Origin of the sequence: Variovorax sp. LjRoot175 (genome assembly GCF_964253805.1) — a bacterium.
Classification (GTDB): domain Bacteria; phylum Pseudomonadota; class Gammaproteobacteria; order Burkholderiales; family Burkholderiaceae_C; genus Variovorax.
Genome location: NZ_CAXURY020000001.1, coordinates 1,414,186 through 1,471,856, shown reverse-complemented (window position 1 = coordinate 1,471,856; position 57,671 = coordinate 1,414,186). Strand labels below are relative to the sequence as shown.

The window sequence follows — 57,671 nt, the reverse complement described above, 5'->3', positions numbered from 1 at the left end:
CTGCGATCGGTGAGTTCGTCTTCGGCATACCACCAAGCCTGCTCGGGCAGGTACTTTTCGCAAATGCCGAACAGGCGCTCGATGTCCTTCGGGTTCTTGGCCGACATGGGGACGAACTCGGCGAAGGCGTGTTTCTGCTGCATCGTCTGCAACCAAGGCGCGATGTCGCCCCGGCGATGCACGTTGTCGAGCTTGTTGGCGATCAGCACCGTCGGAATGCCGGCGCCGAGCAGCTTGAGCACGCGTTCGTCGGCCGGCGTGAAGCTGCCGGCTTCCACCACGAACAGGATCAGGTCCACGTCCGACACCGCGCCCACCACCGTCTTGTTGAGGGACCGATTGAGCGCGTTGGCGTGCAGCGTCTGGAAGCCAGGCGTATCGACGAAGACGAACTGCGTCGACCCCAGCGTGCGCATGCCGGTGATGCGGTGGCGCGTGGTCTGCGCCTTGCGCGAGGTGATGCTGATCTTCTGGCCAACCAGCGCGTTCAGCAAGGTCGACTTGCCGACGTTGGGCTTGCCGACGATGGCCACCAGGCCGCAGCGCTGCGAAGGATTCGGCCCCGCGGCGTCCTCGCCCTCCGCGGGGGGTATGGTGATGGAATCGATGGGGTCGTTCATTGGGGTGCCTTTGCCGCGCCGCGCGCCTTGAGCCGGATCAACATGGCCGCCGCGGCGGCCTGCTCACCGGCGCGGCGCGAGCCGCCGATGCCGCGTTCGCTGAGGCCCAGATCGGGCACCGCGCATTCGACATCGAAAGTCTGTTTGTGCGCCGCGCCCAGCGTGCCGACCACGCGATAGACCGGCAGCTTCATTTTCTGACCCTGCAGCCATTCCTGCAATTCGGTCTTCGGGTCCTTGGCCACCGCCTCCATGCGCGGCGTGATCGCCACCGATTCGTAGAGCCGGCGCACCAGCGCCTGCGCCGGGCCATAGCCGGCGTCGAGGTAGACGGCGCCGATCAGGGCCTCGAGCGCGTCGGCCAGGATCGAGGGCCGGTTCGGGCCACCCGAGCGCGCCTCGCCCTCGCCGAGCCGCAGCAGAGGGGACAGCGCGAGCTTGAGCGCCAGTTGGTGCAGCGTCTCCTGCTTGACCAGGTTGGCCCGCACGCGGGAGAGATCGCCTTCGGGCAATTCCGACAGGCGCTCGTAGAGAAGGTGGGCGACGGCCAGGTTCAGCACCGAATCGCCCAGGAACTCGAGCCGCTCGTTGTGGTCGGCCGAAAAGCTGCGATGCGTCAGCGCAAGCTGGAGCAGCCGCGCGTCCGAGAACGAATGCTGGAGGCGCGCCTGCAACGCGGCAAGACCACCTTCGTTCACAGTGCGGTCGACGCCGGGCCGGCGTGGGCGTGGGCGTGGGGGCGTTTCATCCTAGCGGGACTGGCCCTTGTATTTCAGCAGCAGGAAAGCCGGGCCAAACAGATGAATTTCGCGCTCGTAGGAATAAGACACCACGACCTTGTCGCCGACCTTCTGCACGTCGAGGTCCTTGCCGGTGACCGATTTGAAGTCGTCGATGGCCTGCGCACGATCGAAGATGGCACGGACTTCGGGCACCGTCGTGCCTTCCTTGGCCTTGTTGGCGGCCTTGTCGATCGCCTGGTATTCGATCAGGGTCGGGATCACCTGCGCGGCAACCACGCCCAGGCAGGCCAGCACGCCCGCGACGAACAGCAGCCCGATGAACGAGATGCCGCGCTGACCCCGTTTGGATTGACTTCTTGCTCTCATGCCCTCTATCCCTCGAATGAAAAGCTCGATTATTGGAATCCGCCGATGCGCTTGAGATTGCCGAAATTCATCCAGACGAAGAAGGCCTTGCCCACGATGTTCTTGTCCGGAACGAAACCCCAATAGCGCGAGTCGAGCGAATTGTCGCGGTTGTCGCCCATCATGAAATACTGGCCCGCGGGCACCTTGCACACCACGCCCTCGACACTGTAGCGGCAATTTTCCTGATTCGGGAACGCCATGATCTCGACCTCCGAGAGTCCCGCGCGTCGAGTGTCGTCGTTGAGCAGCCTGTGCTCCTTGCCGCCCAGGTTCTCGGAATACTGCTTGAGGTAGCGCATCGCCTCCTCGTCGAAATAGTCGGGCACCGGCTGCTTGTTGACCGGCTGGCCATTGATGGTGAGCTTCTTATTGAGGTAGGCCACCTCGTCGCCGGGCACGCCGATCACGCGCTTGATGTAGTCCATGCTCGGCTTGGGCGGGTAGCGGAACACCATCACGTCACCGCGCGCCGGCGGCGTGCCGTCGGTCATCTTGGTGTTGATGACCGGCAGCCGCAGGCCGTAGGTGAACTTGTTCACCAGGATCAGGTCGCCGGTGAGCAGGGTCGGCATCATCGAGCCCGAAGGAATCTTGAAGGGTTCGAACAGGAAGGAACGCAGCAGGAACACGGCCAGGATCACCGGGAACAGGCCCGCGGTCCAGTCGAGCCACCACGGCTGCATGACCAGACGCTCGCGTGCCTTGGTGTCCACGGTGTCGACCTGCGTGATGCCCTGGCGAGCCAGCTCTTCGCGGCGCTGGGCCAGCGATGCATCCAGCGCATCGGCTGCCTGCCGGCGCTTCGGCAGGAAATAGAAGCGCTCCGCCAGCCAGTAGAGGCCGGTGACGACGGTGGCCAGGAACAGCAGCAGCGCAAAGTTGCCTTCGACCGCGCCGAAGTACCAGGCACCGATATAGCCGACGAAAGCCGCGAGGATCAGGGAGGTGAGGAATGCCATTCTTCTTAGTCTTCGACTTGCAGGATGGCGAGGAAGGCCTCTTGCGGGACCTCGACCGAGCCGATCTGCTTCATTCTTTTTTTGCCCGCTTTCTGCTTCTCGAGCAGCTTCTTCTTGCGGGTGATATCGCCGCCGTAGCACTTGGCAAGCACGTTCTTGCGCAGCGCCTTGATTGTCTCACGCGCGATGATGTTGGCCCCGATGGCGGCCTGGATCGCGACGTCGAACATCTGGCGGCTGATGATCTCGCGCATCTTGGAAACGACCGCCCGGCCGCGGTACTGGCTCTGGCTGCGGTGCACGATGATCGACAGCGCATCGACCTTCTCGCCGTTGAGCAGGATGTCGACCTTCACGACATCCGAGGCGCGGTATTCCTTGAACTCGTAGTCCATCGACGCGTAGCCCCGGCTGACCGACTTCAGCTTGTCGAAGAAGTCCAGCACGATCTCGCCGAGCGGCATCTCGTAGGTCAACATGACCTGCCGGCCGTGGTAGGCCATGTTCATCTGGACGCCGCGCTTCTGGTTGGCCAGCGTCATCACGGCGCCGACGTACTCTTGCGGCATGTACAGATGCACGGTGACGATCGGCTCGCGGATCTCCGACATCTTGCCGACGTCGGGCATCTTGGACGGGTTCTCGACCATGATCACTTCGCCGTCGTTCTTCATGACCTGGTAGACCACGCTGGGCGCGGTCGTGATGAGGTCCTGGTCGAACTCGCGCTCGAGCCGCTCCTGCACGATCTCCATGTGCAGCAGGCCGAGAAAGCCGCAACGGAAGCCGAAGCCCAGCGCCTGCGATACCTCCGGCTCGTAGTGCAGCGAGGAATCGTTGAGCTTGAGCTTCTCGAGCGCGTCGCGCAGCGAGTCGTACTCGCTGGCTTCCGTCGGGTAGAGGCCGGCGAACACCTGCGGCTGGATTTCCTTGAAGCCGGGCAAGGCCTCGGTGGCCGTGGCGGCCGCGCCGCCCGTCCCGGCCTTGATCAGCGTGACCGTGTCGCCCACCTTCGCCGCCTGCAACTCCTTGATGCCGGCGATGATGAAGCCCACCTCGCCCGCTTCGAGCGATTGGCGAACTTCGGTCGCCGGAGTGAACACGCCGAGGTTGTCGGCGTTGTAGGTCGCACCCGACGCCATCATCTTGATGCGTTCGCCTTTCGCGAGGCGACCGTCGACCACGCGCACGAGCATCACGACGCCCACATACGCGTCGAACCAACTGTCGACGATCATCGCCCGCAATGCTGCGTCGGGGTTGCCTCGCGGCGCCGGCACCTTGGCCACGATGGCTTCGAGAATCTCGTCGATGCCCATGCCGGTCTTCGCCGAGCACGGGATCGCATCGGTCGCATCGATGCCGATCACGTCTTCGATTTCGGATTTCGCGTTGTCGGGATCAGCCTGTGGCAGATCCATCTTGTTGAGCACCGGCACCACCTCGACGCCGAGATCGAGCGCGGTGTAGCAGTTGGCAACGGTCTGCGCTTCGACGCCCTGGCTCGCGTCGACGACGAGCAGTGCGCCTTCGCATGCCGACAGCGAGCGGCTCACTTCATAAGAGAAGTCGACATGGCCCGGCGTGTCGATCAGATTGAGGTTGTAGACCTGCCCATCGCGCGCCTTGTAGTGCAATGCGGCGGTCTGTGCCTTGATGGTTATCCCACGCTCCTTCTCGATGTCCATCGAGTCGAGCACTTGCGCCTCCATCTCGCGTTCGGCGAGCCCGCCGCAGCGCTGGATCAAGCGGTCTGCAAGCGTTGACTTGCCATGATCGATGTGCGCAATGATCGAAAAGTTTCTGATGTGATTCATCAACGGGAACGCTTAAGTACTTGAATTGGCTCGTGCGCAGAAGGCGACAGGCAAGAAAAAAGGGCGCGTCCGCAAGAGACGCGCCCTGAACCAACAAGCAATGGCAACTGCAGTAGTTGGAACTTCATTGTAGGCAAAAAGGGGGGCGCGTACAGACAGGCCAAGGCCCCGGAACGGTCGTTGCAGGTCAGCAACATGGAACTTATAAACAACTTATCCACAGAATCGGTGGATCGATTTCTTAACAACTTGTGGGCGATCTGTGGAGCATCGGTGGACGGCCGAGAGGAATCTCGCATCGTGAAGAAGCCTGTCCGGCTTATGCGTCGACCTCTGGCCGATGAGGCCGTATTCTACTGAAAATCATCATTAGCCTCCTTATAAGTTAGTAACCGCAAACTAATTTAAGGGCCTCGAGGTGCCAAAAAAATTTTGTTTCGGCGGTTGCCAGAATGCGAAAGCGGCCGAAAAAAAGCCCCAAACCCGAGTGCCGGGTGGGGCCACTTGACGCCAAGCGCCAGATCAGCGTGAAGGCCGGATCAAGGCATATTGCGCCCAGTCGCCGCGGCGGAACAGCACGCTGACCGGCTTGGTCTTGTCTGCCTTCACCAGTGCGGCTTCGAACTCCTTGGCGTTGGCCACCTCGGTGTTGTTGATGGCCAGCACGATATCTCCCTCGCGCAGACCAGCCCGCGTGGCCGCGTCGGTGGCGGTGTCGATCTTCACGCCGCCTTTGAGTTTGAGCTCCTTCTTCTGCGCCTCGGTGAGGTCGCTGACCGCGAGCCCCATGGACTTGGCGGCGGCAGATGCCTGCGGCTTGGCTGCGGGCTCCTCTTTTTCGGCCGCCCGCTTGACGGGCTTGTCGGGCTCGATCTCCGCGATCGTCACGGCGAGATCGCGCGAATTGCCGCGACGGAACACGGTGAGCGAACTCTTGGTGCCGGGCTTGGTATTGCCCACGAGGCGCGGCAGATCGCTGGGCTTCTCGATGGCCTTGCCGTCGAACTTGGTGATGATGTCGCCCGGCTCGATGCCGGCCTTCTCGCCCGGCGAGCCGGCCTCGACCCCGCGCACCAAGGCACCCTGCGCCTTCCCAAGGCCGATGGATTCGGCCACGTCCTTCGTGACCTGGTCGATCTGCACGCCGATGCGTCCGCGCGAAACGCGGCCGTTCGCGCGCAGCTGGTCGCTTACGCGGATCGCTTCGTCGATCGGGATCGAGAACGAGATGCCCATGAAGCCGCCCGAGCGCGAGTAGATTTGGCTGTTGATCCCGACCACTTCACCGCGCATGTTGATCAACGGGCCGCCCGAGTTGCCGGGGTTGATGGCGACGTCCGTCTGGATGAAAGGCAAATAGTCGCCGGTGTCGCGCTGCTTGGCGCTCACGATGCCCGCAGTCACGGTGTTCTCGAGACCGAAGGGCGAGCCGATGGCCATCACCCATTCGCCGACGCGCAGCCTGGAGATGTCACCGACCTTGACCGCCGGCAGACCGGTTGCCTCGATCTTCACGACCGCAACGTCGGTGCGCTTGTCCGCGCCGATCAGCCTGGCCTTGAATTCGCGCTTGTCGACAAGCGTCACCAGCACCTCGGATGCGCCATCAACGACGTGCGCGTTGGTCATGACGAAACCGTCGGTCGTCAGGATGAAGCCGGAACCCACGCCGCGCGGGCGCTCTTCTTCCTGAGGCTGCTGGGGCCGGTTCGGACGCGGCCCCTGGCGCGGAATGTTCGGCATCGGCTGGCCGAAGAAGCGGCGGAAGAATTCCTGCATCTCCTCGTCCATATCGGCGTTGCCGCTGCGCTGCGCCACCTTTTCGACGGTCCGGATATTGACCACCGAAGGTCCGACCTGATCGACCAGATCGGTGAAATCCGGGAGAACACGGGCTTGCGCATGCGCGGGCGCGACGGGCAGCAGCGCAGCGCCGGAGGCCAGCGCAAGCACGCCGGCCATCAGGAATGAACGGATTTTGTTCTTCTCGAACTTGAACATCATCGGTTTCCTTCGTTTGAGAGACCTGTAAACAACAACGATCAATATGGCGACTCAACGTGCGCGAACAAGACTTTGCGCAAACGCATCGAGCGTTTGCGGCGGCACTTCTCCGACGGCAGTCAGCCACCAGTCGCCATCCTTGCCCGGCAGCCGGCGCGTCAGCGTGTAGGTGGCGCCGAGCGCCAGCAGGACTTCCCGCGGCTGGCGCTGCGCGTCGTAAGGCTCGACGAACAGCGAGACCGACGCAAGGCCATCGGAAAAAGTCCACTGCATCGTGTGCCCCTGCGCAGCGCTTCCTGCAACCCCCGCGGGACGCCGATAGCAGCTGACCGGCTTGAAGCCGGCGATGGGCGCGCGCAGCGACCACCCCTCTTTCGTGGCCGTGGTGCGCTCGAGCTCGGATTTCTCTACGCGATAACCCGCGGTGCTGCCCATCATCTGTGCAAGGGCTTGCGCTTTGACCGGCGGGTCGAGCTGAAGTTCGGAAAATGCGGACTGTTCGATTACGCGGTTCTCACCGTCGATGGTCTGCAGCTTCACCACCAAGCCCGATCGGCGCTCGCTCCAGACGCGGTAGCCGAAACGCAGCCCGTCGCGCGGCTCCAACTGCACCACGTCGGCATCGAAGCCCGCGACGCGGTCCTTGCCCAGCACGCGTGCACCGTAGAGGTCGCCGATGGAGGAGTCGGGGGTACCGAGCAGGTTCGGGAACAGCTCGAGGTTTTCGCGCTTCTCGCTCTTCACGACCTTCGTCTCAGGCAGAAAGGTCATCACGTGGTCGTTGCGCCTGAAGGTTGAGCGCGGCGGCCCAGACAAGGCCTCAATGCGCTCCATCTGGAGGTCACCCTCGCACACATGCCAGATGCGGGCACTCGACAGACTGCCGGCGGGTGCCGATACAACGAAAGTTCCGACGTAAGAACGCTGCCGCGAAGCGGCATGCATACGCTGCAACCATTCGACCACGCCCAAGGTCGGCGTCTCGCCGCCGGCTGGGCTGACCGAACTCTTCACTGACGGCGAGGGCGCCCGGTTCTGAGCCATCACGGCCTGTGCCACGCAAAGCGCGGCAACGAGAACCACAGCACCACGCGCGGAAATCGGCATCGGAACGGTCATTGCAAGGGCTGCAGACGCGTGATCAACGCGATGGCCCATCGAAGGTGGCGTTGCGCAGGAAGCCGGAAGGCATCTGCGAGGCACCGCCCGCTTGCTGGTGCGCTTCGAGCAACTGATCCAGCCGCGGATCACGCAGCATGACCTGCGGATTGCCATTTCCGACGATGACCCGCATCGGCGCGAGGTTGGAGGGCGTCTGCTGCGAAGAATTCGACGCAGCGAGCACCGAACTCGAGCCTTGCTGTTGCGCCAGTTGCGCAGCGGCCGGCTGCGGGCCGGTGCTCCCAATCCAGTTCCAACCGATGGCCGCTGCAGCCGCCAGCGATGCCGCACCGGCCACGAGCTTCCATCGGAACACCGGTTCGTTGGCGGCCTCGACATGGTGCACGACGGGCTTTACCACCTCGGGCGCCAGCATCGGGGCGGACGGCTCGGCCGCCAGCCGCTGCTGGAGCCGCGACAGGAACACCGAGGTATCGCTGCAGGCGGAGTGCACGCCGGAACGCAACACTTCCCCGACCAGATGATAGGTATGCCAGGTCGCGCGCAGATCGTCGTCCGTGCAGACCTTCTCGATCACCTGTGCGAACTCGTCGTCCCGCAGATGGCCGTCGGCCAGCGCGGAAATCTGTTCATGGACTGTGCTTGTGTGCTTCATTTCATTCACCTGCTTACCAACGCTTGCCGGACTGGTTGTCCAGCAGCGGCTTGACCCTTGCCGAAATAGCTTCGCGGGCCCGGAAAATCCGCGAGCGTACGGTACCGATCGGACAATTCATCACCTCGGCGATCTCTTCGTAGCTCATGCCTTCGATCTCGCGCAAGGTCACCGCCTGCCGCAGCTCGGCCGGCAGCGCTTCCATTGCAGCTTCGACGGCGGCCGCGATTTCGTTGGCGGCCATGACGGATTCGGGCGTCTCGTCGCTGATTGGTTCGTTTCCGGGCCGGTAAGTTTCATCCTCGTCCTCAGAAGACGAACGCAATGCGCTCTCAGAAACGGTCGGATCGCGTTTCATGTCCACCAGGGCCTTCTTGGCGGTATTGACGGCGATGCGGTAGAGCCAGGTGTAAAACTGCGCCTCGCCCCTGAACTGGTGCAGGGCGCGGTAGGCGCGGATGAAGGTCTCCTGCGCGATGTCCTCTACCAGGTTCACGTCGCGCACCATGCGGCCGATGAGCCGTTCGATCCGGCGCTGGTACTTGATGACGAGCAGTTCGAAAGCCTTCTGATCGCCTGCGATCGTGCGCTGGACCAGTTGAAAGTCGACCTCCCCGGGCCTCACCTCTGCAGGGGGCGCATCGGTCAAGCCGGTGTCGGGCGGCACGGGCGGTGGAGAGGCTGTCATGAAAGAGGATGGTGCGAGCCGGATGCCGCTGGCTGCCGGGACTCGGCAACCGGGCCGGCCAGCGGGGCGCGCGAATATACCGCACGGCGCAGATCCTGCCAGCGCTCCGGCAGAGTGCTCCGGTCGAGCCAGACCCAGCGTCGCACACGACGCGCTTCGGTCAGGCACAGGAGCAGCGAAAATTGGAAATCCAGGGCGACTTTCACCCCCGCTCGCAACCCCGCAGAGTCCGCAAGCGACCAATGCCGGCCGTCGAAGCTCAGTTCCGTGAACGCGGTGCGTCGCAGCGTGCTCCGCCATGCCGCAGCGCCGGCCCCGACGACGCTGAGCGCCAGCAGCCCGATCCGCCAATCCGGGTCGTCGAGCCGATAGCACGCTGCGGCCGCGCAGCACGCGCCGCAGGCCCAGATGATCGAGAGCAACCGATCAGCGTTGCGCGAACGGCCCACCGGATAACTCACCGATGGGGCGTCGTGCATGGGTCAAGGAAAATCAAGCGCGCTTGAACACCAGCGTGCCGTTGGTGCCGCCGAAGCCGAAGTTGTTCTTGACCGCGACGTCGATCTTAAGATCGCGCGCCTCATTGGCGCAGTAATCGAGATCGCACTCCGGATCTTGATTGAAGATGTTGATCGTCGGCGGACTTTTCTGGTGATGCACAGCCAGCACGGTAAACACCGACTCGATGCCGCCGGCACCGCCGAGCAAGTGGCCGGTCATCGACTTGGTCGAGTTCACCACCAGCTTCTTGGCATGGTCGCCAAAAGCATTCTTGATCGCATTGGTTTCGTTGATGTCGCCGATCTGCGTCGAGGTGCCATGCGCGTTCAGGTATTGGACCTGATCGGCGTTGACGCCCGCATTCTTCAAGGCCATGTCCATCGAGCGGCGGGGTCCGTCGACATCGGGCGCGGTCATGTGGAAGGCGTCGGCGCTCATGCCGAAGCCGGACACTTCGGCGTAGATCTTGGCGCCGCGCGCCTTGGCGTGCTCGTACTCCTCGAGCACCAGTACGCCGGCACCCTCACCGAGCACGAAACCGTCGCGGTCGCGATCCCAGGGGCGCGACGCCGTGGCCGGATCTTCGTTGCGGGTGGACAGTGCGCGCGCCGCGGCAAAGCCCCCGATACCGAGCGGCGACACCGTGGATTCCGAGCCGCCTGCAATCATCACATCGGCATCGCCGTACTCGATCATCCGAGCAGACGTACCAATCGCATGCAAACCGGTCGTGCAGGCAGTGACGATCGCGATGTTCGGGCCCTTGAAGCCATATTTGATGGACACGTGGCCGGAGATCATGTTGATGATCGATGCCGGCACGAAGAACGGCGACACGCGGCGCGGGCCGCGGTTGGTCAGTTCGCCGTGCGTGGCCTCGATCATGGGGAGTCCCCCGATCCCTGAGCCGATGTTGCAGCCGATGCGAACGGCTTCTTCATAGCTCAGGGCCTCGCCGGTCGGCAAGCCGCTGTCCTGCACCGCCTGGATCGCAGCAGCGAGCCCGAGATGGATGAAGCGATCCATGTGGCGCGCTTCCTTCTCGGGAATGTATTGCGTGATGTCGAAGCCCTTGACCTCGCCCGCGAACTTGCAGGCAAAGGCGCTCACATCGAACTTGGTGATGGTGTCGACGCCCGACTTCCCGGCCAGCAGATTGGCCCAGGACTCGGCGACAGTGTTTCCGACAGGGGCAATGCAACCAAGCCCAGTGACGACGACGCGGCGTTTGGTCATGCCGGCAAACCTTTCTGGAAGCACTGAGGCCGTTGTGCGGCGCGTGCAGGCTTGGAAGCCGCGGGCCGGAACGGAAACTCAGCGTGGCCGATATCAGGCCTTTTGATTCTTGGTGGCGTAGTCGACGGCGTTCTGGACAGTCGTGATCTTCTCGGCGTCTTCATCCGGGATCTCGATGCCAAATTCGTCTTCGAGTGCCATCACCAGTTCGACCGTGTCGAGCGAGTCAGCACCGAGGTCCGCCACGAAAGCCTTTTCATTGGTGACCTGGGACTCTTCAACGCCGAGTTGTTCGGCAATGATTTTCTTGACACGTGCTTCGATATCGCTCATTTGGTTCCCTCTGAGGGTTGTAGGTAATCGGTGGATTTTAGCCGGCCGCATTGTGGCATCCGCCCCAAGGCCGTACGGTAAAAGAATTGCGCTACTGCGCTTACATGTGCATGCCGCCGTTGACGTGCAGTTCCTGGCCCGTCACATAGGAGGCCTGGGGCGAAGCCAGGTAGGCAACGGCATGCGCGATGTCAGCCGGCTTGCCCAGGTGGCCGAGCGGGATCTGCGACAGCAGCGCCTGCTGTTGCGCCTCGGGCAGGCTGGCGGTCATGTCGGTCTCGATAAAGCCCGGCGCCACGCAGTTGACCGTGATGCTGCGGCTTCCGAGTTCGCGTGCCAACGCGCGCGTCATGCCCGCCACGCCAGCCTTGGCGGCCGCATAGTTGGCCTGGCCGGCGTTGCCGGAAGCGCCGACGACGCTGGTGATGCTGACGATCCGGCCGTAGCGCTGCTTCATCATGGGGCGGATCACCGCACGGGAAAGACGGAAAACGGCCTTGAGATTGGTGTCGAGCACCGCATCCCAATCCTCATCCTTGAGGCGCATGGCGAGCATGTCGCGGGTGATGCCGGCGTTGTTGACCAGCACATGGATCGCGCCATAGGTCTTGACGATCTCGTCGACCAGCGCTTCGACCGCCGGCCCATCATTGACGTCGAGCGCACACCCCCGCCCGCCATGGGCGGCGAGCGCGGCCGAGATCCTGTTCGCGCCTTCTTCGGTGGTGCCGGTCCCGATGACCATGAGACCGCGCTGGGCCAGTTCGAGCGCGATCGCCGCACCGATACCGCGCGAAGCGCCGGTGACCAATGCGACCTGGCCTTCGAATTTTGGAGTGCTCATAGAAGAATAATGTTGGAGCCCGGCGTTCAGCCGCCGAGCAGTTGTCTTGTTTCTGCGAGCGTTGCCGGGTCATACACCGAGGCCGCGGCGAGCTCGGGCGCAATGCGTTTGATCATGCCGGCAAGCACCCTGCCGGGGCCACATTCAACGACGACCTCCACGCCACGCGCCTGCAAGGCCTGCACGCTTTCGACCCAGCGCACAGGACCCGCCGCTTGGCGCACCAACGCGTCGCGAATCCGGGCCGGGTCGGTTTCGACCGCCACGTCGATGTTGTTGAGCACGGGGATCTGGGGCGCGGCCAGGCTGAGCGATGCCAGCCGCTCTTCCAGCGCTTCGGCGGCCGGCTTCATCAGGCTCGAATGGAAAGGCGCCGACACCGGCAACGGCAGTGCCCGCTTGGCGCCCTGGGCCTTGAGCACTTCGCAGGCCTTTTCGACCGCGGCCTTGCTGCCCGCGATCACGGTTTGCATCGGATCGTTGAAGTTCACCGCTTCGACGATTTCGGCGCTGCCGGTGCCGAACGAGGCTGTCACTTCGGCACAACCTGCTTTCACCTTGCCGGCATCCATGCCGAGGACCGCCGCCATGGCACCCGCCCCCACGGGCACGGCCTGCTGCATGGCGCGGGCGCGGAAACGCACCAGTGGCGCCGCCTGCGCGAGCGTCAAGACGCCGGATGCCACCAAGGCGGAATATTCGCCCAGCGAATGACCGGCAACGACCGAGGGCTTGGCGCCGCCTTCCGCCAACCAGGCCCGCCAGGACGCGATGCCGGCGACCAGCATCACGGGCTGCGTATTCGTAGTGAGCGCCAGCGCCTCCTTGGGGCCCTCGTGGATCAAGCGCGAAACATCTTCATCCAAGGCATCGGATGCTTCCTGCAGGGTCTCGGTCACGGCCGGATGGTCGCCCCATGCGTCGAGCATGCCGACCGCCTGCGAGCCCTGGCCGGGAAATACGAAAGCGAAGGATTTCATTGTTTTGCGTCTCCAATCGCGCGCGACTGCCCTCTTCGGGGGCAACGCGCTGCATTACATGGTCAACAGGACTGCGCCCCAAGTGAAGCCGCCGCCAACGCCTTCCAGCATCACCGTATCGCCCTTCTTCACCTTGCCTGCGCGCACCGCCTCGTCCAATGCCAGGGGGATAGAGGCCGCAGAGGTGTTGCCATGCTCGTTGACCGTCACGATCAGCTTCTCGAGCGGCAGCTTCAGCTTCCGCGCGGTGCCTTCCATGATGCGGATGTTGGCCTGATGGGGAATCAGCCAGTCGATGTCGGCATCGGTCTTGCCCGCCTTCTGCAAGGTGGCGCGTGCGGCCTCTTCCAGCACGCGCACGGCCAGCTTGAAAACAGCCTGCCCGTCCATGTGAAGCAGCGGCGTGCCGAGCACGTTGCCGCCCGAGACGTGGCCCGGCACGCAGAGGATGCCCACGTGCTTGCCATCGGCATGCAGGTCGCTGGCAAGAATCCCGGGCTCGTCGCTGGCCTCGAGCACCACGGCGCCGGCACCGTCACCGAACAGGACGCAGGTGGTGCGGTCGTTGAAGTCGAGGATGCGCGAAAAAACCTCAGCGCCGACGACCAGCGCGCACTTGGCGCTTCCGGTGCGGATCATGGCGTCGGCCACCGTCATCGCATAGACGAAGCCGCTGCACACCGCCTGTAGGTCGAATGCAGGACAGCCCGCGATGCCCAACTTGTTTTGAAGAATGGCTGCCGACGACGGGAACACCATGTCAGGGGTCGAGGTCGCGACGATGATCAGATCGACCTCGCCAGCACTGCGACCAGCCGCTTCCAGCGCATTCTTTGCGGCTTCCAGCCCCAGTTCGCTGCTCGTGACTTCGGGTGCGGCGAAGTGCCGAGCGCGAATGCCCGTGCGCTCGATGATCCATTGATCAGAGGTCTCGATGCCACGCGTGGCCAATTCGCGGGCGAGGTCGTCGTTGGTCACTCGGCGCGGGGGCAGGTAGCTGCCGGTGCCGGTGATGCGGGAAAAAGGAGTCATCAAACGTGGAGCGCCGCCGTGTCGACCGGCGTCGCCGGTTCTTGTCGCGCGAGGAGTGGCGCGGCGTGGGCGATGCGGGCCCGCACGCGATCGAGCAGGTTGTTGCGAGCGGCATCATAAGCGCGATCGAGCGCATGACCGAAGGCCACTTCGTCAGCCGAGCCATGGCTCTTGAAAACGAGTCCGCGCAGGCCGAGCAAGGCCGCGCCGTTGTACCGCCGATGGTCGAGGCGGCGTTTGAGGGCCTTTAGAACCGGATACGAGACGATCGCAGCAAATTTGCTGAAAATACCGCTGGAATACTCGATGCGAAGGAAGTCGACGATCATCGAAGCCACGCCCTCGGTGGCCTTCAATGTGACATTGCCAACAAAACCGTCACAGACGACGATGTCGGTCGTCCCTTTGAAAATGTCGTTACCCTCGACGTTGCCGTAGAAGTTCAAATCCTGGGAATTGGCCGCTTTCCGAAGCAATTGACTTGCTTTTTTGATCGTTTCGCTGCCCTTGATCGCCTCTTCCCCGACATTGAGAAGTCCGACGGACGGCGACTCGTTGCCTGTCAGGGCGGACACCAGCGCAGAACCCAACACGGCGAACTGCAACAGATCTTCAGCATCACAATCCACATTGGCGCCGAGATCGAGCACCGTTGTCGCCCCGCCCTTGCTGTTCGGAAGCTGAGGAGCGATGGCCGGCCTGTCGATACCATCCAAGGTCTTGAGCAAGTAACGAGCGATCGCCATCAAGGCGCCGGTGTTGCCAGCAGAAATCGCGGCCTGCGCGGCGCCGTCCTTCACTTGCTGAATCGCGACGCGCATCGAAGAATCTTTTTTCTTGCGCAGCGCGATCTCAATCGGGTCGTCCATTCCGACCACTTCGCTGGCGGGAATGACTCGGGCACGCGGATGCGAGAAGCCGGCCAGCGCTGCCGGGGCACCAACCAGCAGCAACGACGCTTCGGCGTGGCGATCGAGAAATGCGCGGCAGGCCGCAAGCGTGACGCGCGGACCGTGGTCTCCCCCCATGCAATCGACGGCAAGCGTGATTGCGGAGGGGGCAGGAGCGAATTCGGAAGGCGTGACCATCAAAACAAAGGCCCGACGCTACAACAAAAGTAGCTTCGGGCCTTTGGCCTTGAAACTGGGATCAGGCTTCAGACTTGGTCTTGAGCACCTTGCGGCCGCGATAGAAGCCGTTCGGGCTAATGTGGTGGCGCAGATGCGTTTCGCCGGTGGTCGGCTCGACGGCAATGCCGGGCACGCCCAAAGCATTGTGGGAACGGTGCATGCCGCGCTTGGACGGCGACTTCTTGTTTTGCTGGACGGCCATGCTGGCTCCTGAAAGTATTCGGGTGAGTGGGTAAGCACGCGGGGCGGCCGTGAGGCCCTGCAGAACGCTCTAACGTCGACGGCGGCGCGCGTGAAGCCCATGATTATAGCCTAAGCTGAATAAGGAGCGCCAGCTCGATGTTTCGAGGCCTACTCCGGCTTGCGCGAACGCAACGCGCCGAGCACTGCGAAGGGATTCGGACGCGCGGCCTCGGCCGCCTCGAAATCGGGATCCGCAGCCGACAGCCGCACCGGCTCGGGACAACGTTCGTGCCGCGGTGTGACCGGGATTTCCATGAGGAGTTCATCCTCGATCAAGGCATGGAGGTCGAAATCGCGGCTCGCGACCAGAACGTCCTCCTCGGAATCCTCGTCTTCGGCCGCTGCAATGGCTTCGTCTGCCGCGAAACGAAACCAGCGATCGACTTTCAGTTCGACTTCAACCGGGGTGAGGCAGCGCTGGCAGACCAGGGCCACCGTGGTCTGCGCCTCCAGGTGCAGCCAGGGGACCGGCGCTCCATCGGGACCATCGCGGCGGGCGCCTTCGGCCTGCCAGCGCACGCTCGCGTCGGTGGCCGGGGCGGCCACTTCAGCGCTCAAGCGCTGATAAGTCTGAAGGGGCTCGTTTCCCGAAACGGCAGCGGCCGCCTCGGCAAAGCCGTTCACGTCGAGCCGGCCTGGGGCAAATTCTCTGGTCATCGGCACCAGTCTAAACCGCTCGCGCACAATCGTGGCCCATGCAACGCACTGTGATTCTTGCCTCGACCTCGCGCTATCGCCGCGAGCTTCTTGCACGCCTGCACCTGGCCTTCGATGTCCAAGCACCCGACGTCGACGAAACACCGATGGCAGGCGAGGCGCCGCGCGCGTTGGCGGAACGGCTGGCGCTCGAAAAAGCGATGTCGGTGGCCCGCCAATTCCCTGAAGCCGTGGTGATCGGCTCCGATCAGGTGGCCGACCTGGCTGGCGAGCCATTGGGCAAGCCCGGAGATCACGCCCGCGCCAGGGCCCAATTGCGGCGCATGCGCGGCCAGACGCTGATATTCCAGACGGCCGTCGCCGTGGTGTGCCAGGCGACGAGCTTCGTGCAGCGCGATCTGGCGCCCGTGCGCGTCGTGTTTCGTGAGCTCAGCGATGCGGCGATCGATACCTATCTGCGCGCGGAACAGCCCTACGACTGCGCGGGAAGCGCAAAGAGCGAGGGCCTTGGCATTGCTCTGCTCGAAGCCATCGACAGCGACGATCCGACGGCCCTGGTGGGCCTGCCGCTGATTCGTACAGCCAACATGCTGCGCGCCGCCGGCGTCGACCTCTTGTGAGCAAAGGCAAGCTCTATCTGGTGCCTGCACCGCTGGATTTCGGCTGTGAGGCTGAGGTGCCGCTGCAGGACGTGCTTCCGCTCGGCACGCTGCAGATCGCGGCTGGGATCACGCACTGGATCTGCGAGAACGCGAAATCGGCCCGCGCCTATCTCAAGCGCATCGACGCGGTGGCGCCGCTTGCTGCGCCGCTGCAGGCCCAGCAGATCCAGGAACTGCCGCGCGAGGTTCACAAGAAGGGAGACCACGCCGGCCAGTTCGATGCCCGACCACTCCTTTCCGCCGCGCTCGAAGGCAAGAACATTGGCCTGCTCAGCGAGGCCGGCATGCCTGCCGTCGCCGACCCGGGATCCTCCGTGGCACGGGCCGCGCACGAACTGGGCATCACCGTGGTGCCGCTTACCGGCCCGGTGTCGCTGCTGCTCGCACTTGCGGCGAGTGGTCTCAATGGCCAGAACTTCGCTTTCGTCGGCTACCTGCCGCAGGACGCCGAGGCACGCGCGCAACGCATCCGCGAGCTCGAGGCACTCGCACTGAGGACCGGCCAGACGCAGCTTTTCATCGAAACGCCCTACCGCAATACAGCCCTGCTGCAGGCGCTCGTGCAGACGCTGCAGCACAACACGCGGCTCGCGGTGGCGCGCGGACTCACGCTCGCGGCCGCGAACGTGCGCAGCGATACGGTGAAGAGCTGGCGCGCCAAACCATTGCCGGCCGACGAGCGCACGCCCGCGGTGTTCGCGATCGGGCGCTGATCTTGTCGGGCCCTCCCTCCGCCCGCATGCGCTGGGCTTCGCGCGCGCAATTCTTCGGCTCGGGTTTCATCTTCGCGACCTGGGGTGTTCATATCCCGACTGTGAAGATCCACTACGGCGTCGATGAAGCGGCGCTCGGCCTGGCCATGCTCGCCGCCGGCGTCGGCGCCTTGCTGGGCCTCACACAGGCGAGCCGCTGGATCGGCCGCCATGGCGCCCGCGGCACCGCCGGCCTGTGCGGCGCGATCTATGCGCTGCTGCTGGCCGGCTTGCTGGTGATGCCCAGCTATGGCGCGCTGCTGGGCTTGCTCGCCGTGTTCGGCATCCTCACCGGCGTCTTCGACGTGGCGATCAATACCGAGGCCGCGCAGCTCGAGCTGCGAGACGGCCATCCGCTGATGAGCGGCATGCACGGCATGTTCAGCCTGGGCGGCATGGCGGGTGCCGTGACCGGCGGCGCAGCGCTCGCCGCTGGGATGGCGCCTCAATCGCACTTGACGCTCGTCGCCGCGGCGATGGCGCTATCGATCGCCCTCTTCTGCAGATGGATGTTGCCGAAGGAGGCGACCACGTTCACCAGCACGGGCGACGGCTTTCGCCTGCCGCGCGGCGCGCTGGCCATCCTCGGCGTGCTAGCCGCGCTGGGGCTGATTGCCGAGGGCGCGATCTACGACTGGAGCGTGCTCTATCTGAAGCAGGAACTGGGCAGCCCCCAGCAGCAAGCCGCGCTGGCCTACGCCAGCTTTTCGGCGGCGATGGCCGCCACGCGCTTCGCCGGCGACGCGATGCGGGCGCGTTTCTCGCCGGCGCTGCTGCTGCGCGGCAGCGCCTGGCTGGCGGCCGCCTCCATGACGCTGGTCCTGCTGGCCGACGCACCCTGGCTGGCCTTGATCGGATTTGCAGGCGTGGGCATCGGTTTCGCCAACGTGGTGCCGATCCTCTTCGCCGCGTCGGCGCGCGTCCCGGGCGTCGAGCCGGCACGTGGCATCGCCGCGGTATCGGCAGCGGCCTACCTGGGCTTCATGGCCGGACCGCCGGTAATCGGCTTTCTGGCCCAGCTCAGCTCGTTGACTGCTGCGCTCTATGTCGTGGTGGCCTTTGCCGCAGCGCTCGCGGCATCGGCGCGCTACGCGAATCCGGCCTGATTCAGCGCAGCGCCGGCGCGGTTCGCAGCGCCCGAACCGAAGCGTCGCCGAGGGCAGCGCCGAATTTCTTGGCGAGCTTCTCGGCCACGTTCTCCCGGCGCGTGTAGTCGATCACTTCCTCGGCCTTGATCACTTCGCGCGCAACGAAATCGACGTTGCCGAGCTGATCGGCCAATCCGAGCTCCACGGCCTGCTGGCCGCTCCAGAACAGGCCGCTGAACAGGCCGGGCGTATCGACCTTCAACCGGTCGCCGCGACCCTTCTTGACCACATCGATGAACTGCGCGTGGATCTGCTCGAGCATCTTCTGCGCGTGCACCCGCTGCGCATCGCTCATCGGGCTGAACGGATCCAGGAAGCCCTTGTTTTCGCCGGCCGTCAAGAGCCTGCGCTCCACGCCGACCTTGTCCATGAGGCCGGTGAATCCGAAACCGTCCATCAGCACGCCGATGCTTCCGACGATGCTTGCCTTGTCGACGAAGACTTTGTCGGTCGCCGCCGCGATGTAGTACGCCGCCGACGCGCAGGTCTCCTCGACCACCGCGTAGACCGGCTTTTTGTGCTTGGCCCGCAGGCGCTTGATCTCGTCGTTGATGATGCCGGCCTGCACGGGGCTTCCGCCCGGCGAATTGATCAGCAGAACGACACCCTTGGCGCCGTCGTCCTCGAAGGCGCTCTTCATCGCCGCGATCACGAACTCCGCACTCGCGTCGCCGCCATTGGCGATTTCGCCCTTGATTTCGACTACCGCCGTGTGGGCCGTGGTCTTGGCAGTCGTCGGCGTGCCGCGGGACATGGCCAGCCACACCAGAAAAATGAAGAAGACGAGCCAGCTCAGACGAATGAAGGTCTTCCAACGACGCGTGGCCCTTTGTTCGCGCAGCGAGGCGAAGGCCAGTTTTTCGAGTGTGGCGCGCTCCCAGTTGGGTTGCTGCGTCGGATCGTTCTTCGACATGCTTCGGGGAGGCGCGGCGCGCTCGAAAGGCTCGAAACCCTCAGGTTCCGTGCGGTTGGAATCGGTCATTTCAGAAAACCAGAGGTTGGAGGTTCCAGGCAGTATGCCAGTGCACCACTCCGTCCCGTTCGCTCAAGGCGATCTTCACCAGGCCGCCGCGACAAGGACCGCCGGCGCACTCGCCGGTGTCCGGCTTGTAGACGGCGCCGTGCGTCGCGCACAGCAGCCATTGACCGCTGTCGTCGAAGAAGCGATCCGGTTGGAAATCCAGCTCCATCGCGACGTGGCTGCAGCGGTTGAGGTACGCGTGCGGCTGGCCTTCGTAGCGAATGGCAAAGGCCCGGCATGTCTGGCCGCCGTGCACCACATCGAAGGCAACGGCGCGGCCGCCCTCGACCAGGTCGGCCGCATTGCACAGCGGGATGCATTCGCTCATGCGCGGATTTTCATGCGTTCTCGAGAAGCCATTGCGTCAGGCCGGACACCGAGTGCGCCACATGCAGCGGCTTCAGCACGTCGAAGCTGTCCGGCTCGTGCGCGCCATAGCTCACGCCCACGCTCGCGCAGCCGGCGTTGAGCGCGAGCTGCAGGTCATGCGTGGTGTCGCCGATCATCAAGGTGCGATCGGCCGGCGCGTCCAGCTCTTCCATCAATTCGAGCAGCATGCGCGGATGCGGCTTGCCAAAGGTTTCGTCGGCCGTTCGAGAGGCGTCGAAGCGGTCCCGCAGCGCGACGGTGGCGAGCGCCTCGTTCAACCCCCGCCGCGATTTGCCCGTGGCCACGGCCAGCTTGTGGCCGCGCGCGTGGAGCGCATCGAGCATCGGCAGGACGCCGTCGAAGAGCACCAGGTCGTCTTGATGCTGCAGGTAGTGATAGCGGTAGCGCGCGCCGAGCTCGGCGTACTTCTCCTTCGGTACATCGGGTGCGGCGCGGGCCAGCGCTTCGGCAAGGCCCAGGCCGATCACCCATGCGGCGTCGTTCTCGTTCGGCTTGGCGCCGCCGACGTCGACCACCGCGGCCTGGATGCAGCGCACGATGAGTCGCGTCGAGTCATAGAGCGTGCCATCCCAATCGAAAGCGATCAGGTCGAAGCGGCGGGGACGAATGTCAGTCATGTGTGAGAGGCTGTCGAGGGGTGGGCAGCGAGCGCATCGAGCGCAGCCTGCGGCATCAGCGCATGCAGTTCCGGCGGCAAGTCAGCCTGCAGCGCCATGCGCTCTCCGCTCGCGGGGTGGGTGAACTGCAGTCGCCAGGCGTGCAGGAACATGCGTTTGAGTCCGAGCTTCTGCAATGCGCGATTGCGCTCGAAGTCGCCGTACTTGTCGTCGCCCGCGATCGCATGGCCGCCGGAGGCGAGGTGGACGCGAATCTGATGCGTGCGACCGGTCTTGATCGTAACGGCGAGCAGCGAAAAGGAAGCAGCGTCCGCCGGGAGGGCGACGCGAGCCAGGACTTTCACCAGCGTCACGGCGCGCATCGCGTCGGGATGGTCCTTGGCCACCACGCGCACGCGCCGCTCACCCGGCTCAGCCGAGCCGGCCTGACCCGGCAAAAGGTACTTGGCGAGCGGCGCATCGAGCACCTTCTTGTTCGCGGGCCAGCTGCCTTCGACCAGCGCCAGGTAGGTCTTGCCGGTCTCGCGCTCGCGAAACTGGTCTTGCAGCGCCGTCAGCGCGCTTCGCTTCTTGGCAACCAGCAGGATGCCCGAGGTCTCGCGGTCCAGCCGGTGCACGAGCTCGAGAAAGCGCGCCGCAGGGCGCGCGGTGCGCAGCTGCTCGATCACGCCGAAGCTCACGCCGCTGCCGCCGTGAACCGCGACGCCGGCCGGCTTGTCGATCGCCAGCAAGGCATCGTCCTCATACAGCAAAGGGAATTCGCGCGCGGGTGCGGGCGGCAGGCCGCCCTCTGCCCCCCGTGCCGACACCCGTACCGGCGGCAGCCGCAACACGTCGCCTTCCGCCAGGCGGGTTTCGGCCTGCACGCGTCCTTTGTTGATGCGCACCTCGCCCGACCGGATGATCCGGTAAACATGGGTTTTGGGCACCCCCTTGAGCTGCCGGAACAGGAAATTGTCGAGTCTTTGGCCCGCAGATTCCCCATCGACCGTCAGAAAGCGAACTTCTGCTGCCGCGGGGCTTGGCTTCGCACCTATAATGTTTTTCACCAGCGCGGTCTTGTAAGTGCTTGATTAATCAGAAGTTTAGAGCACTGCCGGAGGCGCTGTGAGGTCGATGCCGCTTAGGCGTTGAGCCCGCAAGCCACGCGCCAACGCGCAAGGCGGCGGGCGCTACATCAAAGTCAAGCCGACGCCCACGAAACACCGATACGGAATACCCAGCCGGCAGACCAAAAGCTGCCGGCGGATCGAAGCGAGTACCTTGTGTTGATACTGCTGATTCAACTTTGCCTGCGCTGGCTGATGCCAGCGGCCTCGGGCATTGAATCGTCGGCAGAGCGCGCCACCATTGCGCCAATTGCTATAGAAAATATAGCGCGTCAACACCATATCGGGCTCGCGCCCATCCATGCGCCCCCACCCCGGCTGTCATTGAGCTGACGCTCGATACGGTTGCTCGCGTCCGCGCGGCAACCAGCAGCAGCCGGGGCACAGCGGCAATTCCTTCGTTTCGCGACGCGTCGTCCGTGCATCGTTAGGTCCGTCATGGACCGGTTAGAACGATAGAACAGACAAAGGAAACGCATCATGAAGCGGATGCTGATCAACGCCACGCAGGCAGAAGAACGCCGCCTGGCCATCGTCGACGGGCAAAAGCTCCTCGACTACGAAATCGAAATCGAAGGGCGCGAGCAGCGCAAGGGCAACATCTACAAGGCCGTTGTGACGCGCGTCGAGCCGTCGCTGGAGGCCTGCTTCGTCGACTACGGCGAAGACCGCCACGGCTTCCTGCCGTTCAAGGAAATCTCCAAGCAGTATTTCGCCGAAGGCGTCTCGGCCAGCCAGGCCCGGATCCAGGACGCGATCCGCGAAGGCCAGGAACTGGTGGTCCAGGTCGAGAAGGAAGAGCGCGGCAACAAGGGCGCGGCCCTGACCACCTTCATCTCGCTGGCCGGCCGCTACGTCGTGCTGATGCCCAACAACCCGCGCGGCGGCGGCGTCAGCCGGCGCATCGAGGGAGACGACCGCGCCGAGCTCAAGGAGGCGATGGACCAGCTCGAGTACCCCAAGGGCATGAGCATCATCGCGCGCACCGCCGGCATCGGCCGCTCCGCGCCCGAACTGCAGTGGGACCTGAACTACCTGCTCAAGCTGTGGGCCGCCATCGACGGCGCCGCCAAGGGCGGCAAGGGCGCTTTCCTGATCTACCAGGAGTCCTCGCTGGTGATCCGCGCAATCCGCGATTACTTCAATCACGACATCGGCGACATCCTGATCGACACCGACGACATCTACGACCAGGCGCAGCAGTTCATGGCCCACGTGATGCCGGAACACGCCGCGCGCGTGAAGCGCTACCGCGACGACGCCGCGTTGTTCAGCCGCTTCCAGATCGAGCATCAAATTGAATCGGCCTATGCGCGCACGGTGCAGTTGCCCAGCGGGGGCGCGATCGTGATCGACCACACCGAGGCGCTGGTCTCGGTCGACGTGAACTCGGCGCGTGCCATCAAGGGCGGCGACATCGAGGAAACGGCCACCCGCACCAACCTCGAAGCCGCCGACGAAGTGGCCCGCCAGATGCGCCTGCGCGACCTGGGCGGCCTGATCGTCATCGACTTCATCGACATGGACGAGTCGAAGAACCGCCGCGAGGTCGAAAGCCGCCTGCGCGACGCACTGCGCCAGGACCGTGCACGCGTCCAGTTCGGCTCGATCAGCAAGTTCGGCCTGATGGAAATGAGCCGCCAGCGCCTGAAGCCGGCGCTCTCCGAAGGTTCGTCGATCCCCTGCCCCCGTTGCGGCGGCTCGGGCCACATCCGCGACACCGAATCGAGCGCGCTGCAGATCCTGCGCATCATTCAGGAAGAGTCCATGAAGGACAACACGGCCGCCGTGCACGTGCAGGTGCCGGTCGAAGTTGCATCCTTCCTGCTCAACGAGAAGCGCCCCGAGATCGCCAAGATCGAACTCAAGCAGCGCGTGACCGTGCTGATGGTGCCCAACAAGACGCTGGAAACACCCAACTACAAGCTGGAGCGCCTGAAGCACGACGACCCGCGCCTCGACCACATCGAAGCCAGCTACAAGATGGCCGACGAGATCGAGGACCCGACCTCGGTCACGCGACGCTCGCAGGAGCCCACCAACAAGCAGACGCCGGTGATCAAGGGCGTGCTGCCCGATGCACCGGCACCGGCGGCAATGCCGAAGCCCGAAGCGGTGCGTCCGCCGGCAGTCGCCCCGGCGCCCGCGCCTGCTGCGGCCACCCCCGTCGCGCGCGCACCCGCCGAGTCGGGCCTGTTCGGCTGGATCAAGAGCCTGTTCGGCGCCGCGCCGGTCCCGCCACCCGTCCCGCCCACGATTCCTGTGGAAGCGCCCAAGCCGCGCCGCGATGCTCGCGGCGGCCGCGACGGCGAGGCACGCACCGCGCGCGATGGCGAGCAGCGCCGCGGCGGCCGCGGTGAAGGCCGCGGTGGACGCGACGGCGAACGCCGCGGCGGCCGCTCCGGCGAACGCCGCGAAGGCGAGCGCCGCGAAGGACGCGAAGTCCGCGGCGAGGCGCGCAACGACAGCCAGGTCCGCGAACCGCGCGAGCCCCGCGAAGCGCGTGCGCCGCGCGATGGTGAGCGCCGCGGCCGCGGCGAGCGTCGCGACAGCGACCAGCGCCAACTGCCGACCGAAGCAAGCGACGTCCAGCTCGACGCACAGGCGATCGCACCGAATGCGTTCGCAGGCGACGAAGGTGCTCCCCCCGCGGAACGCGCACCGCGCGGACGCGGCGAACGTCGGGAACGCGGTGAGCGCAGTGCAGACGCAGCGCGTGAACGCACGGGCGACGCCGCCCGCGCTGCGAACGCCGACAGCTCGCAACAACAGGACGCCGCTTCAGCCGATCGCGGTGCGCGCGGCGGCCGCGAGGAGCGCGCACCCCGCGGCGAGCGCAACGAGGGCCGCCGCGAGCGGCGCAATGAGGGTGCCCCGCGCCCCGTCGAAACGCCTTCCGCCGCAGAAGTTCAGTCGCTTGCGGCCGAACCCACCGAGATGGGTAGCGCCGATGAAGCAGCAGCTAGCGGGGATTCCGCGCCGCGCCGTGACGGCGACGAGCGCCGGGGCCGCTCGCGCGATCGCTACGGCCGAGACCGCCGCGAGCGCAGCCCGCGCGAAGAGGGCGAAGCGATTGCGGCCGCATCTGCGCTCTCTCCAGCACCCGCCGGCGCCTACGACGGCATCGAGATCGATACGGCGCCGTCGGCGCCTCGCACCGAACGGCCCGCTGTCGCACCCTCCATGCCCATCGTGGTCGAGGCCAAGCCCGCGACTTCGCGCGCTCTGCCGAAGGTTCAGCCCTTCGAGCTGCCGCTGGACGAACTCGCCCAAGTGGCGGAAGGCTCCGGATTGCATTGGGTAAATTCGGATGCCGAACGTGTGGCGCAGGTTCGCGCGGCGATCGCGGCAGAACCCAAGCCCATCCATGTGCCCCGCGAGCGTCCGCCCGCCATCGTGATCGACGAAGGCCCCTTGGTGCTGGTGGAAACCCGTCGCGACCTCGGCAATATGGTGCTGCCATTCGAAGAAGCCGGGCGCGAGGCCGGCGTGCGCCAGTAAGCACAGTGCAGAGGGAGGCAGCCCGCCTCCCTCTTGTTCGACATCGGCAGTTCCTGCCAAACCATTTTGGGGGCCTGCGCCAGCGTCAGCGCCGCCCACTGCGCATCGCTATCGCTTGCCATGCCGCTTACCCAGCGCGCCATTGCAACTTCTTTACAGCCCCGAATACCCCACCAAGCTGCTGCGGTAGCTTTTTGTATTCCTTTTGGATTCTTGCGGCACGCCATATGCTTGCTGCGCCGCAGCAACTCCGTAAGCAAGAACCAAGTCACGAAATCGACGAACGGCGCTTGCAAACAACACTCACTCGTCAATAAGCGTTAACATGTTGTCATACAAAAGACCTACACTTCAGGCGAATATGCTGCACTGCACCAAATCAGTGTAGAGGCTTGTTCACAGAGTGCGCAACTTACATCGCTCAACGAAGGGTGTACGTCTTTTGTTCACAAGACAACGAAGGAATCTTGTGTTCAAATTCTTGCGAATAGTAGTAAAGCGTTACACTGCCACGCTCTGACTCTGAAGTTGAGGCAGCACCCGTCTGGGGGATATTTAAATGTTTCGTTCCGACTCGACCGCACACGGCAACGTGGTCCGACGCTTCACCCCTGATGGCGGCGGATCGTCCGCGCCTCCAGCGTACGTACAACCACGCAGACTCACTCGTCTCGAACGCGCGACGAAGCGCGCCATCGACATCGTGGGCGCGCTGACCTTCTTCATTCTCTTCGGGCCCCTCTATCTGCTCGTTGCACTCGGCGTGCGCATCAGCATGGGCCGTCCGGTCCACTTCTGGCAGAACCGCCTTGGAGAAAGCGGCCAGAGGTTTCGCTTCTACAAGTTCCGCTCGATGGTGCACAACTCCGAAGTGGTGCTGGACGAATTCCTGAGCCGCAACGACATGGCCCGCACCGAGTGGGACACTTTTCAAAAGCTCGAGAAGGATCCGCGCATCACGCCCATCGGCCAGTTCATCCGCAAGCTGAGCCTCGACGAACTGCCCCAGTTCTGGAACGTGCTCAAGGGCGACATGAGCCTGGTCGGTCCGCGCCCCTGCATGGAGCGTCAGCGCAGCCTCTACGGCAAGGGCTGGGAACACTATTGCGCCATGCGCCCCGGGATCACGGGCCTGTGGCAGGTCAGCGGCCGCAACCGCCTGTCCTACGCAAGACGGGTCGAACTCGACATGGAGTACGTCAGCAACTGGTCGTTGTGGCTCGACATCAAGATTCTGTTGAAGACCGTGCGTGCAGTCATCACCGGAGAGGGTTCGAGGTGAGCGTCATTCAGCCGATCGTCCTCTGCGGCGGCAGCGGCACCCGCCTGTGGCCGCTGTCGCGCAAGACCCTGCCCAAGCAATTCGTCCCGCTGATCGACAACAAGAACCTGCTGGTGCTCACGCTCGAACGTCTCCGTCGGTTGAATACCGAGGTGACTTGCGTTGCGGCAGAAGAGCACCGCTTCCTGGTTCAGGAAAGCATCGAAGCAGCGGATGTTTGCGGCAAGCAACTGCTCGAGCCGATGGCACGCAACACGGCGGCCGCCATGTCGGCGATTGCCCTTCTGGCCGACCCGGAACAACTGCTGCTGTTCGCACCCGCCGATCACCACATCCCGGATGCAGACCGCTTCGTCGCCACGATTCAGAAGGGGATCCCTGCCGCGCTGGCCGGATACCTCGTGACTTTCGGTGTGGAGCCGACTTTTCCCAGTACCGCCTACGGCTACATCCGCCAGGGCAACAAGCTCGATGAGGCATTGGGCGAAGAGGCGGGTCATGCCGTGGCCGCATTCGTCGAGAAGCCGGCAGCCTCGCACGCGGAGCAGCTGCTGCTCGCGGGCGGCCACCTCTGGAACGCCGGCATCCTGCTGGTCCAGGCCAAGGTGCTGATCGCCGCAGTCGAGCAACACGCGCCCGACATCCTCGAAAGCTGCAGGCTGGCCACCGCGGCCATCGAAACGGACGGCGATTTCCTGCGCATGGACAGCGCCTCATTCGGCCGCTGCCGCAGCCAGAGCATCGACTACGCGGTGCTCGAAAAATGCGACCGGGTTGCCGTCATTCCCTTCCAGGGTCGCTGGAGCGATGTCGGCAGCTGGAACGCGGTCGCCGAGTTGCACGACGTGGACGGCGACGGCAACCGGATCAGCGGCCAGGGTTTTGCCATGGGTGCGCGCAACACCTTCATCTATGCGCCCAATCGTCCCGTCGTGGCCCTGGGCACCAAGGATCTGCTGGTGGTCGACACGCCGGATGCGCTTCTGGTTGCGCACAGCGACTGTGCCGAACAGGTCAAGGACGTGGTCGCCTTGCTCACGACACAGGGCCACAGCCAGGCCACCCGGCATCGCCGCATTCCGCGACCATGGGGCGCCTATGACAGCATCGACGACGGCGAGCGCTTCGCCGTCAAGCGCCTGACGGTCAAGCCGGGTGCGCACCTTGCGCTGCGAATGCACCACCATCGTGCCGAACACTGGGTCGTGGTCAAGGGAACGGCCAGAGTGGTGTGCGACGACAAGGTGCTCCTGGTCAAGGAAAACGAATCGATCTACATTCCCGTTGGCGCCCGATACAAGCTGGAAAATGCCGGCAAGACCATCCTCGAAGTGATCGAAGTCCAGACGGGCGGCTACCTCGGCGAGGACGACATCGTGCGCTTCGACGATCTGCCCGAGCGTGCCGACGGTCAACGCAGACGACTCGCCTGATCGCTCCGGCCGGGGGAGCACCGGGCCCAACCTTCACCCCGTACCAAGGTCTATTTCCATGAGCGAGTTTCAGAAGCGGATTTTCGTCGCGGGGCACCGCGGCATGGTGGGCAGCGCCATCGTGCGATGCCTGGTCGAGAAGGGCTACACCAACCTCGTCACCCGGAGTCGTGCCGAACTCGACCTGACGGACCAGGCGCAGGTCCGGGCCTTCTTCGCCGAGGAAAGGCCGCAGGAGGTCTATGTAGCGGCGGCCAAGGTCGGCGGCATCCACGCCAACAACAGCTATCCGGCGGAGTTCATCTATTCGAACCTGATGGTCGAAGCCAACCTGATCCACGAGGCCTGGCGCACCGGCGTGAGCAAGCTGCTCTTTCTCGGCTCGAGCTGCATCTATCCGCGGCTCGCGGCACAGCCGATGGCAGAGGACGCACTCCTGACCGGCAAGCTGGAGCCGACCAACGAGCCCTACGCCGTCGCCAAGATCGCCGGCATCAAGCTCTGCGAAAGCTACAACCGCCAGTACGGCTGCGACTTCCGCAGCGTGATGCCAACCAACCTCTATGGCCCGGGCGACAACTACCATCCCGAGAACAGCCACGTGCTGCCCGCGATGATCCGCCGCTTCCACGAAGCCAAGCTCGCGGATGCGCCCTCGGTCGTGATCTGGGGCACGGGGACTCCGAAGCGGGAGTTTCTCTACGTCGACGACATGGCAAGCGCCTGCGTCCACGTGATGGACCTTCCGCGCGAGATCTACGCGGCCCATACGGAGCCCACGGCCAGCCACATCAATGTCGGCAGCGGCGAAGACCAGTCGATCGCGGAACTGGCGCAGCTGGTGAGCGAGGTGGTGGGCTACCGCGGCACCATCCGCTGCGACACGAGCAAGCCCGATGGCGCGCCGCGCAAGCTGCTCGACATTTCGCGGATTCGTCAACTCGGCTGGAAGCCCAGGATGACGCTGCGCGCCGGCGTGGAGCGCGCTTACGAGGATTTCTGCAGCGAAGAACTCATCCCTTCCTGAGGACCTGAATTCCCTGCGTCGATGCCCAGCATGAATGCCACCTCCATCTCTCTGATTCCGCCCGGCACGGGCGGCGTGCGGGACTATGCGACGGTGCTGGGCAATCCGCTCCACGCGCCGCTGATGGAGCTGACACGCAACACCGACACCGCGTCGCTGAAGGGAGAGTTCCTGCTCCTGCATTTCAGCGGCTACGGTTTCCAGAAGCGCGGCATTCCGCTGTGGCTGGTCAAGAAGATCGACGGCTTGCGCACCCAGTTCAAGGCCTTCGGCATCGTCTTCCATGAACTCTTCGCGACCGGCCCGCCGTGGGGCTCGGCGTTCTGGCTCAGCGGCTGCCAGCAGCGGATCGCGCGCGACCTGCTGCTCCTGTCCGATTTCTGGCTGACGAACCGGGAGGAATCCGCGCGCTGGCTGCTGGAGCGTTCCCAGGCCACGCCGCACCGGGTGCTGCCGGTGTTCTCGAATGTGGGCGAGCCCGCCTCGATCGAGACCGAACGGCAGCGCAAGCTGGTGGTTTTCGGCAGCGCCGGCATCCGCGCCCAGTCCTACGAATGGTCGGACGGCGAACTCTTCCGCTGCGCCAAGCGCAACGGCCTCGAGATCCATGACATCGGTCCGGCGATGCCGGGAGGCCCGCTCTCCCAGCGCCTGGTGCAGGAGGGCGTGATCGCGCACGGCAAGCTGTCGGCCGAACAGGTGAGCCTGGCGCTGTCCAGCGCGGACTACGGCGCCCTCGCCTACCCGCCGGACTACGTGTCCAAGAGCAGCATCTTCGCAGCCTACAGTTCACACGCCGTCTGTCCCATTCTGCTGTCGGACGAGTATGGCGTGCACGACGGCCTGACGCCCAATGTGCACTATGCTCGTGGCTTCGACGCGGTCGACCGGTCGGCCGTCGATCCGCGCGTCATCGGACACGAAGCGCACAAGTGGTATGAACCGCATCGCATCGATGCGCATGTCGCTGCGCTTCGGACAATGACCACCGAGGTGCAAAGGTGAGCAACAGCAACGGCATGCAATCCGGAAGGACGCGACCATGAGCGCGATCGCCGCAAGCGTCCCTCGCGCGACGAACCAGGCCGCGTCGCTCAGCCGCGCCGGCCAGCTTTTTCTTGCCGTATTCCTGATCGTCATTTTCGAAGGCGCGGTGCGCAAGTGGGTGTCCTCCGCGTCCACGCTTCCCTTGATCCTTCTGCGCGACCTGCTGGCCCTCGCGCTGGTCGTCTACGCCTTGAGGCACGGCTACCTGAGGCGCCACAAGAAGATCACGGCCGTCATGCTCGCATGGTCCTGCCTGGTGCTCGGCTGGGGACTGCTGCAGCTCGTCGGCGGCGAAAGCTCGCCGGTCGTGTTTGTGATCGGCCTGCGTTTCTGGCTCCTGTACACGTGGTTCGCCGTCGCGGCGGCCGCCGCCATGAACGAAACGGACTACCGGGCTGCGATCCTTGCGGCAGCCCTCGTGATGCTGCTGCTGGCACCGCTGGCCGTGCTGCAGCACTACTCGCCTCCCGGCGCGCGTATCAACACCCAGTTGGACGGCGACGAGGAAAGCGTCTTCGTCGCGGTGGTGGGCGTGGTCCGCACCACCGGGACCTTCAGCTTCACCTCCGGCTATGCCACCTACTTGACGATGGTGGCGCCGCTGGTGTTCGGCATTCTGGGCGCCAGGAAGCGAAACACCAGGCAGTTCCTGTTTGCGATGGCCGTCTTCGTGGCCTTCGTCACCGGCGCGCTGGTGAGCGGTTCCAGAACGGCGGCGATCACCTCGGGCATGATGCTCATGGCCTACCTGCTCGGCAGGCTGCTGTTCTCGAAAGCGCGCAACAAGGTGGGCGCAGCGGTCGCGGTCGTCGTCGTGCTCGCGATGACGGCGCTCTTCGCCTACGTTTTCCGCGATGCCATCGGCGTCACGCAGACACGCTTCGAGCAGGCGGCGCAGGCAGAAGACTTCGGCGAACGGGTTCTTACCGTTCTGTTCGGCGAACCCTGGGTCTACGACCTCATGAGCTGGCTGGGCTACGGCGTGGGCTTCGGATCCAACCTCGCGACCTACGTTCGCACAGGCGCGGCGGATGTCTTCGCGCTCGCGGAAGCCGAAGGCGGCCGCATCCTGATGGAGGGCGGCCTGCTGGGAGTCGCCTACATCGCACTCAAGTACCTGGCGCTGGCCGTCGGCCTGCTGTCGAGCCTGCGGGCCTCGATCAAGACGAATTCCCCCTATGCGGTGCTGGTATGGCTCACCACCGCGCTCGCCGTGGTCAGCTGGCCTGCGCTCGGCCAACTGACGGCCAATGCCCTGCTCGGCATCATGCTGGCCTACGCCCTCTTGGTTCTCCGCTATCCGAGGCTCGAAATCTTCCCAAGCCGCGCCTCGCGATCGTGAGACTGCTTCATCTCATTCCATCCGTCGATCCCCGGGGCGGAGGCCCCATCGAGGGAGTCCGGCGGATCCATGATGCGCTGGCGGGCATGGGGCACGAAGGCGACCTCGTGAGCCTGGACAGCCCCGACGCCGGCTTCCTTGCCGACTATCCGGGCAAGGTGATCGCGACCGGCCCCTCGATCTCGAGCTATGGCTACAACGAGCGCCTGGTGCCGTGGCTCAAGGCGCACGCCGGCGACTATGACGCCGTCATCGTCAACGGGCTCTGGCAGTACGTCGGCTTCGCCGCCTGGCGCGCCCTGCACGGCTCGTCCACGCCCTATTTCGTCTACAGCCACGGCATGCTCGATCCGTGGTTCAAGCACCGCTACCCGCTCAAGCACCTCAAGAAGTGGCTCTACTGGCCCTGGGGCGAATACCGCGTGCTGCGCGATGCGTCCGCCGTGCTCTTCACCTGCGAGGAAGAACGCCTGCTCGCACGGCAGTCGTTCTGGCTCTATCGCTGCCGAGAGGTGGTCGGCTCCTATGGCACCACCGTGCCGCCGCAGGACGCCAAGGCCTTGTCCGAGGCATTTCTTTCGTCCTTTCCCGAGCTGAGGCAGAAGCGCCTGCTGCTGTTCCTGGGCCGCATCCACGAGAAGAAAGGCTGCGACCTGCTGATCGACGCCTTTGCGCGCACGGCGGCCGATGCACCGGATGTCCATCTGGTGATGGCGGGCCCCGGCGACGAAGGCTTGACCCGTCAATTGCAAAGCCGGGCGGCCAGCCTCGGCATCGCCTCGCGCGTCAGCTGGACCGGCATGCTGTCGGGCGACTTGAAATGGGGCGCGTTCCATGCGTGCGAAGTGTTCTGCCTGCCCTCGCACCAAGAGAACTTCGGCATCGCGGTGGCGGAGGCGCTGGCCTGCAGCCGGCCGGTGCTGATCAGCGACAAGGTCAACATCTGGCGCGAGATCGCGGCCGACCACGCGGGCTTCGTCGAGTCCGACACGCTGGATGGCACGATCGCGTTGCTGCGACGCTGGCTGGACTCGACACCCGCCGAACTCGCGGCGATGCGCGTCGCCGCGCTGCGCTGCTTCGACAGCCGGTTCCAGATGGAGCAGGTGGCGCAAATGCTGGTGCGCACCATTCGCGAACACTCGCCGCAACCCGCCTGATCCATGAAGCTGCTCGTCTACGGAATCAATTTCGCGCCGGAACTGACCGGCATCGGCAAATACACCGGAGAAATGGTCGCGTGGCTGGCCGCGCGAGGACACGAGGTGCGCGTGGTGACCGCGCCGCCCTACTACCCCGACTGGGCGGTTTGGCCGGGCTACCGCGCCTCGCGCTACACGCAAGAGACCTGGCGCGGCGCCACGGTGCTGCGCACGCCGCTGTGGGTGCCGCGCAAGGTCAGCGGCGCGAAGCGTCTTCTGCACCTGGCGAGCTTCGCGCTGGCCAGCGTGCCGGCCCTGTTCGCGCAATGGCGCTGGAAGCCCGACCTCGTGTGGGTGACGGAGCCACCGCTCTTCTGCACGCCGGCGGCGCTGGTCTTCGCGCGGCTGCGCTCGGCCAAGACCTGGCTGCACATCCAGGATTACGAAGTCGACGCCGCCTTCGAGCTCGGCCTGCTCAAGGGCGCGCGCCTGCGCGCCTTCGTTGCCGCGGTCGAGCGCGGCCTGATGCGCCGCTTCGACCGCATCTCCACCATTTCACAGCGCATGATCGAGCGCGCGAGCAGCAAGGGCATCGAGGACGCGCGACTGATTTCCCTGCCCAACTGGGCCGACGTCTCGGCCATCCAGCCGTTGCAAGCGGACAGCCCCTACCGCACCGAACTGGGCATCCCGTCCGATGCCGTGGTCGCCCTCTATTCGGGGAACATGGGTGCCAAGCAGGGGCTGGAACTGCTGGCCGAGATGGCCCTCATGCTGAAGGACCAGCCCAACCTCCACTTTGTGTTCTGCGGCAACGGCGCCGGCCGCGCCGAACTGATGAAGCGCTGCGAGCAGCTCGCCAACGTCCGCTTTCTCGATCTGCAGCCGGTCGATCGGCTCGGCGACCTGCTGGGCCTGGCGGACATCCATCTGCTGCCCCAGCGCGCGGATGCGGCGGACCTGGTGATGCCCTCCAAGCTCACCGGCATGCTGAGCAGCGGCAGGCCCGTGGTGGCCGGCGCACGTGCCGAGACCGAGCTCGGCAAGGTCGCATCCGAATGCGGCGTCGCCGTGCCGCCCGATGATGCAAAAGCTTTTGCTGCAGCAGTGGTCTCGCTGGCTTCGCAGCCCGGGCTTCGGAGCGAACTGGGGCTGCGTGCCCGCGCCTATGCCGAAGCGCGATTCGATCGCGATGCCGTGCTGGCACAGTTCGAACGCGATCTGCAGGCGTGCGTGGCGCGCATGGCGCACCGTCCGGCCACCTGACGCCACCCTGCTGCGCCGGGCAGCCGCCCGGCGCCTTCCGTCACTGCTCTTCGGGCAGGATGCTCTCGTAGTTGTAGTTGGTGTAGCGGTAGCGGCCGTACTTGTACGGGGCATAGGCGCGACGGCCCACATCCATCGCATTGAGCAGCACGCCGGTGGCAGCCTTGCCGCCCATCGCCAGACGGCGCGTGCTTTCCTTGAGTTCGCCCATGGTGGACTGGTCGGCGCGCGCCACCAGCAACACCGTGCCTGCATGCGTCGCGACCGTGGAGGTGTCGGCGGCGACCAGCACCGGCGGCGTGTCGATGACGACCAGGTCGTACTGCTCGGACAGGCGCTCGAGCGCCGTCTTGAACGAGTCCGACACCAGCAGTTCCGACGGGTTAGGAGGCAGTTGGCCCGTGGCCAGGAAGTCCAGGTTGGGAACCACCTGGCGGTGCACGGTCTGCTGCACCGTCAAGCTGCCTGCGATCAGCTCCGAGAGCCCGCCGTGGCGCTGCAAGCCGAAGTACTGGTGCGTGTGGCCGCGCCGCAGGTCGGCGTCGATCAAGAGCGTGCGCTTGCCGGCAGCGGCCATGAGGGCGGCGAAGTTCGCCGTCACGAAGCTCTTGCCGACGCCTGGGGTGGGCCCGGTGATCAGCACGCGGTTGTTCGGCGACTCCAGCATCGCGAACTGCATGGCCGTGCGCAGGCTGCGCAGGCTTTCCACGGCCGGATCGTCCGGACTCTCGATCGCCAGCAAGCGGACGCCGGTGGCGCCGCTCAAGCGTCGCTTCGCGATCGCACTTTGCACAGGACTGAGCGGAATGGTCGAGAAGACCGGCAGGCCGGTATCGGCTTCCACCTCGTGCGGGTCTCGCAGGCGCTGCTCGATGAAGGAGCTGCGCACGAACGCGGCGACGATGCCGAGGAACAAGCCCAGGGCCAGCGCGGCCGCGACGATGACCTTGCGGTTCGGCTTGACCGGAACCTGTGGCACCACCGCCTCGTCGAGCACGCGGACGTTGCCGATCTTGCCTTCCTTCACCAGGCGCAGCTGCAGCGCGTTGTTGAGCAGCTGCTGGTACAGCTCGGTGTTGACCTTGACGTCGCGCTCCATGCGCACCGCCTCCTGCTGGATGGCAGGCAGGCCCTTGATGCGAGCCTGGATCTCGCCCATGTCGGTCTTCAACGCCGCGATCTGGCTGTCGAGCGTCTGCACGGCCGGATGCGCGGAGGTGAAGCGGGCCTCGAGCTCGCGCCGGCGCTGCTGGGCATCCAGCAACTTGGTCTGGCGATCGACCGCCTGGCCCAGGACCAGCGCCGCTTCCTCGCTGAAGGCCACCGTGCCCTTCTGGTTGCGATAGCGGTTGTAGACCTCTTCCGACGCCTCCAGCTGCTTCTTGAACTGCGGCAGCTGGACATCGAGGAAGGCCAGCGTCTTCTGCGCCTCGGCGGCCTTGCGCTCGATGTTCTGCTTGACGTACTGGTCGCCCACGGCATTTAGCACGCGCGTCAGCTTGAAGGGGTCCGTGTCCTGCAGGGCCACGTTGATGATGCCGGAGGTTTTGCCCCGCTCGGTCAGTATCAGGCTGGACTGCAACGCAATGGTGGTCGGCAGCATCGCGTAGCGGTAAAGATTGAACAACGCGCCCGGCTTGCCGGCGAGTTCGGTCACCGTCAACTCGATCGGCCCGCTGCCGGTGTCGGCCTTCAGCGGCGTGCCGACGGTGCCGGTGAGCTGCTGCATGCCGGGATAGTCGAGCGTGTACTGCTTGTCGGCTTTCGCCGTCACCGTGAACAGCCCGCCTTCCATGTGGGTCGGCACGTCGAACTTCGACACCAGGATGCGTTCCGTTCCCGACACATAGCCATGGAGACCCAGGAAACCGGGCTCGGAAAGGCCCGTGGCTCGCCGCGCCAGCCAGCCGCCGACGTAGGGCACATAGCGCGGGCTCGCCGCAATGTAGAGCTTGGTCGCTTCCACCGCCTGGCCGGCGATCATGCGCGAGCGGATGATCTCGATCTCGGCATTGGCCGGCGTCTTCACGTCGATCAGGCCGCCGGCCTCGCTGAGAATGCCCTTGCCGCCGGTGCCCGTGTCCTCGACCTGAACCACCATGTTGGACTCGTAGATCGGCCGCTCCAGGAACGCGTAGGTGGCACCGATCAGGAACACGACGAGGGTGATCGCCGCGATCAGCCACTTGTTCGAGAGCAGCACGTCGATGTAACGCCCGATGTCCAGGTCGTCCTCGTCCGCGCTGCTCATGATCTGCGAGGTGGGGCTTGTTTTGGGAGTGAGAGTGGAATTCATCAACTGGATACTCTTGAAATGCGTTTGACCCACTGCTGCGCACCGCCTTCAATGAGCGCAAGCGACCGTTCGAAAGCGCTGCGACCCGCGCGGTACGGATCGGGCACGTCCTGGTCGCCGAACTCGCAGAGGCGAAACACCTTGCCGGCGGCGAAGAGGTAGCGTTCCTGGACCGTGCGGCGCTGCTCGCGATCCATCACGAGGATCAGATCGGCGCGCTGGCACATGTCGAGACTGAGCTGCCGCGCCCGATGTTTTTCGAGGCTGATGCCGCGCGCGTCCATCAGTTCGCAGGCGATCGGATCCGCGCGCTGGCCGGCCATGGCCTGGAGGCCCGCCGAACTGATCTGCACGCCGGGCAAGGCCGCGGCCACCAGGCCTTCGGCCATCGGGCTGCGGCAGATGTTTCCGATGCACACGACGAGGACGTTCCGGATGGTCACGGTCTGCCTATCGCCCAGTCGTGCCGCCGCGCGAGCCCAGATCGCGATAAGAAGTCGCGGTCGTGGCCGTCGGAAGGATCAGGCTCAGGACGCGGTTCCACTGCACGAGCGGGACCGGATCGACATAGACCACGTCCTTGGGACGCAGCGCAAAGCCGTCTGCAAGCGCAATCGCCGTCGGCGTGCGCGCATCGAGGTGGAAGATCGCCTGGCCTTCGGTCTCGTTGCGGATCACGTAGATCTGGCGCGGATTCGCAGTCCCCAGATTGACGCCGCCGACCTCGGTCAGCGCATCGTTCAGGCTGAGCCTGCCGTTGCGCATCATCACGCCGGTCTGGATGCCCACCTCACCCATCACCGTGACCTTGCGCTCGTCGCGGCCGCGCACCATCACCATGTCGCCCGACTTCAGCGGGATGCGGCTCGGGTCGATCCCTGCCTCTGCCAACGCCATCAGGTCGAGGGGAATGGTCCTGCCGTCGCGCGTGAGGTTGATGGCGGAACGGTCGCCCGTCGGGGCCAGGCCGCCGGCACGGTTGAGCGCCTCGGCGAGCGTCATCGGGATGTCGGTGAACACCATCAGGCCGGGAAGCCTGACCTCACCTTCGATGTAGGCGCGCTTGCTGCGAAAGGCTTGGACGCGAACGCTGAGCTGGGGATTCTTGAAGACCCGCGACAGCCGCTGCACGAGCGTGTTCTCCAGTTCCTGGACGGTCATGCCGTCGACCTTCAGCGCACCGACGTAGGGGAAGCTCAGCTGCCCGGTGTTCGACACGATGAAGCCGGGCGCCGGCGACACGCTGGCCGGATCGGCCACCGTGGTGGCGGGGATCGCGCTGAACACGATCTCCGGGTGGTCGTAGACCACGATGCCGACCACGTCGCCCGGCCCGATCTTGTAGACCTCGGGGGTGCCGACCAGCGCCTTGACCTCGGGCGGAACCGAATTCCCGACCGCAGCGCGCTGCGCCCGGATCAGCTGGGGCGTGATCGAGGTGATCGCACCGGGCGGCGGCGGATCGATCTCGGAGGTCGAAAAGCCCGACGGCGAGACGGCCTGGGCGGCGTCGTTGCTGGCGGAACGGAACCCCGGTGCCAATGGCGCGCACGCCTGCAGCAGCAGGCCGGCCGAGGCAAACAAAGCGGTGTGTAATAGAAAACGTTTCAAACCCAACTCCGCGTTCGTGACCAGAATGAATACTTTTGCAATCAGTTACGACTGTACATCAGTCAGCGCTGAGGTCAAATTCTTTCTCGGCGTAGATCATTAGGCAGAGAAAAAATGCGCGTGTAGGCAGAAACGCCGAGACAGCGAAAGCTTCCGTATTGGCCGTGGATATTTGATAGTTAGCTATCAATAAGATAGCTAACCGAGCCTCGGAATAGGCCTAATTTCAGGGGTTCTCGGTCTGCGCCGCACGCTTCCAGGCGGCGGAAGCCTGATCGGCGTCGTCCCGAGCCTCGGCCAGCTGGGCCAGAGCCTGCCAGCTTCGCCGATGCAGGTTCGGGTCCTGTAACGCCAAGCCAGCTTGCGTGAGCAATTGTTGCGCCTTGCCCCAGAGCTGACGCTTCATGCAGGCCATGCCGGCCAGGTACTGCAGGTTGGCGTCGCGCGGGTTGTTCCGCTGCGCCGACTCGATGCGCGCCAGCCATTCGGCATCGACCGAGTCCAGACCCGCTTCGAGCGCCCGCACCAGCTTCACGCGCAAGGACTCGCCGAGGCTCTGGGGCTGCGCCACCATGCGCTCCCAGACCGGCAGCAGCCATGCGCGCGCCAGCGTGAGATCGCCACGCAGCGCCACCATGCGCTGGGCCGCGTGGATCGCGACCTCCGGCATCTCGCGCTCCCAGGCCTCGAACTCACCCCAGGCGCGCAGCAGCTGGGCCGGGTCGTGCGCGCCCGAGAGCAATTCGGTCGCCAGCCCACGCACGATGCTCTGCGCGGCCGAATCCGAGAAGGCGCGATGCTTGGCCAGCAGCCGCGCGGTTTCGAGCGCCTCGAGGGAGCGCCGGTCCTGGCGCGCCGCCTTCAGCCGCAGCCGCAAGGCCAGCGTGCGCCGCTGCGCGCCCTGCGGCAGTTCCGCGAGCCGCGCCAGCGCCGCAGGCGCATCGCGGTCGTCGAGCGCCCAGCGGGCGGCGCGCAGCTGCACGCCTTCGCGCGTTTCGAGACTCGCGAGAACTGCGCGATCGGCGCTCTCGTTGAGCGCCTGCTGCAGATGCGCATCGCGCGCCGCGCGATCCTGCAGCGCCTGCGCGCTCTCGGCCGCGAGCAGGTGCGACAGCACCCGCACCTGCTGGGCCTGCGGCAGCCGCGCGTCGAGCGCGGCCAGTGTTCTTTCCTGCGTGAGCGCCGCCTGCGCCGCCTTGCGCGCGCGCGAGAAGCGGCCGGCCAGCAATTGCGCCAGCGCGTCGAGCAGGGCCGCGTACAGGGCGCGCTCCTTTTGCTGCAGGCGCCACTGGCGCGCCTGCCTGGGCAGCGAGAACAGGGCCGACAGGCCGCGCAGCGCCACATAAAGCAGGCCGAAGGCCGCCAGCAGGAGCAGCAGCACGAGATTCAAGGAGAGGTCGACCCGCCACGGCGGCCAGAAGACGGTGACCGTGCCCTGGTTGTTGCCGGCGAACAGTGCCACCGCGGCCGCGATGCCGAACAGGGCGAGAAACCAGAGTGCCGCGCGCATTTAGGGCCTGCCCTAATCCTAGCGCCCGGCAGCAGCCGTCGCGAGCGCGGTCAGCGTTTCGTCGATGCGCGGCGGCTCGCTGGTTCTGACCTGCGCCTGCAGCTGCTGCACCAGCGTGGCGGCGGCCTGGACGCGGCGCGAGGCCGGATCGAAATAGCGGTTGAGCGAAGCCGACACGGTGGCCAACTCGTTGCGCGCCGTGTCGACCTGCCGCGACAGCAGGGCCAGACGCGCATTGAGGAGCTGGAGCTTCAGGTTCTCGCGCAGGAAGAAGGTCTGGTCCGGCGAGAGCAGCACGGCTTCGGGCCGCTCGATGCGCCCCACGCGCAGCAGCGAGCGCGCCTCGCCGCGCACGATCAGCAGGAAGCGCTGCCACCAGGGCGCGTCGGCCGGCACCGGCTCGGCCTGCCACGAATTGAGGCCCGCACCGCGCACGGCGACCGCATTCAGCGGCGGCAGATCGTCGACGCTGCGCATCAGTTCGTCGAGCTTCTGCAGCGCTTCGCCGCTGTCCGCGCTGGCGCTGGTGCGCAGGCGGTCGGCATCGCGCTGCATCGCGCGCTGAAGAGGCGCGAGCCGCGGCTGCGCGGCACGCGCGATGCGCAGGTCGCCGGCCTTGAGCGCCGCCAGCAGCGGCTGCACGTTGCCCGTGACCTGCGCCTGCTGCAGCGCCAGGCGCACGGCCGACTCGATGTCGACCACCAGGTTCTCGTCACGCGAACGCGACAGGCTCTGCATCAGCTCCTCGAGCTGCGAACGCTGCAGTGCGACTTCGGCGACACGGGTTTCGGTCAGGGCCAGCCGCCCGGCCGTGTCGCGCACCACCTCCTGTGCTTGCCGCGCCAGGGTGCGGGCCTCCATGGATTGCGCCAAGGCATCGGCGCTCTGGCGCGCGAGCTGCTCCTGCATGCCGCTGACCTTCTGCCAGAGCGCCACAGCGATCACCAGCGCCACCACCGCGACGACGGCCAGCAAGCCCACCACGACCCTGGAGAGGACGGCCGATGCCGCCGCGGGCGTGACCTGCAGCGTGGCCGGCAGGGGCGCACGCGCTGCGGGTTCCTGCAGGCTTTCGTTCAACACGGAGGCATCGCTCATGCGAAGGATTCTATCGACGCGACCAGCGCCGCCAGGCCGGGGGAAGAGACACGCACCGTGCCGAAACCCGCATCCCGCGCGGCCTCGGCGATGCGGGCATGGGTGGCGATCGCGCGTGCCGAGCGCCAGCTCGTTGCCGGTAGCGCGCGGCACAGGTTGGCGATGGCTTCGGAGCTGCTGAAGAGCCAGATGGCACGGCCGCCCGCACCCTCGGCGGCCACTTGCCGCTCGGCAGCACCCCAGGACGGAACCAGCCGCCGATAGGCCACCACCGTATCGCAGACACCGCCGGCAGCGGCGATCTCGCGCGCCAGCCAGTCGCGCCCCGCCCGCTGTCCCGAAGCAGCGCCGCCGCGCACGATCAGCACGCGCGCACCCGGACGCACCTGCGGCTGCACGCGCGCCCACAGGGCTTCGGAATCGAACTGTTCGGCATCGGCGGGCGGCGCATCGATCGACGAAGCAGGCACGCCGGCCGCCTGCAGGGCGCCGCAGGTGCCGGGCCCGGTGGCCCAGAAGCGCTGGCGCAGCACGGAGGGGAGCGCGGCGCCGGCGCGAAAAAAGTGCTCGGCAGCCGCGGCGCTCACGAACATCAGCGCGTCGTAGTCGGGCAAGCGTTGGCGTGCCGCCTGCAGTTCCGCCGGATCGTCGAGCGGCTCGATCACGATCAACGGCAGCGAAACGGCATCCAATCCCGCGGCGCGCAATTCGCCCACCCAGCGCGCCGCCTCGCGCGCGGGGCGCGTGACGATCACTGGAGCGGACGGCATCTCATCAGTGAGCGCCGGCGTCGCGCAGCAGTTTCGCGGCACCCACGCCCAGCGCATCGGCCTGCGCGAAGTCTGAGGCTTCGGCCAGCGCGTGAATCTTCACCAAAGGCGCCGCCGCGTCGGGGTCGCCCCAGGCCGCGTCGATGCGCAGGCTGCCGTCGGGCTGCCAGCGTGCATGGGCCGCAAGCGGCATCGAGCAACTCCCGCCCATGGCGCGGCTGACGGCGCGCTCGGCCGTGGTGGCGAGCCAGTCGCTCTGCTTCGACAGCGGCGCCAGCAGCGCGATCAAGTCGGCGCGATCGGCGCGCACCTCGATGCCGAGCGCGCCCTGCCCGGCCGCGGGCAGCATCGCATCGGGCTCGAAGACGGCGCGGATGCGGCCCTCGAGGCCGAGCCGCTTGAGTCCGGCCGCGGCGAGCACGATGGCGTCGTATTGACCTTCGTCGAGCTTGCGCAGGCGCGTGTCGAGATTGCCGCGCAGCGGCTCGATGCGCAGGTCGGGCCGCAGCGCGTGCAGCAGCACCACGCGGCGCAGGCTGGAAGTGCCGACGACCGCGCCCTGGGGCAGCGCATCGAGCGACGCATAGCGCGGCGACACCAGCGCATCGCGCGGATCTTCGCGCGGCAGCACGCAGGCCAGCGCGAAGCCCTCGGGCAGATCCATCGGCACGTCCTTGAGGGAGTGCACCGCGATGTCGGCGCGCCCTTCCTCGAGCGCAAGCTCGAGCTCCTTCACGAACAGGCCCTTGCCGCCGACCTTGGCGAGCGAGCGGTCGAGGATCTGGTCGCCGCGGGTGGTCATGCCGAGCAGGCTGACCGTATGGCCTCGGGCCTGGAGCAAGGACTGCACGTGCTCGGCTTGCCAAAGGGCCAGCCGGCTCTCGCGCGTGGCGATCACGATGTTGCTCAAGGTCATTTCCATTGCTGTGGGGGATCGGTGGAATGCTAGCATGTTGCATCGCAACAACGCATGCGCCAATCGGGTCCGACGAGGAGAAATTTCGAATGAAAACAGCCCCCACCACCGCTTCCGCACCCCGGCGCCGCAACAGCGACGAACAGCCGCTGATCGACGACATCCGCCTGCTCGGCCGCATCCTCGGCGACGTGATCCGCGAGCAGGAGGGCGAAGACAGCTATGCGCTGGTCGAGAAGATCCGCACGCTCTCAGTGTCTTTCCGCCGCGATGCCGACCATGCGGCCGACCGCGCGCTCAAGAACCTGCTCAAGGGCCTGAGTGCGGCCGAGACGGTGCGCGTGATCCGCGCCTTCACCTACTTTAGCCACTTGGCGAACCTGGCCGAGGACCGCCACCAGATCCGGCGCCGCACCGAGGCCGAGCGCGCCGGCGAGAACGCCGAGGGCAGCCTCGAGGTCGCGCTGGCACGCATCCGCAAGGCGGGCATCGCGCCGAAGGCCGTGGTCGAGTCGCTCGCCCACAGCTACGTGTCGCCGGTGCTCACCGCCCATCCGACCGAGGTGCAGCGCAAGAGCATCCTCGACGCCGAGCGCGCCATCGCGCAGCTGCTCACGGCACGCGACGAGATCAAGCTGCACCAGAATGCCTTCGCGGGAAAGAAGGACACGCTGACGCCGCGCGAGTACGCCGAGAACGAAAGCCAGATGCGCACGCGCGTCACCCAGCTCTGGCAGACGCGGCTGCTGCGCTTCTCCAAGCTCACCGTGGCCGACGAGATCGAGAACGCGCTGAGCTACTACGAGGCCACCTTTCTGCGCGAGATCCCACGCGTCTATGCCGAGCTCGAAGCGGCGCTGGGCCAGGGCGCCATCGCGCCCTTTCTGCGCATGGGCCAGTGGATCGGCGGCGACCGCGACGGCAATCCCAACGTCACGGCCGAAACCCTCGAGTACGCGCTGCGCCGCCAGGCCGAACTGGCGCTGCGCCACTACCTGACCGAGGTGCACTTCCTCGGCGGCGAGCTGTCGCTGTCGGCCACGCTGGTCGATGTGTCGGTCGAGATGCAGGCGCTGGCCGAGCGCTCGCCCGACAAGAGCGAGCACCGCGTCGACGAGCCCTACCGCCGCGCGCTGACCGGCGTCTATTCGCGGCTGGCGGCCACGCTGCGCGAGCTCACCGGCGGCGAGGCCGCGCGCCATGCGGTCGCGCCGCAGAACCCCTACACGCAGGCCGAAGAATTCCTGGCCGACTTGCGCACCATCGAAGACTCGCTCAGCGACAAGCACGGCTCCGTGCTGGTCGCGCAGCGCCTGCGCCCGCTGATCCGCGCGGTCGAGGTGTTCGGTTTCCATCTCGCGACGGTCGACCTCCGGCAGAGCTCCGACAAGCACGAGGCCGTGGTGGCCGAACTGCTCGCCACCGCGCGCATCGAGCCCGGCTACGCCGCGCTGGCCGAGGAGGCCAAGCAGACGCTGCTGCTGCGCCTGCTCGACGATGCCCGCCCGCTGCGCGTGCCCGATGCCGAGTACTCGCCGCTGGCGCAAAGCGAGATCGCAATCTTCGCCGCCGCCCGCAAGGCCCGCGCGCGCTACGGCGCGGCCGCCATCCGCCACTACATCATCAGCCACACCGAGACCGTCAGCGACCTGCTGGAGGCGCTGCTGCTGCAGAAGGAAGTGGGCCTGCTGCGCGGCACGCTGGAAGAGAACGCCACCTGCGACCTGATCGTGGTGCCCTTGTTCGAAACCATCGAAGACCTGCGCAACGCGGCGCCGATCGTGCGCGCCTTCTACGCCTTGCCCGGCATCCAGGCGCTGGTGCAGCGCTCGGGCGCCGAACAGGACGTGATGCTCGGCTACAGCGACAGCAACAAGGACGGCGGCATCTTCACCAGCAACTGGGAGCTTTATCGCGCGGGCACCGCGCTTGTGGCGTTGTTCGACGAGCTCAACAAGAAATCGAAGACCTCCATCCGCCTGCGCATGTTCCACGGCCGCGGCGGCACGGTGGGACGCGGCGGCGGACCGAGCTACCAGGCCATCCTCGCGCAGCCGCCCGGCACGGTGCGCGGCCAGATCCGCCTGACCGAACAGGGCGAGGTGATCGGCTCCAAGTACGCCAACCGCGAGATCGGCCGGCGCAACCTCGAAACCCTGGTCGCCGCCACGCTGGAAGCCACCCTGCTGCCCTCCGCCAAGGCCGCGCCCGCAAGCTTCCTGGCGGCTGCCGGCGAGCTCTCGGCGGCCAGCATGGCGGCGTATCGCGAACTGGTCTACGAGACACCCGGCTTCGGCGACTACTTCTTCAGCGCCACGCCGATCCGCGAGATCTCCGAGCTCAACATCGGCTCGCGCCCCGCTTCGCGCAACCCCAGCCGAAAAATCGAAGACCTGCGCGCCGTGCCCTGGAGCTTCAGCTGGGGCCAGTGCCGACTCACGCTGCCGGGCTGGTATGGCTTCGGTTCGGCGATCGAGCAGTTCCTCGCGGCCGCGGGCAGCGCCGCGGCGCGCAAGGAGCGGCAGGCGCTCCTGCAGCGCATGGTCGCGCAGTGGCCCTTCTTCAGCACGCTGCTGTCGAACATGGACATGGTGCTCGCCAAGAGCGACCTGGCCCTGGCCTCGCGTTATTCGGAACTGGTGGCCGACCGCAAGCTGCGCCAGAAGGTGTTCTCGATGATCGATGCCGAATGGCACCGCACTTCCGACGCACTGACGCTGATCACCGGCGCGAAACAGCGGCTCGAAGGCAATGTCGACATGCAGCGTTCGATTCGCCACCGCTTCCCCTACATCGATCCGCTGCACCATCTGCAGGTCGAGCTGATGCGCCGCTGGCGCGCGGGACAGGACGATGAGCGCCTGCAGCGCGGCATCCACATGTCGATCAATGGCGTGGCGGCGGGCCTGCGAAACACCGGCTGAGAAGCCGGCGAGAACGCCGTGTACGCCGCTTCCTACGTGAACATCCGGCGAAGCAGAAATTAGGGGCTTTGAAGGAAGAGTACCCTGTCCCCTACGTTCAAAGTTCTCGCAATCGCGCGGCAGCTCAAGGCTCGTTCACAGGAATCTTCGCCATGTCTTCCCCGCACTCCCTCACCCATGCCAAGGTCGACTTTGTGAGCGGCGACTTCGACGCGCTGGCATCGCACATGCGACATTGCGCGCGCGCACAGGGGCGATGGTTCACGGTGAAGAGCAGATTGCAGCGCATGCGCTCGGCCGCCGCCGGCCGCATCGTGACGATGGCCTGCCTGGCCGTGGTTCTCCTCATCGGGCTGTACGCGGTCGCTTGAGCGCTGCGGTGGTCGTCGACCGGCTCGACTCCCTCAGCCAGTACGCGCGCAATCTTCTTCTCGGGCCCTACGAAGCGGTCGAGCCGCCGATCCGCGCCGAGTTGTTCGGCGCGCAGCGCTTCGAGCAGCACGGCCACAGCCTGGCCCGGGCGCAGGTCGTGCGCAGCGAGGACTCCCGCGGTGACGCCACGCCTTTTTTCCCGCGCGTCGATCGCAACCTCGAATCGCTACGCAGCGCCTTCGACTACATCGCCCTGATCTCGCAGAGCGGACGCTACGTCACGCCGGCGGCCGAATGGCTGCTCGACAACTTCCACCTGGTCGAGGCGCAGCTGCAGCAGATTCGCGAGGGCGTGCCGCGCAGCTACTACGCGCGCCTGCCCAAGCTCGCGGCGCCGCCGCTCGCGGGCTTGCCGCGCGTCTACGGCATCGCCTGGGCCTACGTGGCGCATACCGACAGCGTGTTGAACCAGGAGCTGTTCACCGCCTTCCTCAATGCCTACCAGGACATCGACGAGCTCACGCTCGGCGAACTGTGGGCGCTGCCGACCACGCTGCGCGTGGTCCTGCTCGAGAACCTGCGGCGTGTGGCCGAGGGCATTGCCGAAAGCAAGGTGGCGCGCGAGGTCGCGCATGCGGCCTGGGACGCCGCCGACAGGCTCTCCGCGCAGGACCTGGACGTGCTCTACCGCGCGCTGCAAAGCCGCGGCATGCAGGAACGCTTTCTCACCCAGCTGTGGCTGCAGTTGCCGGTCGAGCATGGCGAGGATGCGCCCGCGCTCCTGAAGTGGACCGAGCAGCATTGCCCGAACGGCCCGGCATTGGTCAGCGAGGCGCAGACGATGCAGGCCGCCGCCAACCTCACGGTCGGCAACATCATCACCACGCTGCGCATGATCGGCCAGGTCGAGTGGGCCGACCTGATCGAGCCTGTGAGCCGTTCGCTGCGCGTGCTGCGCGAGCTGCCCAGCTTCACGCGCGAAAGCGAGCTCACGCGCCAGCAGATCACGCATGCGATGGAGCAGGTGGCACGCACCAGCCGCCGGCCTGAGCGCGAGGTCGCGCAGGCCGTGGTGCGCCTGGCCTTCGACGCGGCCTGTGATCCGCCCGAGGATGGGGATGCCGAGACCCGCTGGTCGCAAGCCGAATGCACCGCCGGCTATTACCTGTTCGGGCAAGGGCTTCCGGCCCTGAGCTTTGCGCTGGCGCCGGCGGACGGCACCGGCGCAGCGCGCATCGCGCCGCGCCTGAGCGCGCTGCGCGCCTGGCGCCCGACGCTCTACGTGCTGGCCGTGCTGGCCGGCACCGCGCTGCTGCTGGCGGCGGCGGTCCAGGGCCTGAACCGCAGCGGCTGGCCCGATGCGCCCTGGCAGGCGCTGGTCGCGCTCGTGCTGCTCGCCTGGCCCCTGTCCGAAGCGGTCATCGCGCTGGTGCACCGCATCATGGCCGAATCGACCCGCGTCCAGCCGTTGCCGCGGCTCGATTTCGCGCACGGCATTCCCGAGGTGCACCGGGTGCTGGTTGCCATTCCGGCGCTGCTGAGTTCGGAAGCGGCCAATGTCCAGCTCGCGCACCGGCTCGAATTGCATTGGCTCGCCAACCGCGAAGCGCAGGCGCAGTTCGCGCTGCTGACGGACTGGGCCGATGCCGTCGAACCCTCGCTGCCCGGTGACGCCACCCTGCTCGACGACGCGCTGCGGCGCATCGCCGCGCTCAACGACCGCTATCCCGCGCCGCCAGGGACGGTGCCGCGCTTCCTGCTGCTGCACCGCCCGCGCAGCTGGTGCGAGACCGAGCGGCGCTGGATGGGCTGGGAGCGCAAGCGCGGCAAGCTCGAGATGCTGCTGCGCCTCCTGGCCACGGGCGAGGACAGCGGTTTCCTGCCGCTGGCGCCCGGCCTGCAGCTGGCCGAGCGCATCCCCTACGTGCTGACGCTCGACAGCGACACCGGCCTGCCGCCCGGCGCGCTGCGCGAGCTGGTCGCGGTGGCAGCCCATCCGCTCAATGCGCCGCAGCTAGACCTGGCCAGCCGCCGCGTGGTGAGAGGCTTCGGCATCTTCCAGCCGCGCATCGTCACGCCCTTCCCGGAGCGCAACGAACGTTCCTTCTTCCACTGGATGTTCGCCGGCCAGTGCGGGCTCGACCCGTACAGCAGCAGCGCCTCTGACCTCTACCAGGACGTGTTCGGCAGCGGCTCCTTCACCGGCAAGGGTCTGCTCAACGTGCGCGCCGTCCATGCGACGCTGGACCGGCGCCTGCCGGACGGCGCGGTACTGAGCCACGACCTGCTCGAAGGCGCGGTGGCGCGCTGCGGCGTGGTGAGCGACCTGGTGCTGATCGAAGACCATCCGCATCACACCGGTGTGGCGGCCTCGCGCGTGCACCGCTGGACGCGCGGCGACTGGCAACTGCTGCCTCTGATGCTGCGCGCGCCGCGCTTCGGCATCGATGCGCTGGGCCTCTGGAAGATGAGCGACAACCTGCGCCGTGCGCTGGTGGTGCCGGCATCGACCGCGCTGCTCGCGTGGGTCGTCTTCACCGATGCGGTCCCGCTGCCCTGGGCGCTCGCGGCCGTCGCGGCGGCGCTGATGCTCGGCCCCATGCTCGGCGCACTGGCGGGCCTGGTGCCGACGCGGCGCTCGATCGAGCTGCGCCACTTCTACGACGTCGGTTCCACCGAGCTGCTGCGCGCCATGGCCGGCGCGGCCTGGCAGTTCGTCCAGCTGGCCGCGCAGAGCCGCCTCTTGCTCGATGCCATGGTGCGCGCCGCATGGCGCCTGGCGGTGAGCCGCCGGCACCTGCTCGAATGGACCACTGCGGCCCAGGCCCAGGCGCAGGCCAGCTACCAGCTGGCGCCCTTTCTGCGCAACGGGGCGATCGCGAGCCTGGTCTGCATCGCACTCGCCGCGGCCGCGTTCTGGAGCCCGCATCCGTGGCTGGGCATGCTGGTGTTCGGGCTGTGGGCGCTGGCCCCGGTCGCGGCCTGGTGGGGCAGCCGCGTACCGGTGGGCAACGAAGACACGCTGGCCACCGAGCACCGCAACTACCTCGAAACGCTGGCGCGCGACACCTGGCGCTTCTTCGAGCAGGTGGTCGGGCCCGAGGACAATCACCTGCCGCCCGACAACCTGCAGTTCGAACCCGAGCCCACCATCGCGCACCGCACCTCGCCGACCAACATCGGCATGTACCTGCTGGCCAGCTGCTGCGCACGCGAGTTCGGCTGGCTCGACACCACGGCGCTCGTCGCCCGGCTGCAGGCGACCTTCGACACCATCGACCGCATGGACAAGCACCAGGGCCATCTCTACAACTGGTACGACACGCGCTCGCTCGAGCTGCTGCTGCCGTCCTACGTGTCCAGCGTCGACAGCGGCAACCTTGCAGGCCACCTGCTGGCCGTGGCCCAGGCCTGCCGCAGCTTCGCGGCCGACGGCAGCGGCGCCGGCGCGCAACTCGAAGCCCTCGCCCTGCGCTGCGAGGCCTTGTGCGCGGGCATGGATTTTCGCGGGCTCTACGACGCCAAGCGCCACCTGTTCCACATTGGCCTCAGGGTCGAGGAGAACGAGCTCGATGCGAGCTACTACGACCTGCTCGCCTCCGAAGCGCGGCTGCTGAGCTTCCTCGCCATCGCCAAGGGCGACGTGCCGCGGCGCCACTGGATGGCGCTCGGGCGGCCTTTTCTCTCGGTCGGCGTACGGCCCGGGCTCAAGTCCTGGTCGGGCTCGATGTTCGAGTACCTGATGCCCACGCTGGTGATGGCAGAGCCGGTGGGCGGCCTGCTGCAGGTGGCCAACCTCGCGGCGGTCGGCGAGCAGCAGGCCTTCGGCAACATGCAGAACCTGCCATGGGGCGTCTCGGAGTCGGCCTACTTCGCGCAGGACCATTCGCTCGCCTTCCAGTACTCGCCCTTCGGCGTGCCGCGGCTGGCGCTGCGCCGCACGCCGCCCACCGACCGCGTGGTCGCGCCCTACGCCACCATGATGGCCGCCGTGCTCGCGCCGGCCGATGCGGTGGTCAACCTGCGGCTGCTCGAATCGCTCGGTGGGCGCGGCGAGTTCGGCTTCTTCGACGCGATCGACTTCACCGCCTCACGCCAGCCCGCGGGCCAGCCTTTCACCGTGGTGCACAACGTCATGGCCCACCACCACGGCATGGCGCTGGTGGCACTGTGCAACGTCGCGTGCGACGGCGCGCCGCGCCGCTGGTTCGGCAGCGCGCCGCTGGTGCGGGCGCACGAGTCGCTGCTGCACGAGCGCACGCCGCGGCAGATCATCGGCAGCGCCGATCCGCGCATGCCGCCCGAGCCGAGCACCGGCGAGGCGCCGCCGATCTTCCAGCCGCGCGTGGTCGATCCTCACGAGCCCGGCTTCCAGCCCACCCACCTGCTGTCGAACGGCCACTACACCGTGGCGCTGCGCGCCAACGGCGCGGGCGTGAGCCGCTGGCGTTCGTTCAACGTGAGCCGCTGGCGCGACGATCCGCTGCGCGACGGCTACGGCACCTTCTTCTATGTGCGGGACATCGGCAGCCCGACGCTCACCTCGCTGACCGCCCTGCCCGCGCCCGGCGAAGAGTGGCGCTACCGCGCGCGCTTCCTGGCCGACCAAGTGCAGTTCGATGCCAGCGGGCCCGGCCTGCAGGCGCGCACCACGGTGCTGATCAGCCCCGAAGACGACACGGAGCTGCGCACGGTCGCGCTGCACAACACCGGCAGCGAGACGCGCACGCTGGAGCTCGTCTCGTACTTCGAACCGGTGCTCTCCGACCCCAAGGCCGACGAGGCGCACCCGTCCTTCGCCAACCTCTTCGTCGAGAGCCGCTGGGAGCCCGGCTGGCGCGCGCTGCTGCTGACGCGCAAGCCGCGCCTGCACGGCGACCCGGTGGTGGCCGCTGCGCACTTCGTGGCCTCGGTCGATGCGCAGGTGCTGTCGGTCGACTGCATGACCGACCGGCGCGCCTTCATCGGGCGCAACCGCACGCTCGCGACGCCGACCCTCGATCCGCAATCGGCAGCGCCCGACGGTACGCCGGTCAGCGGGCTGGATCCCATCGCCTGCCTGCGCGTGCGCCTCGAGATCCCGCCGGGCGGTACGGCACGCGTGACCTTCGCCACCGCGGCCGACGAGGACGTGGAAGCCCTGATGCCCAGCATCGACCGCTACCTGCAGCCGATGCACGTCGAGCGCGCGACGCGCATGGCCGCCACGCTGGCGCAGGTGCGCCTGCGCGACCTCAGCATCGACCCGGCGAAGAACCAGGCGCTGCAGGACCTCACGACCATCCTGACCTACACCACGCCGCGCCCGATGCGCGACCGCGGCCTCATCGACCTGCGCCAGATCTGGCGCTTCGGCATCTCGGGCGACAAGCCGATCGTGCTGGTCTACATCCACTCGATCGCCGGCAAGGGCCTGGTCGACACGCTGCTGCGCGCCCAGCCCTGGTGGGGCTTCGGTGGCGTGGCCTGCGACCTGGTGGTGCTCAACGGCGAGCCCAATTCCTACCTGATGCCGCTGCAGCGGGAGATCGAGGCGCTGCGCAGCCGCGTCGCGCAGCAGACGCAGAACAGCTTTCCGCGCAACGACGCGGCCGGCTTCTACCTGCTGCGCGACCACGAAGTGGCGCCCTCGGAAAAAGCGGCGCTGTCGAGCCTGGCGCGCGCGGTCTTCACCGCCGACGGCCGCTCGCTCGAGATGCAGGTGGCGGCGCTGCGCGAAGCGACCTCGGCCGGCCCGGCGGCGGAAGATCTCGGCCCGCGCGTCCAGCTCTCGCTGCTGCCGCCTGCGGCCGAGCTCGCCGATGCGGTGACGGCGCCGCGGGGCGGCTTCGATGCCGAAAGCGGCGAGTTCCGTTTCGAGGTCGATCCCAACCGGCGCACGGCGCGGCCCTGGATCAACGTGATCGCCAACCCCTCCTTCGGCTTCCAGATTTCCGAATCGGGCACCGGCTACACCTGGGCTGTCAACAGCCGCCTGCACCAGCTCACGCCCTGGTCGAACGACCCGGTGCAGGACCCGGCCTTCGAGCACTACCTGCTGCAGGACCTCGATTCGCGCGAGCTGTTGCCGCTCACGCCGGCCAGCCGCGGCGGCGCTGCCGCCAGGCACCGCGTGCGCCACGGCCAGGGCTACACGGTGTTCGAATGCCTGCACCGCAACGTCGCGCTGGAGACCACCTTCTTCGCCGACCGCGACGAACGCATGAAGCTGGTGCTCGTCAAGGTGCGCAACGAGGGCACCCGCCCGCGCCGCCTGCGCGCGCTTGCGATGGTCGAGTGGCAGCAGGGCGCGGCGCGCGGCGAGCGCCGCACCGTCCACACCTGGAAGCCCGAGGACCTGCCCGCGGTGTTCGGCCAGCAGCGCGAGTCGAGCACCGGCTTCGGCGGCAGCACCGGCTTCGTGGCGCTCGCCGGCTTGAACGGCGCGACCCAGTGGACCTGCGAGCGCAGCGAATTCTTCGCCGGGCACGGTGCGGTCGAAGTGCCCGACACGCTGGCCCAGCGTGCCGGCAGCGGCCTCGATGCCTGCGCCGCGGTGGCCGGCGACTTCCCGCTCGCCGCCGGCGCGAGTGCGAGCTTCACCTTCATGCTGGGCCAGGCCGACAACCCCGAGGCTGCGATGCAGATGGCGCGCCGCTGGCAACAGCGCGACGTGCCCGAGGCGCTGGCCGCGGCACGCGGCTTCTGGGACGAGCTGCTCGGCCGCCTGCAGGTGCGCACGCCCGATCCGCTGTTCGATGCGCTGGTCAACCGCTGGCTCATCTACCAGACGCTGGTGTGCCGACTCTGGTCGAAGGCCGGCTTCTACCAGGCCGGCGGCGCCTTCGGCTTCCGCGACCAACTGCAGGACGCGATGGCTTTCGCGCTGACCGATCCGGCGCGCCTGCGCGAGCAGATCCTGGTCAACGCGGCGCGCCAGTTTCCCGAGGGCGACGTGCAGCACTGGTGGCACATGCCCGGCGGCGCCGGCGTGCGCACGCATTTCTCCGACGACCTGCTGTGGCTGCCCTATGCCGCCTCGCATTACGTCGAAGTCACGGCCGACCGCTCGGTGCTCGACGAAGTCGTGCCTTTCATCGACGGCCCCGGAATCCCCGACGGCGCCGAGGACGCCTACTACGCACCGCAGACCAGCAGCCACACGGCCACCGTCTACGAACACGGCGCGCGCGCGATCGACCGCAGCCTCGCGACCGGCGTCCACGGCCTGCCGCTGATGGGCACCGGCGACTGGAACGACGGCATGAACCGCGTCGGCCACGAAGGCCGCGGCGAATCGGTCTGGCTCGCCTGGTTCCTGTGCAGCGTGGTCGAGCGCTACGCGCCTTTTGCCGAGGCGCGCGGCGAGAAGGCACGCGGGGAGCGTTGGCAGGCCGCGCGCAAAGGCTGGATCGCCGCCCTGCACGGCGCCGGCTGGGACGGCGCCTGGTTCCGGCGCGCCTTCTTCGACAACGGCGCGCCGCTCGGCTCGGCGCTTAATGAGGAGTGCCGCATCGACCTGATCGCGCAGGCCTGGTCGGTGCTCTCGGGCGCCTCGGACACGAACCACGCCACGCAGGCCCTCGCATCGATGAAGGCCCATCTGCACGACGAGCCCGCCGGCCTGCTGCAGCTGCTGCATCCGCCGCTGGCGCATTCGCCCAACAACCCGGGCTACATCCAGGCCTACCCACCGGGCGTGCGCGAGAACGGCGGCCAGTATTCGCATGCCGCGGTGTGGGCGCTGATGGCACAGGCGCTCACCGGCGACACCGAAGCCGCATGGCACAGCTTCGAGGGCCTGAGCCCGGCGCACCGCGCGCGCCATCCCGAGCGCGGCCCCGCCTACGAGCTCGAGCCCTACGTGATGGCCGGCGACATCTACGGCGCCGCGCCCTACGTCGGCCGCGGCGGCTGGAGCTGGTACACCGGCTCGGCCGCATGGCTGCACCGCGCCGCCGTCGAAACCCTGCTGGGCCTGGCGGTGCACGGCGACCGGCTCTCGCTCACGCCGCGCGTGCCGGCGCACTGGCCGGGCTTCGAGATCACGCTGCGGCTCAAGGGCCGGGAACTGATCGTGCAGTACGGCGACGCCACCACGGCGGCGGTGCCCACGCACCACATCGCCCGAGGCGAATGGACCATCTGGCGCACGCTGCCCGACAAGGCCGTGCTGCGCGTCGGCTGAAAAAACCAAGGCGCAGCACAATTGGCGCCTGACATGGACAGCCTCGATCTCATCAAGACCTTTCGCGAAGTCGCCGCCCACGGCAGCTTCTCCCGAGCCGCCAGCAAGCTCGACATGTCCAAGGCGACGGTCAGCAAATACGTGGCCGAACTCGAAACCCGCTTCGGCGTGCGCCTGCTCAACCGTTCGACCCGCTCGGTGAGCCTGACCGATGCCGGTGCGCTGCTGCTCGAGCGCAGCAAGCCGGTGATGGAGATGGTGGAGCTCACCCAGGCCGAGCTGCAGGAGCATGCGAGCCGGCCCACGGGCCGCTTGCGCATCTCGGCGCCGCACGGCATGGGACAGGGCGACCTGCCCAAGCTGCTGGCCCAGTTCATGGGCTACTACCCCGAGGTGAGCCTCAGCCTGCACCTGAGCAATCGCACGGTCGACATGGCCGAGGAGGCGATCGACCTGGCGCTGCGCTTCGGACCGATCGCGGACGACAACCTCATCGTGCGCAAGCTCACGCCCGTGAAGCTGGTGGTGTGCGCCTCGCCGCGCTACTGGAAGAACCACGGCATGCCGACCCGGCCGGCCGATCTGTCGCAGCACGAGGCGCTGACCCACTCGAAGCTGGGCCCCCATCCGCGGTGGCGCTTCGAGGTCGACGGCCGGCCGCTGGACGTGCCGGTCAAGAGCCGCATGGATTCGACCGAGGGCGGGCCGCTGATCCAGGTCGCGCTGCTGGGTTTCGGCGTGCTCTACTTGCCTGCCCTGCTGGTGCAACCGCACATCGACCACGGCGAACTGGTGCCGGTGCTGCAGGACTTCGTGCGCAACGACATGTGGCTCTCGGCCGCCTACTTGCAGCGGCGCCACAACAGCGCGGCGCTGCGGGCGCTGCTGGACTTCCTGCAGACGCGCATCGGCGCAAAAAGCGCGCCCGGCCGCGCCTAATCCCCGAGCAGCTCGCCGATCGGCTGCAGGTCTTCCACCCGGTCGCAGATTGCCTTCACGACCATCATGATCGGGATGCCGAGCAGTAGGCCCCAGATGCCCCAGAGCCAGCCCCAGAAGATCACGCCGACGAACACAGCCACCGGGTTCATGCGACTGGTGCGGCTGGTGAGCCAGGGCACCAGCAGGTTGCCCACCAGCGTGTGCATCAGGAGCGAGACGCCGCCGACCACGAGCGCCATCTGGATGCTGTTGAACTGGAGAAAGGCCACCAGGCCCGCCGCCGCCATCACGATGACCGAGCCGAGGTAGGGGATGAGATTGGTCACTCCCGCGACGATGCCCCACACCGCGGCGTTGTCGACGCCGAGGGCCCAGAACGCGAGGCCGGTGGCGACGCCGACCACGGCGCTGGTGAGGATCTGCACCAGCAGGTAGCGCTCGATGTGCTGCGTGATGTCGTCGAGCACGTTCACCGTGATTCTTTTCTTCTGCAGGCTGGGCCCGGTGATCTTCACCAGCTTGCGGCGGAAGGTGTCGCCCGAGCCGAGCGCGAAGAAGGTCAGGAAGGCGACCAGCGTGAGCTGCCCGACGGCGGCGATCAGCCCCACCGTGCCGCTCCAGAGGTAGTCGCGCACGTTGAAGGTCGGCCGCTCGATGACCACGCGCGCCACGCCCTTGCGCGCTGCGACCTTGGCCGAGTTCTCCTCGGCGGCCTGTTCGAGCTGCGCCGCGGCCTTCTGCACCGTGTCGAGCGCGCTGGGGTCGGTGCTTCTGCCGCTGCGCACGGCCAGGCGCAGCTTCTGGGCGGCGACCGGCAGCGTATCGAGCAACTCGGAGGCGCTGCCGGAGAGCGAATAGCCGGTCCAGCCCACCCCGCCGCCGAGCCCGAGCAGGATCAGGGCCGCGCCGATCCAGCGCGAGATCTTCCAGCGTTCGAGCCAGCCGACCAGCGGCGCCAGCGCGTAGGTCAGCAGCAGGCTCAGCATCAGCGGAACGAACACGGCCTTGGCCCAGTGCAGCGTGAACACGCCGGCCAGCACCGCGAGCACCACCAGCGCGGCGCTGCGCACGTCGACCGGCATGTGCAGCAGCACGCGCTCCGGTTCGGGGGCGGGGGGCTCTGCCGGCGGCTCGGCCTCCTTCTTCTGTTCGGCTTCCTTCTTCTGCTCGGCTTCGTCGTTCATCGTGGATCCTTGAGCGCCTCGCGCACCGCCGACAGCTGGCGCCGCGACACCACCACCGGCTCCGGAACGCCGTCGAGCCGGAGCGCCCAGCCCTCGGCATCTTCACCGTCGTCGTATTTCTCGAGCGCCCGGATCGCCGCGCGCGCCACCAGCGCATTGCGGTGCACGCGCACGAAGCGCGCCGGATAACGCTCCTCGAATTCGGCCAGCGAGCCGTCATAGATGTGGCTGCGCGTCGGCGTGCGCACCGTGAGGTACTTGAACTCGGACTTGAGGTAGAGCACCTCGGACATCGGCACGCGCTCGGTGCGCCCGCGGTCCTGGATCAGCAGCACCTCCTGCGGTGCCTCGGTGGCCGCGCCGCGCCGCTCCTTCAGGTAGCGCTCGGCCTTCTGTAGCGCCTGCTGCAGCCGTTCAGCGCGCACCGGCTTGGTCAGGTAGTCGACCGCTTCCAGCTCGAAGGCGGTGACCGCATGCGCCGCATGGGCCGTGACGAACACCACCGCCGGCGCACCGGCGCGCTGTCTCAGGCTGCGTGCGAGCTCGAGGCCGTCGATGCCGGGCATGTGGATGTCGAGCAGCACGAGATCGAATCGGGTGTCCGCCAGTTGTTCCAGCGCGCCGGCGCCGTGCGCGGCCTCTGCCACAACCTCCGCCGCCGGCGACTTGCAGTCGGCCAGCAGCGTGCGCAGCCGCGACCGGGCGAGGGTTTCATCATCGACGATCAAGGTGCGGAGAGCGCTCATGACTTCAGGCTTCGGCAGGAATGGCAATGCGCACACGGTAGCTCTTCTGGTCCATCCCGGCGCTGAACTGCGCCTGCATATCGTGTAGGAGGCGCAGCCGGTCGCGCACGTTGGCCAGCGCGATGCCGTGCCCGCGCGGCAGGGGTTCGTCGGCCCAACGCAGCGGCGGCAGGCTGTTGACCACTTCGATCACCGCCATGCCGCCACGACGCTCGGTGCGGATGCGGATCTTGGCACCGGCCGGACTCGGCTCGACGCCGTGCTTGACCGCGTTCTCGACCAGCGGCTGCAGCAGGAGCGGCGGCAGGCGCGCGGTGTTGGCTGCCGGGTCGATGTCCCAGCGGATGCGCAGCCGCTCGCCGAAGCGCACCTGCTCGATCGCGAGGTAGCGTTCGGCCAGCGCGATCTCGTCGGCCAGCGTGACCGACTCGCCCGGATCGGCCAGCGCCTGGCGGAACAGCTCGCTCAGGTCTTCCAGCATGGTCTCGGCCTTGGCCGGCTCCTCGCGCACCAGCGCGATGGCGCTGTTGAGGGTGTTGAAAAGAAAATGCGGCCGGATGCGCGACTGCAGTTCTTCGAGCCGCGCCGTCATGGCCGCCGGCGTCTGGCCGCGCGCGCGCAACACCAGCGCGGCCATCACCAGCGCGGCGAACATCGCGCCGGCCAGGGCGCTCGCGAGCCAGGGCGCGCTGCCGAGCACGCCCGTCAGCCGCAGCAGGCCACAGCCGTAGAGCGCGGAGAGCGCACCCAGCAAGGCGCCGGCGACGTACTGTGCCGCGCGCGGCAGGCGGCCGAGCAGCTTCTTGAGCCAGCAGGCCGCGAGCAGCCACAAGAGCGTGGCCGGCAAGGCGCCGCCGGTCACCGTGGCCATCAGCACCAGCCACTCGGCGGGCGCCGGCGAGACGAACAAGGTCGCGACGGCGACCACGGCTTCGACGAACATCACGGTGCGCAGCACCACCCCGATCTGGCAGGCGTCGAACAGCGCAACCCTCGCACGCGCAGGCCCGCGAGCGCGGGCAGGAGCCGGCGTCGAAGGGGTGGCCGATAAAATCGTCGGGTTGCGCATCAGAGCTGAAACATTCGGGTGCAAACCCATTATTGCCTCCCACCCCGATTCACCCCCATGACCTCCAACCAACTCGACAAGAAATCCGAAGCCTGGTCCGCCCTGTTCTCCGAACCGATGAGCGACCTGGTCAAGCGCTACACCGCCAGCGTCTTCTTCGACAAACGGCTGTGGCAGGCCGACATCGAGGGCTCGCTGGCGCATGCGGGCATGCTGGCCAAGCAGGGCATCATCGGCGCCGAGGACCACGCGGCCATCCAGGACGGGATGGCGCAGATCCGCGCCGAGATCGAATCCGGCACCTTCGACTGGAAGCTCGACCTCGAGGACGTGCACCTCAACATCGAGGCGCGGC

General features: G+C 66.7%; 48 protein-coding genes (2 of these 48 only partly in view). 16 read left to right on the top strand and 32 right to left on the bottom strand.

The features are described from left to right. The 18 genes from era to ACSQ89_RS07280 all read right to left on the bottom strand — a co-directional run. A protein-coding gene (gene era, locus ACSQ89_RS07365; protein ID WP_126838273.1) for a GTPase Era crosses the window boundary here: on the bottom strand, positions 1-620 show its 5' portion. Its footprint begins 349 nt before the window's first position; 620 of the gene's 969 nt are visible here — the first part of the coding sequence; the start codon lies at positions 618-620; the stop codon falls past the left edge of the window. Next, positions 617-1,318: a ribonuclease III gene (gene rnc, locus ACSQ89_RS07360; protein ID WP_093106576.1), complete on the bottom strand. Its 702-nt coding sequence runs from the start codon at positions 1,316-1,318 to the stop codon at positions 617-619. The genes era and rnc overlap by 4 nt, the downstream gene beginning before the upstream one ends. A 51-nt stretch (positions 1,319-1,369) precedes the next feature. Then, a complete protein-coding gene (locus tag ACSQ89_RS07355; protein ID WP_093106579.1) occupies positions 1,370-1,729 on the bottom strand; it encodes a DUF4845 domain-containing protein in 360 nt (119 codons plus the stop codon). Between the two features lie 29 nt (positions 1,730-1,758). Then, positions 1,759-2,730, bottom strand: coding sequence for a signal peptidase I (lepB, locus tag ACSQ89_RS07350; RefSeq protein WP_093106582.1), 972 nt, complete (start codon positions 2,728-2,730; stop codon positions 1,759-1,761). A 5-nt stretch (positions 2,731-2,735) separates the two neighbouring features. Next, a complete protein-coding gene (lepA, locus tag ACSQ89_RS07345; protein WP_093106585.1) occupies positions 2,736-4,547 on the bottom strand; it encodes a translation elongation factor 4 in 1,812 nt (603 codons plus the stop codon). Between the two features lie 522 nt (positions 4,548-5,069). Next, a complete protein-coding gene (locus ACSQ89_RS07340) occupies positions 5,070-6,551 on the bottom strand; it encodes a DegQ family serine endoprotease (protein ID WP_436292600.1) in 1,482 nt (493 codons plus the stop codon). A gap of 51 nt (positions 6,552-6,602) precedes the next feature. Beyond that, positions 6,603-7,670, bottom strand: coding sequence for a MucB/RseB C-terminal domain-containing protein (locus ACSQ89_RS07335; protein ID WP_436292599.1), 1,068 nt, complete (start codon positions 7,668-7,670; stop codon positions 6,603-6,605). A gap of 22 nt (positions 7,671-7,692) precedes the next feature. Then, positions 7,693-8,328 carry a sigma-E factor negative regulatory protein gene (locus ACSQ89_RS07330; protein WP_093106592.1) on the bottom strand — a complete coding sequence of 212 codons (636 nt, stop codon included), beginning with the start codon at positions 8,326-8,328 and terminating at the stop codon, positions 7,693-7,695. Positions 8,329-8,341: 13 nt separating this feature from the next. Further along, positions 8,342-9,016, bottom strand: coding sequence for an RNA polymerase sigma factor RpoE (rpoE, locus tag ACSQ89_RS07325; RefSeq protein ID WP_093106594.1), 675 nt, complete (start codon positions 9,014-9,016; stop codon positions 8,342-8,344). Continuing rightward, positions 9,013-9,495, bottom strand: a complete 483-nt coding sequence (locus tag ACSQ89_RS07320) for a hypothetical protein (RefSeq protein ID WP_093106596.1) — start codon at positions 9,493-9,495, stop codon at positions 9,013-9,015. Before ACSQ89_RS07320 ends, rpoE begins: the two co-directional genes overlap by 4 nt. Before the next feature lie 13 nt (positions 9,496-9,508). Further along, complete coding sequence (gene fabF, locus ACSQ89_RS07315) at positions 9,509-10,753, bottom strand: beta-ketoacyl-ACP synthase II (RefSeq protein ID WP_093106598.1); 1,245 nt, start codon at positions 10,751-10,753, stop codon at positions 9,509-9,511. A 93-nt stretch (positions 10,754-10,846) separates the two neighbouring features. Beyond that, on the bottom strand, positions 10,847-11,086 hold the full coding sequence (acpP, locus tag ACSQ89_RS07310; RefSeq protein WP_007830471.1) for an acyl carrier protein: 240 nt from the start codon (positions 11,084-11,086) through the stop codon (positions 10,847-10,849). 100 nt (positions 11,087-11,186) lie between these two features. After that, complete coding sequence (gene fabG / locus ACSQ89_RS07305; RefSeq protein WP_093106600.1) at positions 11,187-11,930, bottom strand: 3-oxoacyl-ACP reductase FabG; 744 nt, start codon at positions 11,928-11,930, stop codon at positions 11,187-11,189. Between the two features lie 26 nt (positions 11,931-11,956). Next, positions 11,957-12,910, bottom strand: a complete 954-nt coding sequence (fabD, locus tag ACSQ89_RS07300; RefSeq protein ID WP_436292598.1) for an ACP S-malonyltransferase — start codon at positions 12,908-12,910, stop codon at positions 11,957-11,959. A 54-nt stretch (positions 12,911-12,964) separates the two neighbouring features. After that, positions 12,965-13,942: a beta-ketoacyl-ACP synthase III gene (locus tag ACSQ89_RS07295; protein ID WP_436292597.1), complete on the bottom strand. Its 978-nt coding sequence runs from the start codon at positions 13,940-13,942 to the stop codon at positions 12,965-12,967. After that, complete coding sequence (plsX, locus tag ACSQ89_RS07290) at positions 13,942-15,030, bottom strand: phosphate acyltransferase PlsX (RefSeq protein WP_093106606.1); 1,089 nt, start codon at positions 15,028-15,030, stop codon at positions 13,942-13,944. Before plsX ends, ACSQ89_RS07295 begins: the two co-directional genes overlap by 1 nt. Positions 15,031-15,091: 61 nt before the next feature. Then, positions 15,092-15,274, bottom strand: a complete 183-nt coding sequence (rpmF, locus tag ACSQ89_RS07285; RefSeq protein WP_028248601.1) for a 50S ribosomal protein L32 — start codon at positions 15,272-15,274, stop codon at positions 15,092-15,094. Positions 15,275-15,423: 149 nt separating this feature from the next. Then, a complete protein-coding gene (locus tag ACSQ89_RS07280) occupies positions 15,424-15,972 on the bottom strand; it encodes a YceD family protein (protein WP_436292596.1) in 549 nt (182 codons plus the stop codon). A 38-nt stretch (positions 15,973-16,010) separates the two neighbouring features. Here ACSQ89_RS07280 and ACSQ89_RS07275 point away from each other — a divergent pair, with 38 nt between their 5' ends. The 3 genes from ACSQ89_RS07275 to ACSQ89_RS07265 are packed head-to-tail and all read left to right on the top strand — an operon-like array spanning position 16,011 to position 18,492. Continuing rightward, positions 16,011-16,592, top strand: coding sequence for a Maf family protein (locus tag ACSQ89_RS07275; RefSeq protein WP_436292595.1), 582 nt, complete (start codon positions 16,011-16,013; stop codon positions 16,590-16,592). Then, entirely contained in the window at positions 16,589-17,347 is a 759-nt protein-coding gene (locus ACSQ89_RS07270) for an SAM-dependent methyltransferase (RefSeq protein WP_093106615.1), read from the top strand. The genes ACSQ89_RS07275 and ACSQ89_RS07270 overlap by 4 nt, the downstream gene beginning before the upstream one ends. 26 nt (positions 17,348-17,373) lie before the next feature. Continuing rightward, positions 17,374-18,492 carry an MFS transporter gene (locus ACSQ89_RS07265; RefSeq protein ID WP_436292594.1) on the top strand — a complete coding sequence of 373 codons (1,119 nt, stop codon included), beginning with the start codon at positions 17,374-17,376 and terminating at the stop codon, positions 18,490-18,492. 1 nt (position 18,493) lies between these two features. Here ACSQ89_RS07265 and ACSQ89_RS07260 read toward each other — a convergent pair whose 3' ends face one another. Genes ACSQ89_RS07260 through ACSQ89_RS07245 form a run of 4 tightly spaced genes read right to left on the bottom strand, consistent with a single transcriptional unit; the run spans position 18,494 to position 21,611 of the window. Continuing rightward, positions 18,494-19,516: a S49 family peptidase gene (locus ACSQ89_RS07260; protein WP_436292593.1), complete on the bottom strand. Its 1,023-nt coding sequence runs from the start codon at positions 19,514-19,516 to the stop codon at positions 18,494-18,496. Between the two features lies 1 nt (position 19,517). Then, on the bottom strand, positions 19,518-19,883 hold the full coding sequence (locus ACSQ89_RS07255) for a Rieske (2Fe-2S) protein (RefSeq protein WP_093106624.1): 366 nt from the start codon (positions 19,881-19,883) through the stop codon (positions 19,518-19,520). Positions 19,884-19,893: 10 nt separating this feature from the next. Then, positions 19,894-20,562: an HAD-IA family hydrolase gene (locus ACSQ89_RS07250; protein ID WP_093106627.1), complete on the bottom strand. Its 669-nt coding sequence runs from the start codon at positions 20,560-20,562 to the stop codon at positions 19,894-19,896. Then, positions 20,559-21,611 (bottom strand): RluA family pseudouridine synthase, encoded by a 1,053-nt coding sequence (locus tag ACSQ89_RS07245; RefSeq protein ID WP_436296153.1) that lies wholly within the window; start codon positions 21,609-21,611, stop codon positions 20,559-20,561. Before ACSQ89_RS07245 ends, ACSQ89_RS07250 begins: the two co-directional genes overlap by 4 nt. Before the next feature lie 540 nt (positions 21,612-22,151). On the opposite strand from ACSQ89_RS07245, the gene ACSQ89_RS07240 reads away from it, so the two are divergent. The 8 genes from ACSQ89_RS07240 (at position 22,152) to ACSQ89_RS07205 (ending at position 33,711) form a co-directional block, all read left to right on the top strand. Beyond that, positions 22,152-25,172 (top strand): Rne/Rng family ribonuclease, encoded by a 3,021-nt coding sequence (locus ACSQ89_RS07240; protein ID WP_436292591.1) that lies wholly within the window; start codon positions 22,152-22,154, stop codon positions 25,170-25,172. Positions 25,173-25,731: 559 nt separating this feature from the next. Continuing rightward, positions 25,732-26,454, top strand: a complete 723-nt coding sequence (locus tag ACSQ89_RS07235) for a sugar transferase (RefSeq protein WP_093106635.1) — start codon at positions 25,732-25,734, stop codon at positions 26,452-26,454. After that, on the top strand, positions 26,451-27,887 hold the full coding sequence (locus ACSQ89_RS07230) for a mannose-1-phosphate guanylyltransferase/mannose-6-phosphate isomerase (protein WP_436292590.1): 1,437 nt from the start codon (positions 26,451-26,453) through the stop codon (positions 27,885-27,887). The genes ACSQ89_RS07235 and ACSQ89_RS07230 overlap by 4 nt, the downstream gene beginning before the upstream one ends. A gap of 58 nt (positions 27,888-27,945) precedes the next feature. Continuing rightward, complete coding sequence (fcl, locus tag ACSQ89_RS07225) at positions 27,946-28,914, top strand: GDP-L-fucose synthase (protein WP_093106640.1); 969 nt, start codon at positions 27,946-27,948, stop codon at positions 28,912-28,914. Between the two features lie 30 nt (positions 28,915-28,944). Then, positions 28,945-29,919, top strand: a complete 975-nt coding sequence (locus ACSQ89_RS07220; RefSeq protein ID WP_436292589.1) for a hypothetical protein — start codon at positions 28,945-28,947, stop codon at positions 29,917-29,919. Between the two features lie 37 nt (positions 29,920-29,956). Next, on the top strand, positions 29,957-31,303 hold the full coding sequence (locus tag ACSQ89_RS07215) for a hypothetical protein (protein ID WP_093106646.1): 1,347 nt from the start codon (positions 29,957-29,959) through the stop codon (positions 31,301-31,303). Next, on the top strand, positions 31,300-32,463 hold the full coding sequence (locus tag ACSQ89_RS07210; RefSeq protein WP_436292588.1) for a glycosyltransferase: 1,164 nt from the start codon (positions 31,300-31,302) through the stop codon (positions 32,461-32,463). The genes ACSQ89_RS07215 and ACSQ89_RS07210 overlap by 4 nt, the downstream gene beginning before the upstream one ends. A 3-nt stretch (positions 32,464-32,466) precedes the next feature. Continuing rightward, positions 32,467-33,711: a glycosyltransferase WbuB gene (locus tag ACSQ89_RS07205; protein WP_436292587.1), complete on the top strand. Its 1,245-nt coding sequence runs from the start codon at positions 32,467-32,469 to the stop codon at positions 33,709-33,711. Between the two features lie 40 nt (positions 33,712-33,751). On the opposite strand, the gene ACSQ89_RS07200 is transcribed toward ACSQ89_RS07205, so the two are convergent. The 7 genes from ACSQ89_RS07200 to hemC form a co-directional block, all read right to left on the bottom strand. Beyond that, entirely contained in the window at positions 33,752-35,962 is a 2,211-nt protein-coding gene (locus ACSQ89_RS07200; RefSeq protein ID WP_436296152.1) for a polysaccharide biosynthesis tyrosine autokinase, read from the bottom strand. 44 nt (positions 35,963-36,006) lie between these two features. Further along, entirely contained in the window at positions 36,007-36,450 is a 444-nt protein-coding gene (locus tag ACSQ89_RS07195) for a low molecular weight protein-tyrosine-phosphatase (protein WP_436296151.1), read from the bottom strand. 7 nt (positions 36,451-36,457) lie between these two features. After that, positions 36,458-37,591: a polysaccharide biosynthesis/export family protein gene (locus ACSQ89_RS07190; protein ID WP_244503857.1), complete on the bottom strand. Its 1,134-nt coding sequence runs from the start codon at positions 37,589-37,591 to the stop codon at positions 36,458-36,460. A gap of 253 nt (positions 37,592-37,844) precedes the next feature. Continuing rightward, on the bottom strand, positions 37,845-39,128 hold the full coding sequence (locus ACSQ89_RS07185) for a heme biosynthesis protein HemY (protein ID WP_436292585.1): 1,284 nt from the start codon (positions 39,126-39,128) through the stop codon (positions 37,845-37,847). Positions 39,129-39,146: 18 nt separating this feature from the next. Beyond that, the gene (locus ACSQ89_RS07180; RefSeq protein ID WP_436292584.1) at positions 39,147-40,226 is read right to left on the bottom strand and encodes a uroporphyrinogen-III C-methyltransferase; all 1,080 of its coding nucleotides are present in this window, start codon (positions 40,224-40,226) and stop codon (positions 39,147-39,149) included. Beyond that, entirely contained in the window at positions 40,223-40,996 is a 774-nt protein-coding gene (locus ACSQ89_RS07175) for a uroporphyrinogen-III synthase (RefSeq protein WP_436292583.1), read from the bottom strand. Before ACSQ89_RS07175 ends, ACSQ89_RS07180 begins: the two co-directional genes overlap by 4 nt. Positions 40,997-41,000: 4 nt before the next feature. Then, positions 41,001-41,918: a hydroxymethylbilane synthase gene (hemC, locus tag ACSQ89_RS07170; RefSeq protein WP_436292582.1), complete on the bottom strand. Its 918-nt coding sequence runs from the start codon at positions 41,916-41,918 to the stop codon at positions 41,001-41,003. Positions 41,919-42,001: 83 nt separating this feature from the next. On the opposite strand from hemC, the gene ppc reads away from it, so the two are divergent. The 4 genes from ppc to ACSQ89_RS07150 all read left to right on the top strand — a co-directional run bounded on the left by ppc (position 42,002) and on the right by ACSQ89_RS07150 (position 54,314). Beyond that, on the top strand, positions 42,002-44,836 hold the full coding sequence (gene ppc, locus ACSQ89_RS07165) for a phosphoenolpyruvate carboxylase (RefSeq protein ID WP_436292581.1): 2,835 nt from the start codon (positions 42,002-42,004) through the stop codon (positions 44,834-44,836). A 152-nt stretch (positions 44,837-44,988) separates the two neighbouring features. Further along, positions 44,989-45,207: a hypothetical protein gene (locus tag ACSQ89_RS07160; RefSeq protein ID WP_093106673.1), complete on the top strand. Its 219-nt coding sequence runs from the start codon at positions 44,989-44,991 to the stop codon at positions 45,205-45,207. Then, positions 45,204-53,375, top strand: coding sequence for a GH36-type glycosyl hydrolase domain-containing protein (locus ACSQ89_RS07155; RefSeq protein WP_436292580.1), 8,172 nt, complete (start codon positions 45,204-45,206; stop codon positions 53,373-53,375). The genes ACSQ89_RS07160 and ACSQ89_RS07155 overlap by 4 nt, the downstream gene beginning before the upstream one ends. Positions 53,376-53,408: 33 nt before the next feature. Next, positions 53,409-54,314: a LysR family transcriptional regulator gene (locus ACSQ89_RS07150; protein ID WP_093106679.1), complete on the top strand. Its 906-nt coding sequence runs from the start codon at positions 53,409-53,411 to the stop codon at positions 54,312-54,314. On the opposite strand, the gene ACSQ89_RS07145 is transcribed toward ACSQ89_RS07150, so the two are convergent. Genes ACSQ89_RS07145 through ACSQ89_RS07135 form a run of 3 tightly spaced genes read right to left on the bottom strand, consistent with a single transcriptional unit; the run spans position 54,311 to position 57,316 of the window. Then, entirely contained in the window at positions 54,311-55,501 is a 1,191-nt protein-coding gene (locus tag ACSQ89_RS07145; protein WP_436292579.1) for an AI-2E family transporter, read from the bottom strand. The genes ACSQ89_RS07150 and ACSQ89_RS07145 overlap by 4 nt on opposite strands. Then, positions 55,498-56,247, bottom strand: coding sequence for a LytR/AlgR family response regulator transcription factor (locus tag ACSQ89_RS07140; protein WP_436292578.1), 750 nt, complete (start codon positions 56,245-56,247; stop codon positions 55,498-55,500). Before ACSQ89_RS07140 ends, ACSQ89_RS07145 begins: the two co-directional genes overlap by 4 nt. A 4-nt stretch (positions 56,248-56,251) precedes the next feature. Next, positions 56,252-57,316 carry a sensor histidine kinase gene (locus ACSQ89_RS07135; protein WP_244503858.1) on the bottom strand — a complete coding sequence of 355 codons (1,065 nt, stop codon included), beginning with the start codon at positions 57,314-57,316 and terminating at the stop codon, positions 56,252-56,254. A gap of 57 nt (positions 57,317-57,373) precedes the next feature. On the opposite strand from ACSQ89_RS07135, the gene argH reads away from it, so the two are divergent. Then, positions 57,374-57,671 carry the 5' portion of an argininosuccinate lyase gene (argH, locus tag ACSQ89_RS07130; RefSeq protein WP_093106691.1) on the top strand. It continues 1,100 nt past the right edge of the window, so the window shows 298 of its 1,398 coding nt (coding positions 1-298); it begins with the start codon at positions 57,374-57,376; its stop codon lies off the right edge, out of view.

What these genes read in the sequence shown, in the direction of transcription:
- ACSQ89_RS07255 (WP_093106624.1), bottom strand. Translation starts at nt 19,883, where the DNA reads ATGAGCGAATGCATCCCGCTGTGCAATGCGGCCGACCTGGTCGAGGGC.
- ACSQ89_RS07280 (WP_436292596.1), bottom strand. Translation starts at nt 15,972, where the DNA reads ATGACCAGAGAATTTGCCCCAGGCCGGCTCGACGTGAACGGCTTTGCC.
- ACSQ89_RS07160 (WP_093106673.1), top strand. Translation starts at nt 44,989, where the DNA reads ATGTCTTCCCCGCACTCCCTCACCCATGCCAAGGTCGACTTTGTGAGC.
- ACSQ89_RS07145 (WP_436292579.1), bottom strand. Translation starts at nt 55,501, where the DNA reads ATGAACGACGAAGCCGAGCAGAAGAAGGAAGCCGAACAGAAGAAGGAG.
- ACSQ89_RS07150 (WP_093106679.1), top strand. Translation starts at nt 53,409, where the DNA reads ATGGACAGCCTCGATCTCATCAAGACCTTTCGCGAAGTCGCCGCCCAC.
- ACSQ89_RS07250 (WP_093106627.1), bottom strand. Translation starts at nt 20,562, where the DNA reads ATGACTGACATTCGTCCCCGCCGCTTCGACCTGATCGCTTTCGATTGG.
- ACSQ89_RS07355 (WP_093106579.1), bottom strand. Translation starts at nt 1,729, where the DNA reads ATGAGAGCAAGAAGTCAATCCAAACGGGGTCAGCGCGGCATCTCGTTC.
- ACSQ89_RS07235 (WP_093106635.1), top strand. Translation starts at nt 25,732, where the DNA reads ATGTTTCGTTCCGACTCGACCGCACACGGCAACGTGGTCCGACGCTTC.
- ACSQ89_RS07320 (WP_093106596.1), bottom strand. Translation starts at nt 9,495, where the DNA reads ATGCACGACGCCCCATCGGTGAGTTATCCGGTGGGCCGTTCGCGCAAC.
- ACSQ89_RS07260 (WP_436292593.1), bottom strand. Translation starts at nt 19,516, where the DNA reads ATGACCGATTCCAACCGCACGGAACCTGAGGGTTTCGAGCCTTTCGAG.
- plsX (WP_093106606.1), bottom strand. Translation starts at nt 15,030, where the DNA reads ATGGTCACGCCTTCCGAATTCGCTCCTGCCCCCTCCGCAATCACGCTT.
- ACSQ89_RS07215 (WP_093106646.1), top strand. Translation starts at nt 29,957, where the DNA reads ATGAGCGCGATCGCCGCAAGCGTCCCTCGCGCGACGAACCAGGCCGCG.
- ACSQ89_RS07295 (WP_436292597.1), bottom strand. Translation starts at nt 13,942, where the DNA reads ATGACTCCTTTTTCCCGCATCACCGGCACCGGCAGCTACCTGCCCCCG.
- lepA (WP_093106585.1), bottom strand. Translation starts at nt 4,547, where the DNA reads ATGAATCACATCAGAAACTTTTCGATCATTGCGCACATCGATCATGGC.
- ACSQ89_RS07205 (WP_436292587.1), top strand. Translation starts at nt 32,467, where the DNA reads ATGAAGCTGCTCGTCTACGGAATCAATTTCGCGCCGGAACTGACCGGC.
- ACSQ89_RS07185 (WP_436292585.1), bottom strand. Translation starts at nt 39,128, where the DNA reads ATGCGCGCGGCACTCTGGTTTCTCGCCCTGTTCGGCATCGCGGCCGCG.
- lepB (WP_093106582.1), bottom strand. Translation starts at nt 2,730, where the DNA reads ATGGCATTCCTCACCTCCCTGATCCTCGCGGCTTTCGTCGGCTATATC.
- ACSQ89_RS07265 (WP_436292594.1), top strand. Translation starts at nt 17,374, where the DNA reads ATGCGCTGGGCTTCGCGCGCGCAATTCTTCGGCTCGGGTTTCATCTTC.
- ACSQ89_RS07200 (WP_436296152.1), bottom strand. Translation starts at nt 35,962, where the DNA reads ATGAGCAGCGCGGACGAGGACGACCTGGACATCGGGCGTTACATCGAC.
- ACSQ89_RS07275 (WP_436292595.1), top strand. Translation starts at nt 16,011, where the DNA reads ATGCAACGCACTGTGATTCTTGCCTCGACCTCGCGCTATCGCCGCGAG.
- ACSQ89_RS07180 (WP_436292584.1), bottom strand. Translation starts at nt 40,226, where the DNA reads ATGAGCGATGCCTCCGTGTTGAACGAAAGCCTGCAGGAACCCGCAGCG.
- ACSQ89_RS07140 (WP_436292578.1), bottom strand. Translation starts at nt 56,247, where the DNA reads ATGAGCGCTCTCCGCACCTTGATCGTCGATGATGAAACCCTCGCCCGG.
- rpmF (WP_028248601.1), bottom strand. Translation starts at nt 15,274, where the DNA reads ATGGCCGTCCAGCAAAACAAGAAGTCGCCGTCCAAGCGCGGCATGCAC.
- fcl (WP_093106640.1), top strand. Translation starts at nt 27,946, where the DNA reads ATGAGCGAGTTTCAGAAGCGGATTTTCGTCGCGGGGCACCGCGGCATG.
- ACSQ89_RS07335 (WP_436292599.1), bottom strand. Translation starts at nt 7,670, where the DNA reads ATGACCGTTCCGATGCCGATTTCCGCGCGTGGTGCTGTGGTTCTCGTT.
- ACSQ89_RS07330 (WP_093106592.1), bottom strand. Translation starts at nt 8,328, where the DNA reads ATGAAGCACACAAGCACAGTCCATGAACAGATTTCCGCGCTGGCCGAC.
- ppc (WP_436292581.1), top strand. Translation starts at nt 42,002, where the DNA reads ATGAAAACAGCCCCCACCACCGCTTCCGCACCCCGGCGCCGCAACAGC.
- fabD (WP_436292598.1), bottom strand. Translation starts at nt 12,910, where the DNA reads ATGAAATCCTTCGCTTTCGTATTTCCCGGCCAGGGCTCGCAGGCGGTC.
- fabG (WP_093106600.1), bottom strand. Translation starts at nt 11,930, where the DNA reads ATGAGCACTCCAAAATTCGAAGGCCAGGTCGCATTGGTCACCGGCGCT.
- rpoE (WP_093106594.1), bottom strand. Translation starts at nt 9,016, where the DNA reads ATGACAGCCTCTCCACCGCCCGTGCCGCCCGACACCGGCTTGACCGAT.
- ACSQ89_RS07340 (WP_436292600.1), bottom strand. Translation starts at nt 6,551, where the DNA reads ATGATGTTCAAGTTCGAGAAGAACAAAATCCGTTCATTCCTGATGGCC.
- ACSQ89_RS07135 (WP_244503858.1), bottom strand. Translation starts at nt 57,316, where the DNA reads ATGCGCAACCCGACGATTTTATCGGCCACCCCTTCGACGCCGGCTCCT.
- ACSQ89_RS07240 (WP_436292591.1), top strand. Translation starts at nt 22,152, where the DNA reads ATGAAGCGGATGCTGATCAACGCCACGCAGGCAGAAGAACGCCGCCTG.
- acpP (WP_007830471.1), bottom strand. Translation starts at nt 11,086, where the DNA reads ATGAGCGATATCGAAGCACGTGTCAAGAAAATCATTGCCGAACAACTC.
- fabF (WP_093106598.1), bottom strand. Translation starts at nt 10,753, where the DNA reads ATGACCAAACGCCGCGTCGTCGTCACTGGGCTTGGTTGCATTGCCCCT.
- ACSQ89_RS07220 (WP_436292589.1), top strand. Translation starts at nt 28,945, where the DNA reads ATGAATGCCACCTCCATCTCTCTGATTCCGCCCGGCACGGGCGGCGTG.
- hemC (WP_436292582.1), bottom strand. Translation starts at nt 41,918, where the DNA reads ATGGAAATGACCTTGAGCAACATCGTGATCGCCACGCGCGAGAGCCGG.
- ACSQ89_RS07175 (WP_436292583.1), bottom strand. Translation starts at nt 40,996, where the DNA reads ATGCCGTCCGCTCCAGTGATCGTCACGCGCCCCGCGCGCGAGGCGGCG.